At 61.3% G+C, this 57,671-nt stretch carries 48 protein-coding genes and 1 pseudogene (2 of these 49 cut by a window edge); 24 read left to right on the top strand and 25 right to left on the bottom strand.

Going from position 1 to position 57,671, the window contains the following annotated elements; genetic code table 11:
• The 4 genes in view from EFB14_RS21840 to EFB14_RS21825 are tightly spaced (at most 37 nt apart) and all read right to left on the bottom strand, a layout consistent with a single transcriptional unit that may run on beyond the window.
• Nucleotides 1-1,130, bottom strand: partial view of an 8-oxoguanine deaminase gene (locus EFB14_RS21840; protein ID WP_125844458.1) — the 5' portion only. The gene continues 220 nt to the left of window position 1, outside the view; the window shows 1,130 of its 1,350 coding nt (coding positions 1-1,130); its start codon is at nt 1,128-1,130; the stop codon falls past the left edge of the window.
• A 37-nt stretch (nt 1,131-1,167) separates the two neighbouring features.
• Nucleotides 1,168-2,367, bottom strand: a complete 1,200-nt coding sequence (locus EFB14_RS21835) for an amidohydrolase (RefSeq protein WP_126828855.1) — start codon at nt 2,365-2,367, stop codon at nt 1,168-1,170.
• An 18-nt stretch (nt 2,368-2,385) separates the two neighbouring features.
• Complete coding sequence (locus EFB14_RS21830; protein WP_126828854.1) at nt 2,386-3,423, bottom strand: questin oxidase family protein; 1,038 nt, start codon at nt 3,421-3,423, stop codon at nt 2,386-2,388.
• Nucleotides 3,420-4,871, bottom strand: a complete 1,452-nt coding sequence (locus EFB14_RS21825) for an NAD(P)-binding domain-containing protein (RefSeq protein ID WP_126828853.1) — start codon at nt 4,869-4,871, stop codon at nt 3,420-3,422. Before EFB14_RS21825 ends, EFB14_RS21830 begins: the two co-directional genes overlap by 4 nt.
• A 218-nt stretch (nt 4,872-5,089) precedes the next feature.
• Here EFB14_RS21825 and EFB14_RS21820 point away from each other — a divergent pair, with 218 nt between their 5' ends.
• The 3 genes from EFB14_RS21820 (at nt 5,090) to EFB14_RS21810 (ending at nt 8,294) form a co-directional block, all read left to right on the top strand.
• A complete protein-coding gene (locus EFB14_RS21820; protein ID WP_125844450.1) occupies nt 5,090-6,376 on the top strand; it encodes an ABC transporter substrate-binding protein in 1,287 nt (428 codons plus the stop codon).
• A 161-nt stretch (nt 6,377-6,537) separates the two neighbouring features.
• Nucleotides 6,538-7,479, top strand: coding sequence for a carbohydrate ABC transporter permease (locus tag EFB14_RS21815; protein WP_126828852.1), 942 nt, complete (start codon nt 6,538-6,540; stop codon nt 7,477-7,479).
• Nucleotides 7,476-8,294, top strand: coding sequence for a carbohydrate ABC transporter permease (locus tag EFB14_RS21810; RefSeq protein WP_125844446.1), 819 nt, complete (start codon nt 7,476-7,478; stop codon nt 8,292-8,294). Before EFB14_RS21815 ends, EFB14_RS21810 begins: the two co-directional genes overlap by 4 nt.
• A gap of 61 nt (nt 8,295-8,355) precedes the next feature.
• Here the strand turns inward: EFB14_RS21810 and EFB14_RS21805 are convergent, their stop codons facing one another.
• Both EFB14_RS21805 and EFB14_RS21800 read right to left on the bottom strand, forming a co-directional pair.
• Nucleotides 8,356-9,504, bottom strand: coding sequence for an ABC transporter ATP-binding protein (locus tag EFB14_RS21805; RefSeq protein ID WP_126828851.1), 1,149 nt, complete (start codon nt 9,502-9,504; stop codon nt 8,356-8,358).
• Nucleotides 9,505-9,545: 41 nt separating this feature from the next.
• The gene (locus EFB14_RS21800; protein ID WP_125844442.1) at nt 9,546-10,331 is read right to left on the bottom strand and encodes an SDR family NAD(P)-dependent oxidoreductase; all 786 of its coding nucleotides are present in this window, start codon (nt 10,329-10,331) and stop codon (nt 9,546-9,548) included.
• A gap of 156 nt (nt 10,332-10,487) precedes the next feature.
• Between EFB14_RS21800 and EFB14_RS21795 the strand changes: the two genes are divergently transcribed.
• From EFB14_RS21795 to EFB14_RS21780, 4 genes are all read left to right on the top strand, one after another.
• Nucleotides 10,488-11,339, top strand: a complete 852-nt coding sequence (locus tag EFB14_RS21795) for a DeoR/GlpR family DNA-binding transcription regulator (RefSeq protein ID WP_126828850.1) — start codon at nt 10,488-10,490, stop codon at nt 11,337-11,339.
• Nucleotides 11,340-11,406: 67 nt separating this feature from the next.
• Nucleotides 11,407-12,207 carry a BtpA/SgcQ family protein gene (locus EFB14_RS21790; RefSeq protein WP_126828849.1) on the top strand — a complete coding sequence of 267 codons (801 nt, stop codon included), beginning with the start codon at nt 11,407-11,409 and terminating at the stop codon, nt 12,205-12,207.
• A 10-nt stretch (nt 12,208-12,217) separates the two neighbouring features.
• The gene (locus EFB14_RS21785; protein ID WP_126828848.1) at nt 12,218-13,699 is read left to right on the top strand and encodes an FGGY-family carbohydrate kinase; all 1,482 of its coding nucleotides are present in this window, start codon (nt 12,218-12,220) and stop codon (nt 13,697-13,699) included.
• 72 nt (nt 13,700-13,771) lie between these two features.
• A complete protein-coding gene (locus EFB14_RS21780; RefSeq protein WP_126828847.1) occupies nt 13,772-15,340 on the top strand; it encodes a gamma-glutamyltransferase family protein in 1,569 nt (522 codons plus the stop codon).
• Between the two features lie 355 nt (nt 15,341-15,695).
• Here EFB14_RS21780 and EFB14_RS21775 read toward each other — a convergent pair whose 3' ends face one another.
• Genes EFB14_RS21775 through EFB14_RS21760 form a run of 4 tightly spaced genes read right to left on the bottom strand, consistent with a single transcriptional unit; the run spans nt 15,696 to nt 20,678 of the window.
• Nucleotides 15,696-18,065, bottom strand: a complete 2,370-nt coding sequence (locus tag EFB14_RS21775) for a DUF3604 domain-containing protein (RefSeq protein ID WP_126828846.1) — start codon at nt 18,063-18,065, stop codon at nt 15,696-15,698.
• 10 nt (nt 18,066-18,075) lie between these two features.
• Nucleotides 18,076-18,840: an ABC transporter permease gene (locus tag EFB14_RS21770; RefSeq protein WP_126828845.1), complete on the bottom strand. Its 765-nt coding sequence runs from the start codon at nt 18,838-18,840 to the stop codon at nt 18,076-18,078.
• A 1-nt stretch (nt 18,841) separates the two neighbouring features.
• Nucleotides 18,842-19,855, bottom strand: coding sequence for an ABC transporter substrate-binding protein (locus EFB14_RS21765; RefSeq protein ID WP_245438276.1), 1,014 nt, complete (start codon nt 19,853-19,855; stop codon nt 18,842-18,844).
• On the bottom strand, nt 19,842-20,678 hold the full coding sequence (locus EFB14_RS21760) for an ABC transporter ATP-binding protein (protein WP_126828844.1): 837 nt from the start codon (nt 20,676-20,678) through the stop codon (nt 19,842-19,844). The genes EFB14_RS21765 and EFB14_RS21760 overlap by 14 nt, the downstream gene beginning before the upstream one ends.
• Before the next feature lie 131 nt (nt 20,679-20,809).
• Between EFB14_RS21760 and EFB14_RS21755 the strand changes: the two genes are divergently transcribed.
• The 3 genes from EFB14_RS21755 (at nt 20,810) to EFB14_RS21745 (ending at nt 23,779) form a co-directional block, all read left to right on the top strand.
• Complete coding sequence (locus EFB14_RS21755; protein ID WP_126828843.1) at nt 20,810-21,538, top strand: GntR family transcriptional regulator; 729 nt, start codon at nt 20,810-20,812, stop codon at nt 21,536-21,538.
• Between the two features lie 275 nt (nt 21,539-21,813).
• A complete protein-coding gene (locus tag EFB14_RS21750) occupies nt 21,814-22,116 on the top strand; it encodes a zinc ribbon domain-containing protein YjdM (RefSeq protein ID WP_126828842.1) in 303 nt (100 codons plus the stop codon).
• A gap of 475 nt (nt 22,117-22,591) precedes the next feature.
• Nucleotides 22,592-23,779, top strand: a complete 1,188-nt coding sequence (locus tag EFB14_RS21745) for a hypothetical protein (RefSeq protein ID WP_126828841.1) — start codon at nt 22,592-22,594, stop codon at nt 23,777-23,779.
• Nucleotides 23,780-24,037: 258 nt separating this feature from the next.
• On the opposite strand, the gene EFB14_RS21740 is transcribed toward EFB14_RS21745, so the two are convergent.
• A complete protein-coding gene (locus tag EFB14_RS21740; RefSeq protein ID WP_126828840.1) occupies nt 24,038-24,685 on the bottom strand; it encodes a TetR/AcrR family transcriptional regulator in 648 nt (215 codons plus the stop codon).
• A gap of 724 nt (nt 24,686-25,409) precedes the next feature.
• On the opposite strand from EFB14_RS21740, the gene EFB14_RS21730 reads away from it, so the two are divergent.
• Both EFB14_RS21730 and EFB14_RS21725 read left to right on the top strand, forming a co-directional pair.
• Nucleotides 25,410-27,230 carry a methyl-accepting chemotaxis protein gene (locus EFB14_RS21730; protein WP_126828839.1) on the top strand — a complete coding sequence of 607 codons (1,821 nt, stop codon included), beginning with the start codon at nt 25,410-25,412 and terminating at the stop codon, nt 27,228-27,230.
• A 143-nt stretch (nt 27,231-27,373) separates the two neighbouring features.
• A complete protein-coding gene (locus EFB14_RS21725; protein WP_126828838.1) occupies nt 27,374-27,769 on the top strand; it encodes a DUF4112 domain-containing protein in 396 nt (131 codons plus the stop codon).
• A gap of 16 nt (nt 27,770-27,785) precedes the next feature.
• Here the strand turns inward: EFB14_RS21725 and EFB14_RS21720 are convergent, their stop codons facing one another.
• The 6 genes from EFB14_RS21720 to EFB14_RS21695 all read right to left on the bottom strand — a co-directional run bounded on the left by EFB14_RS21720 (nt 27,786) and on the right by EFB14_RS21695 (nt 34,880).
• Entirely contained in the window at nt 27,786-28,973 is a 1,188-nt protein-coding gene (locus EFB14_RS21720) for a DUF1176 domain-containing protein (RefSeq protein ID WP_126828837.1), read from the bottom strand.
• A gap of 23 nt (nt 28,974-28,996) precedes the next feature.
• Entirely contained in the window at nt 28,997-30,289 is a 1,293-nt protein-coding gene (gene repC / locus EFB14_RS21715) for a plasmid replication protein RepC (RefSeq protein ID WP_126828836.1), read from the bottom strand.
• 154 nt (nt 30,290-30,443) lie between these two features.
• Nucleotides 30,444-31,442, bottom strand: a complete 999-nt coding sequence (repB, locus tag EFB14_RS21710; protein ID WP_126828835.1) for a plasmid partitioning protein RepB — start codon at nt 31,440-31,442, stop codon at nt 30,444-30,446.
• Nucleotides 31,443-31,444: 2 nt separating this feature from the next.
• Nucleotides 31,445-32,638 (bottom strand): plasmid partitioning protein RepA, encoded by a 1,194-nt coding sequence (repA, locus tag EFB14_RS21705; protein ID WP_126828834.1) that lies wholly within the window; start codon nt 32,636-32,638, stop codon nt 31,445-31,447.
• Nucleotides 32,639-32,891: 253 nt separating this feature from the next.
• Nucleotides 32,892-34,205, bottom strand: coding sequence for a hypothetical protein (locus EFB14_RS21700; protein WP_126828876.1), 1,314 nt, complete (start codon nt 34,203-34,205; stop codon nt 32,892-32,894).
• Nucleotides 34,206-34,418: 213 nt separating this feature from the next.
• Nucleotides 34,419-34,880 (bottom strand): Lrp/AsnC family transcriptional regulator, encoded by a 462-nt coding sequence (locus EFB14_RS21695; protein WP_024324002.1) that lies wholly within the window; start codon nt 34,878-34,880, stop codon nt 34,419-34,421.
• A 135-nt stretch (nt 34,881-35,015) separates the two neighbouring features.
• Here EFB14_RS21695 and EFB14_RS21690 point away from each other — a divergent pair, with 135 nt between their 5' ends.
• Nucleotides 35,016-36,008 (top strand): ornithine cyclodeaminase family protein, encoded by a 993-nt coding sequence (locus tag EFB14_RS21690; RefSeq protein ID WP_126828833.1) that lies wholly within the window; start codon nt 35,016-35,018, stop codon nt 36,006-36,008.
• A 225-nt stretch (nt 36,009-36,233) separates the two neighbouring features.
• On the opposite strand, the gene EFB14_RS21685 is transcribed toward EFB14_RS21690, so the two are convergent.
• Nucleotides 36,234-36,986, bottom strand: a complete 753-nt coding sequence (locus EFB14_RS21685) for an SDR family oxidoreductase (protein WP_126828832.1) — start codon at nt 36,984-36,986, stop codon at nt 36,234-36,236.
• A gap of 319 nt (nt 36,987-37,305) precedes the next feature.
• On the opposite strand from EFB14_RS21685, the gene EFB14_RS21680 reads away from it, so the two are divergent.
• The 7 genes from EFB14_RS21680 (at nt 37,306) to EFB14_RS21650 (ending at nt 44,786) form a co-directional block, all read left to right on the top strand.
• Nucleotides 37,306-40,941: a PAS domain-containing protein gene (locus EFB14_RS21680; RefSeq protein WP_126828875.1), complete on the top strand. Its 3,636-nt coding sequence runs from the start codon at nt 37,306-37,308 to the stop codon at nt 40,939-40,941.
• Nucleotides 40,938-41,579, top strand: coding sequence for a response regulator transcription factor (locus EFB14_RS21675; RefSeq protein ID WP_126828831.1), 642 nt, complete (start codon nt 40,938-40,940; stop codon nt 41,577-41,579). The genes EFB14_RS21680 and EFB14_RS21675 overlap by 4 nt, the downstream gene beginning before the upstream one ends.
• Nucleotides 41,580-41,581: 2 nt before the next feature.
• A complete protein-coding gene (locus EFB14_RS21670) occupies nt 41,582-41,959 on the top strand; it encodes a response regulator transcription factor (RefSeq protein ID WP_126828830.1) in 378 nt (125 codons plus the stop codon).
• Nucleotide 41,960: 1 nt separating this feature from the next.
• A complete protein-coding gene (locus tag EFB14_RS21665) occupies nt 41,961-42,656 on the top strand; it encodes a response regulator transcription factor (RefSeq protein ID WP_126828829.1) in 696 nt (231 codons plus the stop codon).
• A gap of 283 nt (nt 42,657-42,939) precedes the next feature.
• The gene (locus EFB14_RS21660; protein WP_126828828.1) at nt 42,940-43,290 is read left to right on the top strand and encodes an ArsR/SmtB family transcription factor; all 351 of its coding nucleotides are present in this window, start codon (nt 42,940-42,942) and stop codon (nt 43,288-43,290) included.
• 205 nt (nt 43,291-43,495) lie between these two features.
• A complete protein-coding gene (locus EFB14_RS21655) occupies nt 43,496-44,164 on the top strand; it encodes a nitroreductase (RefSeq protein ID WP_126828827.1) in 669 nt (222 codons plus the stop codon).
• Between the two features lie 49 nt (nt 44,165-44,213).
• Nucleotides 44,214-44,786 carry an NADPH-dependent FMN reductase gene (locus tag EFB14_RS21650; RefSeq protein WP_126828826.1) on the top strand — a complete coding sequence of 191 codons (573 nt, stop codon included), beginning with the start codon at nt 44,214-44,216 and terminating at the stop codon, nt 44,784-44,786.
• Nucleotides 44,787-44,801: 15 nt separating this feature from the next.
• Here EFB14_RS21650 and EFB14_RS21645 read toward each other — a convergent pair whose 3' ends face one another.
• The 3 genes from EFB14_RS21645 to EFB14_RS21635 form a co-directional block, all read right to left on the bottom strand.
• Complete coding sequence (locus tag EFB14_RS21645) at nt 44,802-45,812, bottom strand: threonine ammonia-lyase (RefSeq protein ID WP_126828825.1); 1,011 nt, start codon at nt 45,810-45,812, stop codon at nt 44,802-44,804.
• 124 nt (nt 45,813-45,936) lie between these two features.
• Entirely contained in the window at nt 45,937-47,022 is a 1,086-nt protein-coding gene (locus tag EFB14_RS21640) for a hypothetical protein (protein WP_126828874.1), read from the bottom strand.
• A 201-nt stretch (nt 47,023-47,223) separates the two neighbouring features.
• Nucleotides 47,224-48,003 carry an SDR family oxidoreductase gene (locus EFB14_RS21635; RefSeq protein WP_126828824.1) on the bottom strand — a complete coding sequence of 260 codons (780 nt, stop codon included), beginning with the start codon at nt 48,001-48,003 and terminating at the stop codon, nt 47,224-47,226.
• A 358-nt stretch (nt 48,004-48,361) separates the two neighbouring features.
• Between EFB14_RS21635 and EFB14_RS21630 the strand changes: the two genes are divergently transcribed.
• The gene (locus EFB14_RS21630) at nt 48,362-49,279 is read left to right on the top strand and encodes a DMT family transporter (protein ID WP_126828823.1); all 918 of its coding nucleotides are present in this window, start codon (nt 48,362-48,364) and stop codon (nt 49,277-49,279) included.
• Nucleotides 49,280-49,282: 3 nt separating this feature from the next.
• Here the strand turns inward: EFB14_RS21630 and EFB14_RS21625 are convergent, their stop codons facing one another.
• Nucleotides 49,283-50,530, bottom strand: coding sequence for a DUF763 domain-containing protein (locus tag EFB14_RS21625; RefSeq protein ID WP_126828822.1), 1,248 nt, complete (start codon nt 50,528-50,530; stop codon nt 49,283-49,285).
• A gap of 88 nt (nt 50,531-50,618) precedes the next feature.
• Between EFB14_RS21625 and EFB14_RS21620 the strand changes: the two genes are divergently transcribed.
• A complete protein-coding gene (locus EFB14_RS21620; protein WP_126828821.1) occupies nt 50,619-52,142 on the top strand; it encodes a phospholipase D-like domain-containing protein in 1,524 nt (507 codons plus the stop codon).
• On the opposite strand, the pseudogene EFB14_RS21615 reads toward EFB14_RS21620, so the two are convergent.
• Nucleotides 52,089-53,041: pseudogene (locus tag EFB14_RS21615) on the bottom strand (lysylphosphatidylglycerol synthase domain-containing protein). The gene EFB14_RS21620 and the pseudogene EFB14_RS21615 overlap by 54 nt on opposite strands.
• A 106-nt stretch (nt 53,042-53,147) precedes the next feature.
• On the opposite strand from EFB14_RS21615, the gene EFB14_RS21610 reads away from it, so the two are divergent.
• Together EFB14_RS21610 and EFB14_RS21605 are read left to right on the top strand one after the other, a co-directional pair.
• A complete protein-coding gene (locus tag EFB14_RS21610) occupies nt 53,148-53,876 on the top strand; it encodes an endonuclease/exonuclease/phosphatase family protein (RefSeq protein ID WP_126828820.1) in 729 nt (242 codons plus the stop codon).
• A 161-nt stretch (nt 53,877-54,037) separates the two neighbouring features.
• Nucleotides 54,038-56,545, top strand: coding sequence for a methyl-accepting chemotaxis protein (locus tag EFB14_RS21605; protein ID WP_126828819.1), 2,508 nt, complete (start codon nt 54,038-54,040; stop codon nt 56,543-56,545).
• Between the two features lie 54 nt (nt 56,546-56,599).
• Here EFB14_RS21605 and EFB14_RS21600 read toward each other — a convergent pair whose 3' ends face one another.
• Both EFB14_RS21600 and EFB14_RS21595 read right to left on the bottom strand, forming a co-directional pair.
• Entirely contained in the window at nt 56,600-56,851 is a 252-nt protein-coding gene (locus EFB14_RS21600; protein ID WP_126828818.1) for a hypothetical protein, read from the bottom strand.
• A 104-nt stretch (nt 56,852-56,955) separates the two neighbouring features.
• Nucleotides 56,956-57,671, bottom strand: partial view of a potassium transporter Kup gene (locus tag EFB14_RS21595; RefSeq protein WP_126828817.1) — the end only. It continues 1,183 nt past the right edge of the window; only the last 716 of its 1,899 coding nucleotides appear in the window; the start codon falls outside the window, past its right edge — the gene reads right to left on this strand; it ends in the stop codon at nt 56,956-56,958.

Below are 57,671 nucleotides of genomic sequence, written 5' to 3'. Positions count from 1 at the left end.
CCTGGCGCGATCGTACCGATATCGTCGCGGCCGAGCAGCCTCGCGGAGCCGGCGGTTCCCCAGCGCAGCGCGTCCAGATGAGTGACGGCTTCGGCGCCATAGGTCAGCCGATTCAGCATCAGCGCATGGCGCACGCTTTCCATCAGGTTGGAATTGTCGTTGGAGGCGGAGCCGTCAACGCCGAGACCGACCGGCACGCCTGCGGCTTCCAGCTCACACGTGCGGCACATGCCCGATGCAAGCACCATGTTGGAGGTTGGGCAATGGCAGATGCCGACGCCGTGCCGGCCGAGTTCGGTGATCTCGGCATCGTCGAAATGGATGCCGTGGGCGAGCCAGGTGCGTGGGTTCAGCCAGTTGCAGCGATCTAGGTATTCAACGGGTGTGCAGGCGAATTTGCTGCGGCAGAATTCGGCCTCCGCTCTTGTCTCGACCAGATGGGTGTGGAGCCGGCAATCGTAGCGTTCCGCCAGTGCCGCCGTTTCGCGCATCAGCTCCAGCGTGACGTCGAACGGCGCGCAGGGCGCGAGCGCTACCTGCGTCATCGCCCCTTCGGAGCGGTCGTGATAGTGCAAAAGCACACGCTCGCTGTCGGCCAGGATCACGTCGTCGTCCTGCACGACATTGGCCGGCGAAATGACGCCCTGCTGGTCTTTGATGTTGAGGCTGCCTCGCGTCAGCGTGATACGCATGCCGAGGCGAGCTGCCTCCTCGGCTTCGACATCCATCGCGTCTTCGAGGCCAGCGGCGTAGAGATAGTGATGGTCCGAGGTGGTGGTGCAGCCGGAAATCAGTAGCTCGGTCAGCGCCAGACGGACTGCAAGGCGGAAGGCTTCGGGCGTCATATGCGTCGCCCAGACCGGATAGAGCGCGCGGATCCATGGCCAGAGCGACTTGTTGATCGCGGCCGGATGGGCGCGCGTCAGCGTTTGGAACATATGGTGATGGGTGTTGACGAGACCGGGGATAACGACGTGCCGGCCGGCGTCGAAACATGCATCGACGGGGGCCGCAGGCTGCCGGCCGGCCGTGATCAGCTCAACGATACGGCCATTCTCGACGACGATGCCGCCCTCCGCGCCCTCGGCCATGATGGCGAGCGGCGATTGAATCCAGAGACGACCCTTCATCGACAATGCTCCCATGCGCCATACATTGACGGAAAAATCAGACGACCAGCCGGCCGTTGCGGGCGATGATGGCGCCGCCGCGGAAAACGGTGCGATCAAGAGGACGGGCGGCAACGGCTTCTGCCAGAGACGCGGCAGGCAAGATGACAAAATTAGCAGGCGAGCCCGCCTGGAGCGGCCCGACAGGGCGGCCGAGGATCTCGGCCGGCGCCTCCGTCGCAAGGCGGAAGGCCGCAGCCAGATCCTCATCCGCACGGAAATCCTGGCGATCGCAGAGAATGCCGACGCGCTCGAGCATGTCTCCATTGCCGAAAGGCGACCAGGCGTCGCGGATATTGTCGTTGGCGCAAAAGAGCCGGACGCCGGCGGCGGCAAGCCGCTTGACCGGGGGCATGGGCACGGGCCCCGGGGCGCTGGTCATGATCGCCACGCCCGACCTAGCGAGTGCCGCGGCAGTACTGCCGAAATCGGCATCTTCCAACTCGCCCAGGCAGAAGGCGTGGCTGACGACCACCTTGCCTTCGAGGCCGAGTGCGACCGTGCGGTCGGCGATCTGGCGAAGCTCGAAGGCGCCGAGTGCGCCGCCGTCATGCAGATGAATATCGAGCCCAACCCCGTATTTGCCGGCGATGGCGAAGATCGCATCGAGATGGCCGGTTACGTCGTTGTCAATGCCGGCGGGATCGAGGCCGCCGACGAGATCGGCACCGGCGGCAATCGCCGCATCTAACAGCCCCGCGGTGCCGGGATCGCGCAACACGCCGGATTGCGGGAAGGCAACGGTCTGGATATCGACGAGATGACCATGGCTCTGTTTCAATGAAAGCACCGCCTCGAGGCCCTTCAGGCCAACTTCGGTATCGATGTCGACGTGGCTACGCACGGAGAGCGTGCCGTAGGCGGCGAGCCTTTCCAAAAGGGCACCACCACGGACTTCGATAGGCAGAGCCACCGTGCGCCGCAGAGATTTCTCCGTTTCGATGCGCATGGCGACCGTATCGCCCGGGATATGTGGGATGAAAGGCAAGCCGATCAGTGTCTTGTCGAGGTGAATATGGCCGTCGACGAAGGGAAGGCTGAGCAGGCCGCCTGCAGCATCGAAACGTGGCACTGCAGCAAAGCCGATGCCGGCCGCCACATTCGGACCGATCGCGGCGATCCGGTCATTTTCAAGAATGAGCGAAACGATCTCGCCGGCTTCGGTCCTGGCGTTTTCGACTACGAGGCTCGGCGTCATCTATTCTTCCATCATCCGCTATGCAATCAGCCCGACCCTGCGTGCCGCGACGACGCGATAGAGCGGATCCTTCCACACCTCTTCCTCCTGCAGGGCGGAAAAGACAAGGCTGACGTCGTGTTCGTCGTCCGAAGCAATCGCGGCGCGTTTGATCTCTGCCCAGGCGGGCGCTTGTCGGCTGCGCATTTCTTCTAGTGCCTCGGCGGTGGGGAGTGCTGGAAAACCGATCTTCGGCACCAGCGAGGCGATCACCTGCCAGAAGGCACGATAGAAGGGCTCGGCATTTTCCAGGTGCGGAGACACGAGGCGCAGCCAATGCATGCCGGTGACGGAATGGAGCGCGGAGAAATCCATGGTTCCGGCGAAGAGAGCAAGCGAGGTCGCGGCCATGCGGCGTGGTGTATCGGCGCTGAAAGCCAGGCGGTCGACGACATGGCGGAAGCCCGGAAGTGCGGCGACGGCGCGGATATTATGCCAAAGCAGATCGGTTTCAGGCTCGTAGCTGCGGATGCCTTCGATATGGCCGACATCGACAAGCACCCTCGCCGGATCGTCCGTGTCCGGAGCGGTACCGGTCGCGGGAGGAAGGGGCAGGTAGCAGGCCGCCCAATAGCCGAGCGCGGTGCCGACCTCCTCGTTGTCCTTCTTAAGGACACCATAGGCAAGACGCATCAGCGGATGTGTGGCGCTGCCAGCAAGGCCGTTCACCATGGCAGGCAGATAGGTGCGGATTACGGCACCGATACCGAGGCGGCGGGTTTCGCCGATGAAGAAGGCACGGTAATCCGCCTCGCGCGCGCGATCGCCAAGCGCCTCGTCCCAAGCTGTCCTGATAACAGGAGCAACCGGGGGCGGCATCGGCGGAAGCTTGTTGCCCTCGCGATACTGCTCGTACCACTGTTCCAGCCGTTCCGGCGAGGCGCCGAGGCGATCAAGCGCGATCAGCACCATCGGAACGTGGTTGGCGAGCAGATAGGGAAATTCGACGCTGTCCTCGCGTGCCCGCGAAAGGATGGTCTCCAATCCCGAAAATTGAAAAGCGGCAGCCCTGCTCATGCCAAAACCTCCCTTGATGTCGTGACGTCCTCGTCTATGCCAGGATCGAAATGCGGTTCGTCATAGGCGGCCAATGCTTCAAGATACCGGTTGGAGTCCTCGATGAACAGCGCTTTCACCAAAGCGCCGACGATGCGCGGCACGCCGTATTTGAGACCGGTGACGCCATTGCTGATCGGGCCGAGGCTCGCCAGCGCGCCGGCATTGAACATATGGATGCGCGAGACCCAGCCGGCTTCGGCATGTCTTGGCATAAGTTCGAAACCAGGGCCGAGATAGGGATGGCCGGCAAGCATCGCATTCTCTTCTCCCTGCGGCGGCTGGAACCGGTCCTTCCAAACTGCAGTGGCCTCGATGAGGCCGACAAGCTCGGGTCTGAGCGCGAAATTGATCTCGTAACCGGTGCCCAGCAGAAGGTGATCTGCGTGGAAGATGCCATTTGCAGTCGTCAGCCTGATCTTGCCGCCGTCCATCGAGAGTTCGCGGACGCCGCAGCCGAGCTGCATGATAAAACCAGGGTGGCGGCAGGCCCGGTCATACTGTTCCTGTGTCGGCGGCACCTTGAAATTGAAGTAGAGATGGGCGAAGCGCCAGCGCTCCAGATCCGGCAGGTCGGCGAAATGGCCGAGGAAACCGGGAAAATTGGTCCAGGCGAGAACCTCCGTACGCGGCAAATCGGCGCTACGCGCAAACATGGTCACCTCTCGGGCTCCGGTCTCCAGGGCCGCCACCGCCCAGTCGAAGCTTGATGTGCCGCCGCCAAGAATCGCGACATCTCTGCCCCCGAGAAAATCGATAGAGATCGGCTCATTGCTATGCGTCCAGGCCGATTTCGGCAGCGCCCTGACCATCGCGGGTATCCGTGGGCCGCCGCAGCCGTCGATGCCGGTCGCCATCACAAGGTGGCGGCAGGTCATCGTACGGCTTGTGCCGTCACCCTTTGTCAGCGTGAGAGCAAGTCCGCCCTCCGTCGGATCTATCGACGAAAGCATCGTGCTGTTTTCGACGTCGATGCCGACAGTCCCTCGAAACCACATAAGATACGCCATCCAATCCTGGCGGCTGACCTTGTCGAGCGCGTCCCAGGCGTCGGCGCCATTCAGCGCCTCGTACCAGGAGCGCAGCGTCAGGCTCGGGATGCCGAGGTCCGGGCCTGAGAGATACTTCGGCGAACGCAGGGTCTGCATGCGGGCGCAGGTGATCCAGGGGCCTTCGCGGCCCTCTTCGCTCTGATCGATCACATGAACGGACCTGATACCGCGCCGCTTCAGGGCGAAGGCGATTGACAGGCCGGAGAGGCCGGCGCCACAGATGACGACCGAATGGAGGCCGTGGCGGTCTTCGTCGACTAGCTTCGGCCAGTCGGCGCAAAGCGCTTCCACGCGCGCCATCTCATCATGGGCGCGAAGTTCCAGCGCCCTCAAGCGCTCGTCCGGCGTTGTCTTCATGAATGTGCAGCTCGTGCGCGTTGGACTGGGCAGTATAGACGCGCAGGGAATGATCAATCCCCTGCCATTTTTTAAGCAACGCGCACAAAATATGGACATTTATGCGCGAATATGTTCTAATTTGTGATTTTTAATGTTTACGATTTTTTGTCAAGTGCGCTTGAGTGCGATTTTGTTTGATGTATAGTGCCCAAGTCAATTAAGAAAGGGGAGCAAACATGAAATCGCTCAGAAGTCTCACACGAAAATTGGCGATCGCGGGCTTCGTCTCGGTCGCATTTGTGGGCTCCGCCATCGGCGCTGACAAGAAATACGAAGGCATCACGCTCACGCTTGCCTCCCAGAACGATCAGTTCGCCGCGGTTCTGGCTGCCATCGCCCCCAAATTCACCGAGGAGACGGGCGCCACCGTCAAGGTCGATATTCTCGACTATGGCTCGTTGCTGACCAAGACGACGACGGATTTCGTGGGCGGCACCGGCGGCTACGATCTCGTGACGATGGATATAGTCTGGGCCGGCCAATATGCCGAAAACAAATACACCGTCGACCTCACCAACTGGATGAAACGCGACGCCGCCGAACTGAAGCTCGACGACATCTATCCGACGCTTCTCAATGCGCTTGGCCATTGGGGCGACAAGCAGGTCGCCTTTCCCTTTGCCGGTTATGCCAACGTGCTTGCCTATCGCAAGGATCTCTTCGACGCCGCCGGCCTGAAGGCGCCGACCACGATGGAGGAAATGGTGGCGGCTGCCTACAAGCTGACCGACCCCAGCAAGAATATCTACGGCTTCGTCGCCAACGGCCAGAAAGGCCCGGCGGTCGCACAGGACTGGATGCAGTACAATACCGAGATGGGCGGTGCGATCCTCGGCTCCGACGGCAAACCGGCACTGAATTCGGAAGCCAATATCAAGAGCCTGACCGTCTACAAGGATCTCTTCATGAAAGCGGCACCTCCCGGCGCCGTTAGTTATGACTGGGGCGGACGTGAGGAAAGCTTCCGCCAGGGCATTGCCGCGAGCATGCAGACATGGTCGGTCGGCGCGCCCGGCTACTATGATCCTGCGATTTCCAAGATCGTTGATAAGGTGGCGATCACAACGGCGCCGCGCGGCGCAGGCCTGCCGAAGCTCTACGGCATTGGCGGCTGGGGCATGGCGATCAACGCCGGCATCAAGGACACGCAGAAGGAAGCCGCATGGGCCTTCATCAAGTGGCTGGTCAGCCCGCCGGTACACAAGGAATTCAACATGATGGGCGCCGGCAGCTTCCTGCGCAAGAGCGAGATGACTGATCCCGATCTGCTAAAGAAGTTCCCCTTCCTGCCTGTCATCGCCGAGACATTCGAGCATGGCGACGGCGAATATCGTCCGCGCATCCCGCAATATCCCGAGATTCAGGACCTGCTCGGCACCGCCGTGAACGATGTGCTCGTCGGCAATGCCGATCCGAAGAAGGCGCTCGACGCCGCCCAGGAAGCCGCTGCGAAGCTCTTCTGATAGCGGTTGACAAAACAATCTCCTCCGCTGGGGCCGCGGCCTAAGTCGCGGCCTCGCCGTTTCCAGACATTGATCCGATGCGCCTCAGGCCTCATGATTGGGCGAGCTCCCGGGCTCGATCCCGGTAGCGCGCATCGAACCAGGAACCTGATGGACATGACGTGACCCTATCCCTCACTTCCGCGCTGAAGCCCTCTGCGGCCTTGAGCGTTTCCTATCTTGAACGCAGGCGGCTGTTCTTCACCCTGATGACGCTGCCGGCCATCATCTATGTGCTCGTCATCGGCGTCTGGCCGCTGGCGCAGGGCATCTGGTTCAGCCTTTACGAATACAATCTGCTGAAGCCGGGGCGAACGCATTTCGTCGGGCTCAGCAATTATGTCGATCTTCTCTTCGACGCTGTGACGCGCGGGGCTTTCGTCAATACCGTCATCTTCACCGTCGGCGCCGTGACTGTCGAACTGCTGCTCGGCTTTGCCATTGCGCTGGCGCTCTGGCGCGACGACCGCTTCAACCGGATCTGCCTGGCATTGATCCTGATTCCGGTGACAATCACGCCGCTGGTGGTCGGGCTTATTTTCCGGGCACTGCTGCTCGCCGACTACGGGCTCATCGGCTATTATCTCGCCGAGTTCGGGATTTCCGATCCGCGCGGCCTTTTCGCCAATCCGAGCTCGGCGCTGGCGACCCTTATTTTCGTCGATATCTGGGAATGGACGCCGCTGGTGGCGCTGATCCTGCTTGCGGGCCTGAAGGCACTGCCGGGCGATATTCTCGAGGCATCGGAAGTGGATGGAGCAACGGCGCTACAACGTCTGAGAATCATCATCATTCCGCTCATGCTGCCTTCGATCCTTCTGGCGCTGACGCTGCGCACCATCGACGCCTTCCGGGTTTTCGACAGCGTCTACGTGACGACGGGCGGTGGACCGGGCAATGCAACCAACACGCTGATGCTGCATGCAGTGAAGCAGGGACTGGAATTCTTCAATATCGGCCGCGCCTCGGCGATATCAAACCTGACGCTGATCTGCATCGCCGTGATCGCGGCAGGCTTCATCCTGTTGATCCGCAAGGCGGACAGAAAGGCGAACGGGCGATGAGCACGCGCACCCTCAGCCGCATCGGCGAGCGCGGCTTCATCCTTGTCATGCTCGCCTTTTTCCTGCTTCCCTTCCTGTGGCTGGCATCGACCGCCTACAAGCCGTCACGCGACATCTTCTCGATCCCGCCGAAACTGACTTTCGTGCCGACCTTCGAGCAGTTCGCGACGGTGTTCCGTCTGTTCGACGTCTGGAGCCTCGTGTCTTCGAGCCTGCTGATCGCCGGCGGTTCCGTCGTCCTGTCGCTGCTGCTCGGTGTGCCCGCGGGCTATGCGCTGGCGCGTTCGACCAGTCGCTACGCTATTGCCGTTGCCTATTTCTTCATGGCGATCCGCATGGTGCCCGCGGTGGCAGCACTGATCCCCTTCTATCTGATGATGCGTGACATCGGGCTGCTCGGCAGCTGGATTGCCGTCGTCCTCATCAACGCGATGCTGAACTCGGCCTTCGTCACCTGGATGATGTTTTCCTATTTCCGCAGCCTGCCGAAGGAGCTGGAAGAAGCGGCGCTGACGGATGGATGCACGCTGTTCGGCTCGTTCTGGCGCGTGGCACTGCCGGCGGTTCGCTCGGGCGTCGTGGCCTCCACCCTTTTCTGCCTGATGTTTTCCTGGAACGACTTCCTCTATCCCATGTTCCTCACCCGGCTCGATTCCAAACCGATCTCAGTGGCGCTGCTTTCAGCCTATGGAACGAAGGACATCACCTGGGGCACGCTCGGCGCACTGGCGCATTTCTCGACGATCCCGATCGTACTGATCGTTCTCTTTCTCAACCGCTATTTCGTGCAAGGTCTGACGAAGGGCATTCATTAGATCCAAATGACAGCATGGCGTCGTGTGAAAACCGCTCGCACGTGTCAGCATCATGCTCCGCTCAGGCGCGCAGCGCCGCTTCGGTCGCGGCATCGAATACGTGGATGCGGGCGGGGTCGGCGGCAAGCGACAAGCGCTCGCCGATCTTCACGCGGCTGGTGCCGTCAATGATGACGCGCAGGCGCGGCGCCGACAGCGTCACGTCATCCTCCTCGGCCGAAAGCGACTTCAACCGGTCGGCAGCCTCGACATCGACATGGACGAGCAGGTTGGCGCCGAGATCCTCGACGAAGGCAACAGTCCCAGCCAAACCACCCGTATCGACCGGTCGGAAAGCTTCCGGACGGATGCCGAGCACGACGGCGCGGCCGGCGGCGGAGGCGATACGCGGCCGCTCGGCGAGCACCTCGCCCGAAAACAGAATGGAGGTCTGGCCGAAGCGTGCCTCGGGGCCGCTCTCCGTCGCGAAGAGCTCGACCGCCAGCAGGTTCATCGCCGGCGAGCCCATGAAACTTGCGACGAAGAGATTGGCCGGCCGATCATATAGGCTACGCGGCGTGCCGAGCTGCTGCAGAACACCGCTCTTCATCACGGCGACGCGATCACCCATGGTCATGGCTTCGACCTGGTCGTGGGTGACATAGACCGTGGTGATGCCCGACATCTTCTGCATGCGGGCGATTTCGGCGCGCATCTGGCCGCGAAGGCGAGCATCGAGATTGGAAAGCGGTTCATCCATCAGGAATGCCTGAGGGCTGCGGGCAAGCGCCCGCCCCATGGCGACACGCTGGCGCTGGCCGCCGGAGAGTTGAGCAGGCTTGCGGGCGAGATAGTCCTCGAGCTCCAGGAGCTTCGCTGTCTCCTGCACCTTGCGGCCGATTTCGGCCTTGTCGAGGCCGCGCACACGAAGGCCGAAACCGATATTCTCGGCGACCGTCAGATGCGGGTAAAGTGCGTAGGACTGGAAGACCATGGCGATATCGCGATCGCGCGGGGCAAGATCGTTGACGACAGCGCCGTTGATCGTCAAGCGGCCATCGGTGATTTCTTCGAGGCCGGCGATCATGCGCAGCGCCGTCGATTTGCCGCAGCCGGAGGGACCGACAAGGACCAGGAATTCGCCGTCGCGGATGGTCATGCTCAGATTGCGGATTGCCGCATAACTATCGCCGTAGCTCTTGCTGATCTGGTCGAAGACGATTTCAGCCATGCTCTTTCCTTGCTGAACAGAAGGCCTGTGGATCCTGCGGATCAGGTCGTGTAGACGCCGCCGGTGACGTTGACCCCCTGCCCGGTCATGAAGCGGGCAGAATTCGAGCAGAGGAAAACGACCACATCGGCCACATCCTCAGGCGTTTCCAGCCGTCCGAGCGGCGTCTGCGCGATATAATCCGTAACGACGCGCTCGGGCGTGACGCCGCGCAGGCTTGCCTCCCAGGCGATCTCGCGCTCCTGCATGCCGGTCTTGACGAAACCTGGGCAGACGGCGTTGACGCGGATACCCGAAGGCGCAAGCTCGCGGGCGAGCGCCTGCGTCCACCCGAGCACGGCAAACTTGCTGGCGGAATAATGAGCGAGCAGCGGCGCGCCGATCTTTGCCGCAAGTGAGGCGGTGTTGACAATGACGCCGGTGCCTGCGCTCGTAAAACGGCGGGCGGCAATCTGATTGGTCAGGAAGATGCCGCGAATGTTGACGTCGAAATTATAGTCCCACTCCTCGTCGGTCAGCTCCAACGCATGCTGCATGGTGGAGACGCCAGCATTGGCGCAGAGAATATCGTACCCCCCCATCTTCTCCGCCACCTCGGAAAATGTCGCTTCGACGGAGGCGCGCTTGCGAACGTCGATCGCATGCGCGGTGGTGCCGTTGCCGATCTCGGCAGCCGTCCGTTCGGCGGTAGCCAGGTCAATGTCGCAGATCGCCACCTGGATCGACTGGCGGGAGAGCGCGGTCGCGATCGCACGTCCTATCCCCGCCGCACCGCCGGTTACGATCGCACGCTTGCCGGATAGTTCTGGAAAGCTCGGAGATTGCATGCCGCCCTCATAGAATAGAAACATCGCCGATCATATATCAACAAAACCATACACAACAAGAGAAATTTATGTTTGAATTTGTTCGAGTCATTCGGTACATAGTAAGCAACAATCAGACAGCCACGAGCTGCGGCTGCGGGAGGATGAGAACGTATTATGGACGCGGAACAGCAGATGGTCGCCGCAGCGGAAAAACCGAAGGTTCTGGCCCAGGTGCGGCATGCGCGCATCCTGGAGGCACTGGCGCGCAAAGGCGCGGTCTCCGTCAGCGATGTCGCCTCCCAGCTTGCCGTTTCCGAAATGACCGTCCGCCGCGACCTGATTGAACTCGAAAAGGACGGCAGGCTGGTGCGCACGCATGGCGGAGCGGTGCGTAGCGGCAACGCCCTCGAGCCGATCGTCAGCGAAACGGTCGATCGCGAGGAACCGACATTCGAATCCCGGCTGACGCGCAATGCCGCCTCGAAGCGGACAATCGCGATGGCGGCGGCAGGCGTTGCTGCCGGTGCGCGCACCCTGGCGCTCGACGTTGGCACCACCACCTATTTGCTGTCCGGCCTGCTGCTCAACCAGCCGCATACGAAGATCTTCACCAACAGCGTGCGCAACGCCATACAGCTAGGCACCGGTTTCGGCGAGGTCTACCTGCCCGGCGGGCGCATGCGCGGCGAGGAAATGGCAATCAGCAGCCAATCGGCCGTCTCGCAATTCGAGGAGCTCTGGTTCGACATCGCCTTCGTCGGCGTGTCCGGGATCACGGCGCAGGGAATCTATGACTATTCCTTCGAGGACACCGACATGAAGCGGGTCTATCTGCGCCGCGCGACGCAGAAGGTGGTGCTTTGCGATTCCACCAAGTTCAAGCGCATGTCGCTGGTGCATATCGCGCCGCTACAGCAATTCGACATGCTGATAACCGATGCCATGCCGCCGACCGACCTTGCCGATGCGCTCGCCGCCGCCGGTGTCGAGGTGCGAATAGCGCCCGAGGAGCAGCCGCTGCTTTGATTTAGCCTTTCCGGTATCCGTCCCCGGCGGATGCCCTCCACTCGATTCCTCTTCAGGGAGTTCTCACATGGTCTTCGACTTTTTCGGCACAAAGAAGAAGGCGGTCATCGCGATGGCGCATATCGGCGCCCTGCCCGGCTCGCCCGCCTATGACGCCGCCGGCGGGCTCACCAAGCTCGTCGAGGACGTGCTTTGCGATATCGAGAAGCTGCAAGCCGGCGGTGTCGACGCGATCATGTTCGGTAACGAGAACGACCGGCCTTACGTTTTTCAGGCGCCGCAGGAAGGGCTGGCGGCGATGACCTCGATCGTCGAGCGGGTGAAGCCGCATCTGACCGTGCCGTTCGGCGTCAACTATCTCTGGGATCCCTCGGCAAGCGTTGCGATCGGCGCGGTGACGGGTGCGAGCTTCGTTCGCGAGATATTCACCGGCGTCTTCGCCTCCGACATGGGCATCTGGCAGCCGGATTGCGCCAGGGCGTCGCGGCTGCGGCACAGTCTCGGCCGCGACGAGATGAAGATGCTCTTCAACATCAACGCGGAATTTGCACATTCGCTGGACCAGCGCCCGATTGAACTCAGGGCGAAGAGCGCCATATTCTCGTCGCTCGCCGACGCCATCCTGGTTTCGGGGCCGCTGACTGGACAGGCAGTCGATCAATCGGACCTGAGGCGCGTCTGCGAAACCGTCAAGAACGTTCCTGTCTTTGCCAATACCGGAGTCAACAAGGATAATGTGCGCGACATATTGAGCGTTGCCAGCGGCGTCATTATCGGCACGCATTTCAAGGTGAACGGCAATACGTGGAACCCCGTCGACAGCGACCGGGTAAAGCGCTTCATGGAGATCGTCGAGACGCTGCGCTGAAGGAACCGCCATGTCCATCACGCTCGGCCTCGATATCGGCACTACCTCCACCATCGGCATCCTGATCGAGCTGCCGAACCGCGTGCTCGGGCTCACCTCTCGGCCTTCGACACTTCATTCGCCGCGGCATGGCTGGGCCGAGGAAGACCCGGCGCAATGGTGGGCGAATGTCTGCGAGATCGTCATGGAACTGATTGCAACGAGCGGGATCGAGCCCAGACAAATTTCGGCCGTTGGCGTGACCGGAATGCTGCCGGCCGTCGTCCTGCTTGATGACGCCGGCGGGGTGCTGAGGCCCAGCATCCAGCAGAGCGACGGGCGTTGCGGCGAGGAAGTCGAGGAACTTAAGGCCGAGTGGGATGAGGCGGATTTTCTCGCCACAGCGGGAAACGGTATCAACCAGCAGCTGGTGACAGCAAAACTGCGCTGGATCGCCCGACACGAGCCAGAGACCTTCGGTCGCATTGCCACGGTTATGGGGTCTTATGATTTCATCAACTGGAAACTGACCGGCAAAAAGGCGATCGAACAGAACTGGGCGCTGGAAGCGGGCTTCGTCGATATTAATACCGGCAATCTCGACGACGAACTGATCGGCCTTGCGAGAATTCGGCGGGATGCCATTCCTGGGAAGGTGGTGTCGCATGAGGTGCTTGGCGATGTGACGGACGAAGCCGCCAAGGCGACAGGGCTTGCAGTTGGAACGCCTGTTATCGGCGGGGCAGCCGACATGATCGCGTCGGCTTTCGGCGCGGGCATCAACAAGGCGGGCGACGTGCTGCTGAAATTCGGGGGTGCCGTCGATATTCTGACGGCGACGGATGTCGTGCGGCCCGACCCTCGCATGTTCCTCGACTATCACCTGGTGCCGGGGCTCTATATGCCGAACGGCTGCATGTCGACCGGCGGCTCGGGGCTCAACTGGTTCATCAGCACCTTTGCCGGACGCGAGGAGATCGCCGCAAAGGCAGAAGGAATACCCGTGCACCGCTATCTTGACCGGCTGGCCGCGGCATGCGCGCCCGGCGCGGACGGGCTAACGATCCTGCCTTACTTCCTCGGCGAGAAGACACCGATTCACGATGCCGGCGCGCGCGGACTGATCGAAGGACTGACGCTTTCGCATCATATCGGCCATCTCTGGCGGGCGATGCTGGAAGCCTATGCCTATGCGCTGCGCCATCATATCGACGTGCTGAACGATATCGGTCACCCGACGACACGTTTCATGGTCTCTGACGGAGGATCGCAGAGCCGGATCTGGATGCAGATCGTTTCCGACGTGCTGCAGCAGCCACTACAAGGTTTGACCGGCCATCCCGGCTCCTGCCTCGGTGTTGCCTGGGCAGCGGCGATCGGCGCCGGACTGACCGAAGACTGGTCCGGTGTGACCGCCTTTGTCGGGCGGGGTGAAAGGATCGTGCCCAATCCCGACAATGCGGCAGTTTATAACGTGGGCTATCGGACCTATCGTTCGCTCTACAGACCATAGACGCAGCGGAATTTAAGCGCGATGATACAGGCAGACCAGGCTCCGACGAGGCAGGCGGCCGGACGCGGCGGCATGGTAACAAGTCCGCATGCGCTGGCGAGTGAGGCGGGTGCGGCGATCCTGCGGGCCGGCGGCAATGCGCTTGAGGCTGCGATCGCCATCGGCAGCACGATTGCAGTCGTCTATCCGCATTTCTGCGGACTTGGAGGCGATTCTGTCTGGCTCGTTGCCGATCGTAGCGGGCGAAAGACATGTTTTCTCGGCATTGGGCAGGCGGCGCGGGAATTGCCGGATTTCGACGAGAGCATCCCGCTGCGCGGTCCGCTTTCGGCGCTGACCTCGGCCTGCGCCGTCGATGCCTGGCGGCATGCGCATGACTATTCCGCGCGGCACTGGAGTGGAAGGATCGATTTTGCTGCCCTGCTTGCTGATGCGATCCGCCATGCGAAAGAGGGCTTTCCGATCACACGCTCGCAGAGTTTCTGGCTTGCCTTCCGGGAGGCGGAGGCCGCCAACTGGCCGGGCTTTGCCGCGCTCTTCATGCCAGGTGGCGCGGCGCCGGAAACCGGCAGTCTGTTCCGGCAGGAGAATTTGGCGTGGTCGCTGTCGCTGATTGGCCGGGATGGACCACGTTCCTTCTACCGGGGCGAACTCGGCGCGAGGGTCGCGGCGGGGCTGAAGGCTGCGGGTTCTCCGCTGACCAGCGACGACCTTGACGCGACCCAAACGCGCGAGGTCGCACCCATCAGTCTCTCCTATCGCGGATTCGAGCTGCTTGCGCCGCCGCCGCCAACACAGGGTCTGTCGACGCTGGCGATCATGGGGATTCTCGCCCATTTCGATCTTGCCGCCCATCAGGCCGGCAGCGCCGACCACCTGCATCTCTGCGTAGAAGCCGTCAAGCGCGCCTTCCTCGACCGCGGCGGCATTGCCGATCCCGATGTCGTGCCGCAGCCGGTGACGGAATGGCTGAGCGCACAGCATCTTGCGCAGGCGGCGGCCTCCATCGATCCCGTGCGCGCACTCGCGTGGCCGGCACCCTTTCGCAGCGGCGATACCGTGTTCTTCGCCGCAACCGATGCTGAGGGCGGCAGCGTCAGCGTCTTGCAGAGCACCTATTTCGACTGGGGGAGCGGAGTGGTCGTCGGCGATACGGGTATTCTGTGGCAGAACCGCGGGGCAGCCTTTTCGCCCGATCCCAAGCATGTCAATGGCATCGCACCCGGCAAACGTCCTTTCTATACCTTGAATCCCGGTCTTGGCCTGCGCAGCGGCAGGCCGGCTTTGCTCTACGGCACACAGGGCGCCGACGGGCAGCCGCAAACGCTTGCGATGGTGTTGACCCGACTGATCGATTTCGGTGAGGAACCTGCAGTAGCGTTGGCTGGCCCACGCTTTCTGCTTGGGAAGACCTTTTCCGACAGCAGCGACAGTCTGAAGCTAGAAAGCGATACCGGCGAGGGCGTTTTTGCCGAACTAGCCGCAAGAGGCCATGCGGTGTCGCCTATCGAGGCGAAGAGTCCGCTTGCGGGGCAGGCAGGGGCCATCGCCATCGACGAGGACGGCCTGGCGACCGGTGCGCATGACCCACGTGGCGACGGATTGGCGATCGGAATCTCTTCCGGCGACATTGATCGATGAAGAACAAGATTTCTTTAAGAGGATAGATCTCTGGGTGAGCCGAAGGGTGTTCCTCACCCCGCCCCCGCTCCTTCCTTGCAACCCGGACAGCCGGGCGGATCGGGGGTCGGCGACGCCAGAGGTGCCGAGTGCGTTTCTAACTGGCTGGCGACGTCGCGCCTCTAATCAGCTTTGACACGGTATGTAGCACGGTGGGTACATTCCATTTCCGCATGCGCGGTGCCAAGCCTTCACTTTGGAGTTTGGGAAGTCTCGCTGCTATTTGCAGCTGACGATCCGTCGCCTCCTTGTCGAAGCGCAAGGTACCGGGCAACGAGATGGCGGGCAATGCAGCGCTCCACGCCTCGGCACTCCGTCACAGACTGAGAAATAACGGAGACGTCCAGATGCGTGATTGGTCGGTCTGCCGTGCGGTGATGAACAACGGATGCTCCCGTCCCTTCGCAAGTTGCAGGGCGGCGATGCCGATTTCTCCTTCCAGATCGCGTGGCAACGACTTCTCGGTAATGCATTCCAGGGAAATCCGGAGTTCGACGCCGAGAATATCCAGGTTGATCGCGCCGGAGGCGAGCAGTTCGGCGCCTGAGACCGAAAGGTTGATTGACGGCGCATCGATGTGCGGCGGCGGCTGTAGTGGATCGCCAATCTTGACATAGCCATAAAGATCGGCGCGGACTTCGATCCGGCTGCCGACAACGTCCGAAAGCGACAGTTCGACGCCGTCCACGTCGCCATGGGTCGCTGACCGAAAACCTATGGTCGTCGCATCCCTTCGCCAGGCGCATTGTTCGGGATGGTCAAATCCTACGCCGCGGTGGCCAAGGAGCGCTGCGCCGGTTACGGCTATCTCGCCTTCCCAATAGGCTGCACGGTAGCGATCCTTGATCCGCGCGCCGCCGAACCGCAGACGCACGCGGCGATTTGAAAACCCGGCCTCCTCATGCAGGTTCCGTGTCCATATCAGGCGATCCGCGTCATAGAGGCTCATCTCTTCCCACCCCTTGTCGCCCAGCAGGCGATAGACAAGTGGCTGAGCAGGATCGGCGGCAACGACTTCGCCCATCCAGCTTTGGCCGAGACGCAAACTCGCAAAGCAGCGTTCGCCCGTCGTGGCGAATGTACGCCGCGCGCGCAGGGCCTTCCCGATCGAAGCGCGGTCCAGAGTTTCGGCAAAGACCCCGGTCAGGCCACCACGTGAGCCGAATGCTGCCGTCGCCGGTGCGCCGCCGCCACAGCGGCCCTGATGTTCGTCGCTGGCGGCAGACGCCCCAAGCCGATGCCCGCGGCTTAGTGCATCCACATAGTTCCAATGGAATTGTCCCCAGGCCGACGAGATTTCGGTCAGGCGTTCGAGCTCCGGGTGATGCCAATCGAAAATGCAGCGTCGGCCGCCGACATGCGGGATCATCAAATGGCCCTCGGGATCGTCGGCATAGGCCGCCCAGAGCTCATCAACCGGCCAAACCCCCGGCCGAATCGTGCCAGCGGTGAATTCGTTCCACTCGAAGGAGCGCACGGAGCGGCCCTCGTCGTCGAAAGGGAACCGGGGCTTGCCGTCCCTCAGGAAGACGACGTTCCGGTCTCCGCCGGCGGCAGAATTGCCGCACCATTCGGTGCCGGGATAGCAGACGAAACGTCCAGGCTCGTTCAACTCGCCGATCAGTCCGACCGCTTCATTCCACTTCGCTTCGGTGATGTTGAAATCATTGACTGTATAGCCGACGATATCGAGACCGGCGATGTCGCGACCATAGCTGAGATTATAGTAGGTATCATTGGTGCCGACCGTGTCCTCGGAATGGACGTGGAGATCGGCATAGTAGAGATGATATCCGCCTTTCAGCGGCTCGACCTGGACATAGGCAATCGCCGGCTCAACCTGAACGCCGTCAGCTTCGGCTCGCAGCCGCCATTCGCCGTTTTGCCCGAACGATAGCGCTATCTCCGTAGCTGCCCAGCCTTCCGACGCGAAAGCCAGCCTCTCTTCCCGCGTGCTGCCATCCGGGCAGCTCAAAATCACGCGACCGTCGATCACCCGGTCGCGGCAGGTATTTCCCCATATGTCATCGACGCGTGCGAGAACGCGGACAGGCTGCCGTGGTTCGGCGAGGCGGGGCGCGATGAGGTTGATCGCGTGCGGCGTGCCGGGAACGATATCGATGGCGCAATCGCCTGGAACTTCGGCGAATTTCGAGCTGCCGAGCGGATCGATGAACATCCGGAAGCGGAAGTTCTTCTCGACGAAAGTTTGCGCCCGCGTGCCGGCACCACCCTGCCGCCGGTCGCCGAGACGAATGATGATACGATCACCCGGATTGAGATAGCCGTCGACCACATCGATGATGATTGCCTTCTGGAAAGGACGCTCATGTCCCTTCTGATCGAAGCGGACCTTCAACCCCCTCACCGTCGCCGGACTCTGGCCGGAAAACGGGGCGGCCGCATGATATTCCGCCGAGACATAATTGGCGCCAGTTGGATCGGAGGTCTGGAAAAGCGCCCAGTCGGAATAGAATTTGAAGGCTAGCTTCAACCACGCGCCATCGGCAAGCCCGACCGCACCGATTTCGTATACCAGGCTCAACTCTGTCCATTCGCCCGCGGTCAACGTCTTGCGATCACAGCTCAGCCGGCCAAGAAACGGTAAGGATTTGATATGATCGGAAAGACCGCTTGGGGCACCGGCGTCCCGTGCCGCCGGCTGGCGGTTCGAATTCGTTAACATAGCTTTAGCCTCATTGTTGTCCGCGCCAGTTTTCGTAGCGGCGCTCGATCCGTCGAAACACCAGGCTCTCCATGAGCCAGGCGATAAGTCCGATCAGCGAGACGCCGAGCAGCACCTCGCTGGAATTTCCGGTTTGTCCGCCCATGGCCACCATCCATCCGATGCCTTGAGACGCACCGATCATCTCGGCGGCAACAAGCGCTCGCCAAGCTTGCGAAAAGCCGATGCGCAGCGCCGTGGTCACGAAGGGAAGCGACGCCGGCAGGTAGACGTGCCGCAAGAGCTGCAGCTTGCTGGCGCCCAATGTTCTGGCGGCGCGCACTTCGCCGCCCTGGATCGTCAGCACACCTTCCTGGATCGCCGTTGCCATCGGGAAAACGGCAGCGATGAAAATCACGACCGCAATGGACAGATAGCCGATGCCGAAGAAGATCATCGACAGCGGCGCCCAGGCAATGGGCGGTATCGCCATGAACAGCCCATTGAGCGGACTTATAAACGCACGAAACCCTATCGAAAGCGCAGCTGTTGTACCGAGCACCAGCGCTGCAAGCGTAGCGGCGAGGAAACCGCCGGTTTCCCGCAACAGGCTAGCCGCCACCTGGCGCCAGAGATCTCCCGAACCGATCCAGCGTCCGGCCTCGGATGCCACATCCCATGGCTGAGGCAGCACATAGGACGGAACCTGGCTTGCAGCCAGGCACCACACGACCCCCAGAGCCGGAAGCGATGCCCAGCTCCAGGAGGGTTTTGGCCACGCGATCAATCCGGACATTTCAGTTCTGCTCACCGGTTGCCCGCGCCCAAAGGGCGGTATCAATGACGTCGTCAGCCTTCAATGGTTGGGAAAGAATGCCAAGCGTCTGCGAATAATCCATCAGCCGCTGGATGAAGGCACGATCGGCGCTTTCGATGGCATCGGACCAGCCAAGCCGCTTGCGCGCCTCCGATACGATCGCTTGCGCCGGTACGACTTTGCCATCGGCAGACTGCACGGGTTCCAGCTTGAAGGCCTCGGCAATGATCTTGTCGGCTTCATCAGGATGCTCGCTGAGGAAAGCGATTGCCTTATGATGAGCGCGCAAGAGCTTGACGATATCGTCCGGCCTCTCGTTGGCAACCTTGCGCGTCGATGCAACCACGTACCAGGGATAATGCGGCAGGGCCTCATTGACATCGAAGACAACCCGACCTGCGCCACGCAAGACCGACTGGCTGATGAAAGGTTCCCACTCGAAAACCGCATCGACCACACCGGTGTCGAGTGCCGCATTCATATTGCCGGCTGGCATCTGCGAAAGTTGAAGATCGGTTTCCGGATCGAGCTTGGCGACATCTTTGAGGATATAGCCCCGCAGCAGCACATCCATACCGCTACCGCGATTGACGCCGGCCAATCGCTGTCCCTTAAGATCGGCGAGTGTACGGATCGGGCCGGATGCCTTGGCAACGAGAGCTGCCTGACCGTAGTTGACCTTGGCGAGGATGACGCTGTCGAGTCCGCGCGCAAACCACTGATAGACTGGCGGAGCACCGACATAGGCGACATCGACATCGCCGGAAGCAACCGCCTGCTGGATCACCGGCCCATCGCCGAATGACCTGAGCTCGACCGCAAGTCCTTCTTCCTTGAAGAAACCCTTCTTCTCGGCGATCAGGACGGGCGCGTTGGCCATGGCGGAAACCCAGCCGATGCGCAGGGGCTGCGCATCCCCTGCCCAAGCCGGCGCGGCGAGCAGCGCCATGGCGGCGCCGAGAATAGTTCTTTTCATCGTCTTAAGGGCCTGCATTTTGACGAGCTCCTGAGTGATTGAGGGAGGCTGATTGTCCGAGTTGGGTGATTGCGCCGATCCGGTGCATGAGCTGGTCCCCATAATCCGCAAAACGGGCAGTGCTGCGGACTTTGTGACGGTCCCGCGGGCGTGGCAGATCGATGAGTATCTCGCTGTCGATACCATTGGGAGGAAGGCCTAAAACGACCACGCGGTCGGCAAGGAAGACAGCTTCATCGATATCGTGAGTGATGAAGATGATCGTCTGGCTGAGCTCCGACCAGAGCCGCAGCAATTCCTCATTCATCTGGATGCGGGTAATCGCGTCGAGAGCCGCGAAAGGTTCGTCCATCAGCAGAATGTCGGGTTCAAGGGCGAGCGTGCGGGCGAGCGCGACGCGCTGGCGCATGCCGCCCGACAATTGGTGCGGAAGATCGCGCGCCACCGCCTCCAGGCCGACAAGGGAAAGATACTGGCGTGCTTTTTCTCGCTGTTCAACGGCATTCTTGCCAGCCATTTTAAGCCCGAAGCACACATTGTCTTCGACCGAAAGCCATGGGAAGAGGTTCGGAGTCTGGAAAACATAGCCGAGCGCCTGCATCTCCGGAAAGACCGGCTGACCGTTGATACATACCCTCCCCGCGGTCGGCTTGAGGAAGCCCGAAAGCAGATTAAGCATGGTGGACTTGCCGCAACCGGAGGGGCCGAGCAGCGCCACGAATTCTCGTTTTTTCACTGTCAGCGAAAAATTTCGGAAGACCTCGCGGCCGTTCTTATAGGTGAAGCCAATGCCATCGACCGAGAGCACGGCCGGCGGGTGAAAAGGGGTGACAATTTCCATAGACGACTATTTCCATAGACAAAGGCGTAATGCGATAATACATTTTAATACATGTGTGGCAAGCCCCTGAATCGACAGAACAGAGCATGCCCTGTATGACCGCTGGAACCGTTGAGATCGATTGTTACGAAATGCCAATTATTAGGGATAATGCCACCGCGCTCTACCGGCAGATCGCAGCCCGGCTGGAGGATGAAATCCGAAGCGGTCGGTTCGAGCCGGCCGGCCGGCTGCCGTCTGAAGCAGAGATCGGCACTCGTTTTGCCGTCAGTCGTGTCACCGTCAGGCTGGCGCTGGACGAGCTTGCCCGGAAGGGGTTGATAGAGCGGCGCAAAGGCAAGGGCACCTATGTCGCCGGCAAGGAAGTCCGACATGAGCTCGATACGCTGCAAAGCTTTCACGAATCCCTCATTTTGCAGGGATTGAATGCCAGCATGCGTGTCCTTTCCGTCGGCACCACGCGGACGCCGGAAACGATCGCCGCCGCGCTTGGCCGGGGTTGGGAGACATGTCTTTCCCTTGAGCGCCTTCATCTAGTCGACAATGAACCGATCGCGCTCGGGCGCAGCTTTCTGCCGCCGGCATTGGCGAAATTGTCGCGTGATGAGATGGAAAGCCGCCCGACCTATGCGATCGTCTCTGCGTTTGCCGGGCTCGACGTCGAGCGGGCTCATGTCGCTATCGGCGCTGAAACCGCAGATCCGCAGCTTGGGGCAATCCTCAAGGTCCCCGCAGGAGCCGCGCTGCTTGTCATGGAGCGGACGTCTTGGTTCGCGGACAATACGCCGGCCGAGCGATCGACCTTTTATGTCCGTCCCGAACGCTACCGTTTCGTCATGAACAACGTATTCCGGCATTGATGCTCCGCCAGCCGAAATGAGTGCCGAGAAAGCTCGCCCCAAGTCGCATCTCGGCATGGCTCCGCAGCGGTTTCTTTAGTTTTCTGGAAAGCCATCTCAGCTCCTCCACCCCGAGCTGATGTCCGCCACTTAGGGGCCGGATCTTCTGCCAAAAGACGATGTGGTGAGACGAGGAGCGCCGCCTGAGTTGCCTTGGGCGAACGTCTGGGATAAGCGCTTTGCACGCCGCTCCCGCACGAGAGGCGTCGAAGGACTTCTGAGGAGCCGAGACGAGCATGGCCGCTGACAACGACGACTACATCTATGACGAAGTGACGGGCGAATGGCGTCCGGCTTCGGAGGTGGCAGCATCCGCCGGCAATGAGGCGGTCGTTCGGGACGCAAGCGGCAATGTTCTTGCCGATGGTGACTCCGTCACCGTCATCAAGGATTTGAAGGTCAAGGGAGCCGGCCAGACGCTGAAGCAGGGCACCGTCATCAGGTCGATCCGCCTCACCGATAATCCCGAGGAGATCGATTGCCGTCATGATGGAATCAAGGGTCTCGTTCTGCGCACCGAGTTCGTGCGCAAACGCTAATCAAGTTCTCAAGGCCTGCTCAGTGGAATCGGTTGACCTCAGTGGCCGACGTGCGGCGACTGATGATACGCGCCTGTGACGTACAGCATAGACCAGGCCTGCGACGCTTTCGCGGGTCAACGTCGCCGTCGCCAAAGCCTCGTTAACTCCGCTTAAACCAGATCGATGGGCAAGTGCCGGCTGCGGCTGCGAGCACGATGCAAACAGACGCGAGGCGATTGATTCCGGTTTGGAAATCTATATGCAAAAGGTTGCAAGATTCGCGGAGATATACGAATGAGACGCCGCTCTCCCCCGCGGCCGCATGATGAATACGTCTTCAGCCCGGGCGTTCGGCTCTCAATCTCGTCGCCCAGAATTACGCCAAACAGGATGATGCCGCAGCAAGGCTTGCGTTCGCGTCGTCTCGCAGCCTCTTCCATCCGAGAGCAAGAGACCTGCCTCTCACATCCATTTTTCTCCAAAGGACCTTTCCATGAAACATAGACGCAATCTCCATATGCTGGCGGCAAGTGCTGCGTTCCTCACCCTTGCCGGTCCGTCCTTCGCCTTGGACGGCGGTGACATGATGAAGAAGCTCAGTGCGGCCATCGGCGCCGGCGGCACTGTTATTACCTTCGAGAAGGCTGACGTCGAAGGCGACACCGTCACGGCGTCGGGCGTCGAGGTGGGGATTGCGAGCCTGCCCGACGATAAGCTGAAGATCGGCGACATCACCTTCGAGGGCGTGAAGGAGACCGAAGGCGGTGGCTACTATGCCAATTCCGTCGCCTTCCCCGACGTCGACAAGAAGCAGGAAGACGGTCATCTCTCCGCTAGGGATATCCAGGTCCAGGGTCTGACCATCCCCGCCAATGCCGCCGGCAAGACGCTCGACGACCTCCTGCTCTATGAGACCGTCAGCACCGGCCCGATCGTTGTCAGTATCAAGGGCAAGGACGTCTTCACGATCGAAAGCACCGAGTCCAATCTCGGGCGCGAGGATAGCGGCTTCACCTATGACGCCAATGTCGCCGGCCTCAAGATCGACCTGTCGCAGGTCGAGGACCCGTCTTCCAAAGACGCGATCGAGAAGCTGGGGTTGACGACGCTCGACGGCGCCTTGACGATGAAGGGCAGCTGGGAAGTCGAAAGCGGCAAGGTCGCGGTCGACGAATATGCCCTGGACTTCAAGAATGTCGGCCGGTTGAACTTCGCGGTCGACTTTTCCGGTTACACCTTGAACTTCATCAAATCGCTGCAGGAAGCGGTGAAGACCGCCGAAGCCAATCCGAACAAGGAAGAGGCAAACCAGGCGATGAGCCTCGCCATGCTGGGCATGATGCAGCAGCTGACGTTCAATAGTGCCGAACTGCGCTTCGACGATGCTTCGATCACCAAAAAGGCGCTCGACTACGCCGGCTCGCAACAGGGTGTCAGCGGCGACCAGCTCGCTCAATCGCTGAAGGGCCTCGTGCCGATGATGCTGGCGCAGCTCAACCTGCCGGAACTGCAGAACCAGATCTCGGCGGCCGTCAACACCTATCTCGACGGTCCGAAGAGCCTCACGATCAGCGCCGCGCCGGAAAAGCCGGTACCCTTCCCGATGATCATGGGGGCGGCCATGGGTGCGCCGAACACCATCCCCTCCGTGCTCGGCGTCAAGGTGACGGCGAACGACTAACGTATCGCCCCGAAAATCGGAATCGGTTTTCGCACAGCGCGATGCAGAGTTTCACAGTGTTGGAGCGCCGTGGGTCTGAAAGGAAGCACGGCGCTTCAAACCCGATCTGCCGCTCGTCGGATATGACAGGGGCGCAGCGCCAAACGAGATGACGAAGCTGGGCTTCAGGTCAGTCGGCAAACTAAGGATTTGGCTATCTGACGACGGTTCCTAACCTTCACTATTTGGGCCGAAACCAAGGGATGGCAGCTTTTCCGCTTATGCGGCGCCGACGCCGGCGGCGAAGATGGCGATACAGCGGCGAAGGTGGGCAAGCAGTTCAGCCCGATCGGCCCAGGCCTGAGCGCGTCCTTCCGGCGGGCCCAGGCCGCCGAGAACCATATCCATCAACATTCGGGCGCCGCTCGCCGGATCATCCAGCGACAGCCTGCCTTCCGCCCGGCGTTCGTTCAGCCAGTCGGCAAGCTCCTGCCGGCTGGCAAGCATGCCCTCGCGCTGCAGGATATCGATAAGCTCGGGAAACTGGGCTGCTTCGCGAAAGACGAGCTGCAGGAAACCGGCGCGATCCTCATCCATGTCCTCGTCCATGTCGATCATGAAGATCCGTTCGAGGCTCTCAGCGATCGGGATGCCTTCGGCAGGCCTCGGCAGGGCAAGCATCAGGCGCCGATGGGCGCCGACCACGGCAGCAAACAGCTCTTCCTTACTCTGAAACAGCTTGTAGAGCGTCTGTTTGGAAACGCCCGCCTCGGAGGCGACGAGCGCGGTCGTGCTCCCGGCATAACCATATCTGACGAAAACGCGGCCGGCGACTTCGACGATATGCGCCCGCTTTTCTTCATCGCTGGAGACTTTTGGCCGGCCTCTTTTGCGCGGCGCATCTGCGGGCTCGTCGATAACATCCATGATGGTCTAGACCGCCCTGCCGAAGCGCATGCCGCCCGCCTGAGAACGCAGCCGACAATTTCTGAGGGACGAACCCTTCGCTTGTGGCATCGGCAATTTCAATTTATAGAACCAATACGTTCTGCAATGAGTTGCATCCCAATCCATCTGGCGATGGAGCACTTGTGACGACCGTTCCTGCCGCCACATCAGTCTCTGCTACTCCCAGCAAGAGCTCGACATCCGCATCCCAGAACATACTACCCTGTAGTACGGTTTCGGCGAAAAAATCAACCACAACCATGCAGCGCAGCGAAGACACGTCCAGGAGCGCCCCCCGCCGGCAACCGAGCCGGCTCTTCGATCGCAGCAAATCGCCACCCGCGGCCTCTCCTATTCCGGGCAGCTTGCAGGCAAAGTTCGGGATCAGTGCGGGCGGATTTCAGGTGAATTTCTGAACCGTCCAAACAGCCTGTTAGCGGATTATGCATGACATATACTAGCGACCGCGAGGTGATATGAGGTTCGCGCGGCCCAAGACGCATGCAGAATTCACGTTATATTATATAGTGGTTCTTGAATATAGTATTCACCCCGAGGATTGGGCATCAAAGGGCGCTCAAAGCTTACTCGTCAAAGGAGTTGCACAAAAATTTAACCATATTTAAGTGTTCTTGCGAAACAATGCTGTGCGTAGATCAGACATCTCGAAGCAGAGGTGCCAATAAGTTATTTGGAGACAGCCTTGGCATTTACCATTGCCCGTAGTCTGGTGGCGTTTGGCGTCGCCGTTTCAGCAGGTCTTTTCATCTCGATCGGATTGCAGCAATCCGCGCTCGAAAGGCTCAAGGTCAACGGGCCGGTTTACGAGCAGGTCGTCTACGGCAAGGATCTCGTCGCCGATATTCTGCCGCCGCCGCTCTTTGTGGTCGAATCCTACATGCTCTCCTTCGAGGCGAGCAAGTTTCCCGAACTGACCGAGACCAACCTCGCGAAGATCGCAAATCTGAAAGCCGCCTACGACGACCGCCGTGCCTATTGGAAAACCACCCGGTTGCCGCAGGCTTTGAAGGACGAGCTTGAAAACGATGTGCTGGTCAAGGGCGATGTGTTCTGGGACGTGATGAACCGCGAGATCATCCCGGCCCTGAATGCAAAGAATGAAGACAAGGCGCGCGGGGCGATCGAGCAATTGCGCGTCGCCTTCCATACGCACCAGGATGCGGTCGAGAAACTCGTCGAGAATTCCGACGCTTTCATGAAGGACGAGGAGAGCAATGCAGCCTCGGAAATCGTCAGCTGGACGATCTATGCGGGTGCTGCCGGCTTCGGATCCTTCGCCCTGCTGCTGGTCGGGCTCTACCTCCTGCGTCGCCGGGCAATCGTGCCGCTGGACGGCATGAAGGCCTATATGGGCAATCTTGCCGAGGGTGATTTTTCCACCGAAGTTCCCTATGCCGACCGTTCCGACGAGATCGGCGCCATGTCCAAGGCCGTGGCGGTGTTCCGCCGCAATGCGCTGGAACGCCAGGACGCGCAGAAGCGAGAAACGGCGCTTCGCGACGCGGAATTCGAGCGCGAACGCAGCCAGATGGCCGAAAAGGCAGCCGAGGAAAAGACACGCGAAACGGTGATCGACCAGCTGACATATGGGCTGGACCAATTGTCGCACAGCAATCTCGATTGCCGCATCACGACACCTTTCGCCGCCGCCTATGAGGCCTTGCGCGCGAAGTTCAACGACAGCATGACCGCGCTTTCCGCCTCGATGGCGGAGATCGCCCAGACATCCAGGCAGGTCGGCAGTTCCTCGACCGACATCACCAACGCAGCCGCCAGTCTCGCCTCGCGCACGGAGCAGCAGGCCGTGATGCTCGAAGAGGCCGCGACCGCGCTCAAGGAAATGAACGCCAAAACCAAGGATGCGTCCCATCATGCCGGCAAAGCGACCGGGATGATGGCCGAGACCCGCACCAGCGCCGAACATTCGGCAGCAGTCGTTCGCGATGCGATCGCCGCCATGGAACGGATCGAAGGCTCGTCCGCCCAAATCGGGGATATCGTCAACGTCATCGACGAAATCGCCTTCCAGACCAATCTCCTCGCGCTCAATGCCGGGGTCGAAGCCGCGCGTGCGGGCGAAGCCGGCAAGGGTTTCGCCGTCGTGGCCCAGGAAGTGCGCGAACTCGCCTTGCGCTCGGCCAACGCCGCCAAGGAAATCAGGGCCCTGATTTCCACCTCCTCGACCCAGGTGTCGACAGGGGTGGAGCTCGTCAACCGCACCGGCAAGGCGCTGATGGAGATCGAGGGACAGGTCGAGCAGGTTTCTGGCCTCATCGCCCGCATCGCTTCCGTCTCTTCCGAGCAGGCGACAGCGATCAGCGAGATCAACGCCTCGGTCAGTGCGCTCGACGAAGTCACGCAACGCAATGCCGCCATGGCCGTGGAAACCGTCTCCGCCTGCCGCGCGCTCGGCAACCAGACACAGACGCTGGAAGGCGTGGTAGGCCGCTTTCAGATCGAAGCGCCGGCCGCCGGCGGCGCAAGACCGCAGAGAGCCGCCTGACTTCACCACCCGCGAAGGATTGACCGGCGCAGACGAACCTTATCGGGCTTGCGGCGTTTCACGGCAATGGACACCCATTATCGTCACGCCGCATCTTCGTTGCATCAAGATCTCGCGCAGCGATCTGCGCCGCAAGGGTTTTGATGCCGAACTCCGCTTACACGAAACATCTCACCTCGATCGAGCGCGAACGAATCCGGCGGGCCGTCCGCATCGCTCGGCTCATGGACACAGCCGTGAGACTACCCGTCATCGGCGTGCGGATCGGAGCGGATTCGGTTCTCGGCCTCATCCCGGCGGTTGGCGATATCGCCGGCTCCCTCATCGGGATCTTCATCATCAATGAAGCAAGGCGTCTCGGCATTCCCAATCACAAGCTTGCGCGCATGGCCGTCAACCTCGGCATCGATGCGGCCGGCGGCACGGTTCCGCTGATCGGTGATCTCTTCGACGTCTACTTCAAGTCTCATCGCCGAAACGTAGGCATCATACTCGAGCATTTCGGGCTCAGCGAAGGCGAGCTGGACCGGCGCATGTGAAAGGTCCCGCAGCAATTCATCTAGAACGGAACAAAGTCGGCCAATCCACGGGTTGGCTGCCGCCGCACGATCCCTGGAAGTAAGCTTCCGCAAGCTTAAACTCGGCATCGTCCCACACCCATTGCGCAGACAGGCCGCAGTCGGCAACGCCACGCCCCCTTCCGGACATCTGCAAGCTTCCGGTATCCGTATCGAAACCCGGTTCCACAAAGAGCGTCGTTGCACCTTCACCCTCCCCGAGAGGAAGTCTCGGCTGAAAGGGAATGGGAACACCGTTTCCCTTCAGCGGTTGGAGGAATACGAGCGACGAGCCCTGGTAGGCGCCCATGATGCAGGGGATGAGCACAAGCGCATGATCCATATCGAGAGGATAAGCGTCGGCATTAAGTCCCCCATTCGCTGCGTCGGCTTCGCATCCTTCGCTGTCGAAAAGAGCCTTACCGGCGCTCATTGCCTGCGTGATCAGCCGTTGCTTTTCCGCATCCGACAGGATGATATCGATCTTTCGGCGATTGATGACAGGCAGGGCAGGCGGAGCCGGCACCTTCGAAGCGGGAGCAGCCCCCGCCTTGATCAACGCGGTGACGCCGCCGATACGACCTTGACGATCATCCATGTGCAGAAGCGCGGCGACCATGCCGTCAAGTGGGATGATAGCCTTGTCGTCGCCGACATCGATCTTTGCGTCATTGCGTAGTTCTGAAAGAAACTCCTTCACCGCAGCCGGATCCTTGGTCGAGATCGTCGTGAGGTCCTCGTCCTGAGAACGCGTCCAGGACGGTCCAAGACGCAGCGGTTTTCCGTCGGCGAGAAAGCCGCCGAGGCCGACCGGAAACGGCACGCTCAGCGTAACCTCCGTCGCGGCATCAGGACCGGCGGCGCGGACGAAGCGCAGGTCGGGGTTGTTGATGGTGCCGTTTTCGAAGCCCTTGGCTTCACATTTCAACCCGTTGTCGCAGACGACCAACCAGGATTTGTATTTGTCATAGGACGGCTCCGCAGCAACCGCCGGGCCGCAGAGGATGACGCCGACCACGAAAAATGCGCCGACCTTCTTGTGGAGCTGCCGCATCATTGCTTTCCCGTCGATTGAAAATCGTTGAAATCCAGTGGTATATTGCCCGAATGCCGGTGCGATATTACCGCCGTCGAGATCTGCGGCAAGGGCGGATTTCACGTCCGCCATCCGCCAGTTCGACGTCATTTTTCCCACAATCCCAAGCTTACTCAGCCGGCATCGCGTCTTGCTCCGCCGTTCGCCCGCACCAGCGCCATCAGCATCGGGCCGATCGCAAATTCGCCTTTCTCGGTCCTTCGGGTGAGATCGCGGAGATAGCCGCCAGGCGAATTGATGTGCCCGCCTCTTTCCAGGATGCAGGCGATCACCGTCGCGGCGTTTTCCGGCCCCATGCCGGCGCAGGCTTCCTCATAGGCCGAGGCGCTGACGCCGAGCATCGAGCGGACGACGACGGCGGCCGACATCAGGTCTCGCCAGTTGCCGACCGTTCCGCCCGGCCCGTATCCGAGAATACCAGGGCAGGCCTGGAGAACGAGGCCGAGCGGGAAGGATTTCAGGCCATGGCCCGCCGCCGGATCGGCCGCACCGGATCTTCTGCCGGGCGGCTCCCGATGTTTCAGCCTTCGCCCGTCCTGCGCCTCGGCGATCGGGTCGTTATTGGCCACCGCCTTTGCGCCCTGCTTCGTGTCGAAGCTTGGTTCAGATTCAGAAATGGAGTCGGGATTTGAATTCTGTTTGTGCCGCTCAGTTTGAGACTCATTGGCGTCTATTTTTTTAATTTTAATGTGTTTTTCCAGCAGGTTGACAGCCTCTTCGCGCAACAGCGCCATCTCGTCGAGATGCGCCGCCAGTTGCTCGGCGCTCGCCACGCGCGGAATCCGGAGGACAAGATCGCGAAACAGCATCGACATACGCTCCCAGTCGCCGGGAACCGCCTCGTCGAGGGCTGCCGCGATGAGCTTGGAGATATCGCGCCGGCACACTGTCAGCCGTTCCCTGGTCACCCTGATCAGGTCCCGGTCGGCGACCGCCTCGGCGGCCAGGCTTTCAATCTCGACCGCGCGTGCGAGCAGCGGCGCAACGCTGAAGCCAAAGGCCTCACCGATCGCCCCTGCCCTGTCGCGGCGCGCATAGCGCTTTCCGTTCGGGCTGTCCTTGCGCAGGATCAGGCCGGCCTCGACCAGGACGGCAAGATGCCGCCGGAGTGTGGCCGGCGTCATTCCGCGGGCGCGAAGCGAAAGCTGCGCATTCGACGGAAAGACGATCAGGCCTTTTTCCTCGGAGATCTCGTCATCGGGATAGAAGGTCAAAAGCGCGTCGAGCACCGTCAGCGCCCGATCGGTGACGCCAAGCGCTGGCCGTGCCTCGCAGATCGCTCTGAACAGCTTCCACTTGCTGCGTCTCATCCCCGGCTCGATGGTCTCGCCCAGTTGCTGGCTTGCAAGCATGCCAAGCGACATCGGCCGCCGCCCAAAGGGCGTCGTCACATATCCACTCTCCATTTGCCTTCACCTTCGTTCAGGCAAAAGAAAACCCTCCACCCTTTTCGGTGCCAGGACGCTTGACTGTGATTCGTGGAAATGCGATTCTCGATGTGCTTAAGATCTGAGAAGGGCTTCCACGACGGCGTCGTTGGGGGCCTTTTTCTTTTGCGCGTTACGCTCCTCTGTGCTTTTTGAACTCCTGGAACAGGCTCTGCAGCCTTTCCTGGACGAATTGATCGAAACCGGGCGCAGTCTTGCCGTCGAAGATGAAGGCTGCGCCGGACGCTGTCTTTTTGATCGTCACCGGCACGCCACTGACCTCGGATTTGGCCACGGCCGCCTTTGTTGCCGCCTTCTTCGTTGCCAGCACCAATGCCCGGTGAAACCGCTCGTCGCTCGAGATCTTGCGCGCGTCGTCCGCGGACAACTCGGCGATGATCTTGGCGATATCGGCGTTCCCGATCCGCTCACCCAGTTCCAGCCATCGCCGGCGGCCGATCTCGGGCGCCGCACCTATCGCGTTTATGAGCTCCAGGGGGACCTGTCGTATCACGATCAGCATTCTCGACAGCGCCGCCTTGTCGACGCTGAGCGCGGCCATGATGACGTCGCGGCCGAAGCCGCGTTCTTCCAGCCGCGAGGCGAAGAGCGCGCGTTCGACATAGGAGAGATTGGTCCGGGCGCTGTTTTCCTGTCCCTGGCTGACGACCAGCTGGCCGTCGGTCAGGTCGCGGACAACAGCGCGCACCCTGATGCCGATTTCCCTGGTGGCGGCCAGGCGACGATGGCCGTAGGCAACCTGATAGCGCCCCTTGGTCTCGGGATGCGGGCGCACAAGGATCGGCACCTGCTGCCCATGTTCGCGAATCTGGTCGACGAGCTCGGCAAGTTCGGCCGCGTCGATCGCCAATCGGTCGCTGACGAAGGAGGCGTCGATCAGGCCGGGATCGAGCTCGACGATAGTCTGGCCGGCGGCGAGCTGCCGTTCCAGCTCGCTCGCGCGCTCCATTTTTTCAGTGATATTGCCAAGCGTCTTCGTGATGCCGCCGACGGGTGCTGCGCTGCGCTCCTGCGGCACAAAGCCCGCGATCGGGCGGTTGTCGCGCGGGGCGACCGTTTCCGTCCTTGCCGGGTCGTGCGCGGAAATTTCGATGAGGTTCTTGCGCGCCATCTCTATTTCCTTCCCCAGATGGAACGGACATGCGCCTCGATCTCGCCATTCACGAGGTTCAGGGACTCCAGCGCCCGATCATAGGTTCCGCGTGTGAACTGCGACCGCTCGACCTCGTAAAGGGTCTGTTTGGTGACGCCGGCATCGGCGACCGCCGTCGACTTCACCATGGCGTTGTGCAGCATGCGATTGCCGAAGATCGCCCGCATGAAGCCGGTCATCTGGCTTTGCGGTCCGTCGTTCGGCTCGAACCGCGTCACGAGATAACGCATCCAGTCGTAGCTGGTGCGCCCGCCGGCCTTCTCGACGACCGACATCAATTCGCTCGTCATCGTCAGGAACTGCGACATCGACATGACGTCGAGCATCTGCGGATGGACCGTGATCAGCACCGAGGTTGCGGCGCAGAGCGCCGACATCGTCAGGAAACCGAGCTGCGGCGGGCAGTCGATGACCACGACATCGTAAAGGCTTTCGATGTCGGTCAGGACCTCGCCGATGCGGGCGAAGAACATCGTCTCCGCCGTCCCCGACGCCATGGCCTTCGGCGTCTCGTGCTCGAATTCCATCAGCTCGAGATTGCCCGGGATGAGATGCAGATTGGGCGTGTAGGTTGCGCGCACGATATCGGCGATGGGGCGCGGCTCCTCATATCGGATCGCGCCGTAGATCGTTTCGCCCTCGCCGACGTCGAATTCCGGCTGGTGACCGAACAGTGCGGACAGGGAAGCCTGCGGATCGAGATCGACGGCAAGCACGCGGTATCCCCTGAGCGCCATGAACTGCGCGAGATGTGCCGCGGTGGTGGTCTTGCCCGAACCGCCCTTGAAATTCATCACGGAGATGATCTGCAGCTTTTCGCCCGCCCTGCGGGCCGGCACATATTTCGGCGTTCCGTTGCGCTCGTCGAGGACCCGGCGAATCCGGTCCATGTCGATGGCGCTATAGAGCCTGCGCCCGTTTGCAAGCGGATCAGGCCCATGGCCGTCGGCCGCCACCTGCCGGAGATAGCCTTCGCCGATGCCGATGAAGGCCGCGGCTTCCGCCGGCGAAAACGTCCGGATCGTCTTCCGCGACAGCGGAGGAAAGATTTTTGCCTGATGCTGCTGAAGTTGATAGGATAACTCCTTCGCATCTGTTGCCAGAAGCGAAGGGAGGTGCTCCTGATCATCTTGAAGAGCAAGACTCGGCTGCATGATCTCTTTCCCGGATAACTGCGCAATTTTAAACGAAAGCGCTTCAGTTACGCAGTTGCTATATGCCTCGATTCGTGACCGAATTACAAATGCTTAACCAAACACTATTTTGGCGCGTGAAAGCCCGCCCGGGCACGCGGCCGATTTCCGGCGAATATGCCGGCAAGGTCCGGTGATTCGACGCGGCGGACCTTGGCCTCGACCGTTTCGCAGCGCCAAGTTAATACGGCAATATTTCTAACGTCTTAGACCGCTAGTCCCCATCATCCTTCAGATAATTCTTGCCGTTGATCACCAGGAGCCCGTCGGAGTTCTTGTCCGGCTCGAATATGCTCATGGTCTCCGTCTTGCCGCTCGCATCGGTGAGATCCAGGCGATAGCCGGAAAGCTCATAGCGTCCGCTGGAACCGGGCCGGTTGCCCGAGGTGGTGATGCCGGTTTGCGATCCCGCGATCTCGTTGGTCATCGAGGCGCCGGACCAGCCGGTGCGCTCGAACGTGCCGTCCTTATGCAGCGTCAGCTCACGGCTGGCGGCAACCGATCCCGAGGAAGTCGCGGTCATGCCGCTCGATGCGAAGGTGTAGACCCATTTGCCGTCAAGCGTGGCCCCGTCCGCGAATGGCGGCACGGCGCGATAGTCTTCGTCGTCGATCACAAGGTCCTGCCCCTTCTTCGAGAAGGTCTTCGTCTCGATCTCGATCGTCCCGTAGGCAGAGGTGACGCTGCGCATTTCGATCGACCCCGCAGAGGAGAAGAAACCGCCGCCCGTCAGCCTGTAGAGACCGCAATCGGTTGGATTGTCCTTGCAGGACTGGGCGATATCACGGCCGCCCTCGGGCAGTTCGGTGCTGAACAGGCCCTTTGGATCGAACATGTTGATCTCGCTGTCGGAATATAAATCCACGCCGCCGAATACATTCGGCCGCACGCCGGTATCGAGATAGGTGAAGACGCCGTCGAGCCCGCCGTCGCCGCTTGCCGGCACGAGGTCGAAATCCTTGTCGGAAGGATCGAGCTTCACGGAGCGCACAAGGGCCTCGAAATCGGCCTCGGCGCTTTTGCCTCTGTCGCCGCTGAGGTTCAACAGCACGAGTTGCAGATAGGCCTGCCGCTTGTCGCCCGCGATGCCGACGACGATCTGTTTGATGCTCACCTCCTGCTGCTGTACGCAGCAGCGTTCCTCCACGCGGATGTCGTGGCCGTTCACCGTCACCCCGTAATGCTTGATCAGGATATCTTCCTTGGCCATTTCGGGAAGCGACGCGACGAAGGTCTTGACGCCCGCCGGCAGCGAACTGCGTGCGGCCGAAATGGGCTTGGAGATCTGGATCAAGGCGCTGCCGCGCTTGTCGTCCGCCGTCTCGAGAAAATCCTTTTGCAGCATGAAGAGATCGCCCTTGCCGGCTTTCTTCCACCCGGAGGCGGGATCGGGCAAGCTCACCGTCAGGCCGCCGATATCGGCGGTTGCGGCAAATGCCGGGAGACACAAAAGAAGGGAGAAAAGCGCGAGTGCGAAGCCCATGGCAGATATGAACCGGCAGATCCGATCATTATGCGCGTCGCCCATTTCGCCCATGCCCCGCCCCTCCGTTTGCCAGCCGCCGACGGAATTTGGAGCCTGTTGCGGCCATTTCAACCCTCAGCTTTCAGGGGACCCCCCTCCTAGGTCTGCCGCAGAACGAAAGCGATCTGCGCCTCCGTGAACTTCGACTTTTTTCATGCCGAAAACTCCGTCTAGACTGGAATTTCCAGTCTCAACCGGTCCGGAAAATCGGAGGTGTCAAAGTGGCAACAATGCGTCAGGCTTCACATCACCGATTGATGCGTAACTGTGGGTTTCTCTGACGCCAGGAAGCGGCAGAATGACCCGCTGCAGGAATTCCTGGAACGTCGCCATGTCCGCTATTCGTGCTTTGACCAGGTAGTCGAAGCCACCAATCACCATATGACATTCGATGATTTCGGGTGCCTTCGCAACAGCCTCTGCAAAGCGGTCGAAGACGTGCGGCGCGGTGTGATCGAGCCTTACCTCGATAAAGACGAGCGTGCCGCGTCCGATCTTTGAAGGCTCGAGCACAGCCCGCACAGCGCGGATAAAGCCTTCACTGAAAAGCCGCTTGATGCGCTGCGATGCGCCAGTCGGTGACAATCCAACGCGTTCGGCGAGGTCAAGAACAGTCCGGCGACCATCTTCTTGCAATAGCCCGAGCAGCATCCGATCGACACGGTCCAAGTCACTCATTTCTGATTCACACTTTCTTTGGTTAGAATACGCGATAATCACGCAAATAAGTCGAAATTACTATATTTCGTCGCGCCGTTTGCCGCAATACGGTTGGAAAGTAACTAAACCCAACAGACGAAGGCAAGCAACATTATGGACAGAACCCAACCTGCCTTAAGCACTCACAACAAAGGTGAGATCAAGATTCTCTCGCTGAGCGAAGCGGAGGTCAAAACATGCATCGACCTGCGTAAGCTGCTCGACGCGCTAGCGGACGGGTTCAAAGCGCTCTCCGACGGTCGTGTCGTCAATCCAGCGCGCCCACAACTCGATATTCCGAATGCGGGCTATTCGTTGGCGATGCCGGCCTGGATGAAGGGAATGCATTTGACCGTAAAACTGGTCAACGTGTTCGAAGGCAATATCGCCCGGGGCATCCCCAGTCACCTCGCAACAATACACCTCTTCGATCCAGAAACAGGAATGCCTGTTTGCATTATGGATGGTACCTACATCACGGCCGTACGCACGTCTGGCTCAGCGGTCCTCTCGGTGCGAGAGCTCGCCAGGCGTAATGCCAAGGTCGCAACCGTCGTGGGCGCGGGCGTTCAAGCTAGCCAGCACCTTCACCTGTTGCCGCTCGTTCGCGATTTTCAGGAAATTCGGGTGTTCTCCAAAGATTTTGCTGATGCGCAGGCGCTGGCTTCACGTCATTCAGGCATCACTGCCGTCGAGGACCTCGAGGCGGCGATACGCTCTTCAGATGTTGTGTGCCTCGCGACACACTCCTATGTCCCCGCGATATCCGCAGAATGGGTTCAACCAGGAACGCACGTGTCCTCGGTTGGTGTCGCGCCGCCCGGCGGCGAACTTCCGATCGATTTGATCGCTCGCGGCACCCTCTTTGTTGAGACGCGGGATTCGTTCGCGCCAACACCCGTGGGCTGCTGCGAACTTGCAAATATTGATCCCGAGGCAGGCACCGACCTTGGTGCGATGTTGCTCGGGCAGCGATCAGGTCGGACGTCTGATCAGCACATCACGATCTACAAGGCCATGGGCGTCGCCATGGAGGATATGGTGGCAGCCGACCTCGCTTACCGCGAGGCCAAACGCCTGGGTGTCGGCCAGGCTATTTCTCTCTAGGTGACCTGGAATGTTATCTGATCCATAGGACGGTTGCTGCAATGATGAAGACGGCGAGGTGGTTTCTCGCCGTCTTCCTGAATGAAGCGTGTAGATTGCGACTTCCTGGAAGAACCCTGCGTACCCAATGACGGTCATGATCCGTTCGAGCTTAGCGTACGATTTCGAGCAGTTCTTGTTCCGACCTCTTTCATGAAGGTTTTCCGAACGCCTCGGCTGCCGCCTCTAACCGCCCATCGATTGGTAGAGCCAGTCATCGAGCTTCTCGGTCGCCACGCGCGCGGCCGGCCCTGGAAGCAATGCGTCCTGCGTCAGTTCGACGCCGAAATAGGAGACGGACGGGTCCGTTATCACCTGCCGTTCGTCTTCATTCGCGGCCAGATAGATCCGGGCGACCTCATCGATACCGAACTGCTCCGGGCCGCCGATCTCGACGATATCGCCCAAGGGATTACCGGCTGTCAGCTCCGCCAGGAAAGCCGCGACGTCCTCTGCCGCAATCGGCCTTATGGAGGCCGAAGGCAGCCGGAAGACGTCGCCTTCAGCGCCGATGTCGATCAGACCGTTTATGAATTCGTAGAACTGCGTGGAGCGGAGGATCGTATAGGGGCGGCCTGAAGCCTGAATGAGATTTTCCTGCACCATTTTCGCGTGGAGGTAATCGCTTTCGACGAGGCGGGGCGTGCCGACGACAGAGAGCGCGAGATAGTGCCTGACCCCGGCTTCGGCCGCGGCCGCAAGCAGGTTCTTCGTCGAGGCCTTGAAAAAATCCAGCGCCGCACTGTCGCCGAAGGATGCGGCATTGGTCACGTCGACGACGGCGTCGCTTCCCGCGACAGCCGCATCGAGGCCTTTGCCGGTCACCGTGTCGACACCGAGCGACAAGGACGCGGCCGCGACGTCATGGCCGGAGCGGCGCAAGTTCTCGCAGAGCCGCGTTCCGATGAGGCCGCTTGCTCCCGCTACCATGATTTTCATGTCGGCCTCCTCTGTCGCCTTGTCATCGATCCCATCGACAATGACGGGAAAGCCGCACGCCTTCCATCGTCCCTGAGGTCTGGCGCCCTACCCTTTAGGCATAGGGAAGCCAGACCGAAGTCCAGTATGGTCTTCCGATCCTCGATCGCGTCGAAAATTTCGGCTACATCCCCGCGCAATGCATAGGTTTCCATGAGTTGCGGTTGTGGGGTGGCGGGATTACGGTTCGAGCATGAACTCGCCGGCGCCGAAATCGAGAATGACTGCTGTAGACGATGCTGACGATCCCCGGGCTTTGTCCGACCGGCCGGAGCGGTTGATCACGAGCGTCTGGTCGCACCGTCCCCAATCCCTCTACCTCGGGCTTTTCATTGCTGCCTATGTGCTTGCCTGCGGCTTCGCCCAATTGCTCGCAATCGTGCCGGGAACGGGTATTTCCATCTGGCCTCCGGGCGGGCTTTTCATCGCAACCCTCACCCTCGCCCCCAGGCGCAGCTGGCCATGGTGGATCGTGGGAGGCTGCCTGGCGGAACTCTCAAGCAATATCTTGTGGTTCCACAGTCCGCCGGCGGCGGCTTTGCTGATCTATGTCGGCAACGCTCTGGAAGCGGCGGTCGCGGCGTGGCTGGTAAACCGGACCTTGAAGCCGCCGGTTCGGCTGGAAACCCTTCATGAAGTTCTCACATTCGTCATCATAAGCGCCGGAATTGCGCCGATCGTCAGCGCAACCGTGGGAAGCGCCACGCTGGCGTGGTTCAGCATCCAATCGCAATCTTTCCTGACGGCATGGCCGCTCTGGTGGATCGGCGATGCAACCGGCATCCTGATCGTTGCGCCGCTGGCGCTGGTCGTGTTTCACAGCTGGCGGGACAAGACCCGCCTCTCGGCCGCGCAATGGACAGAAGCCTGTGTCCTCGGGCTGATCTTTCTCGGTGTCGCCGCTCTTTCGCTCAGCGGCTACCTTCCCTTCGCCTATATCATCATGCCGCCTCTTCTCTGGGCCGCCGTCCGCTTCGAGTTCAAGGGCGCTGCCGTGTCGCTCGCATTGCTTGCCCTGATCACGGCGGTCTTCACGGTAACGGGCGCCAGCCAGTTTGCCGGCGATCCGGAGTCCCAGAAACACAAGCAGATCATGCTGCAGCTTTTTCTGGCCATCTCGGCATTTTCAGCGCTCATCGTGGCCGCCATATCAAGGCAGCATCAGCTCGCGGTGCTCACCTTGCGCCAGAGCGTCGAGACATTGCGCGACCGGGAACGGGAGCTGTCGCAGCTCGTGGATATGGTTCCGAGCCATGTCTGGCGCCTGACGCCCGAGGGCGAGCCGTCCTTCTTCAACAGGCGAATGGTCGATTTCCTCGGCATGGATGTGGCGGACGCCGACAGGCCTGATATGAGCCGGCTGGAGGCGGTCCTTCAGGCCACGGTTCATCCCGACGATGCAGCCGGGTTCAGGGACGCCCTTCGCCACAGCCTCGCCAGCGGCGAGAATTTCGTCATGCGTTACCGGCTCCGCCGCGCCGACGGTGTCTATCACTGGATGTCGAGCCGCGCCGAGCCGATGCGCGATCAGGCCGGAAACATCGTCCAGTGGTACGGGCTTTGTCACGATATCGACGATCAGGTTCATGCCGAAGAGGCCGTGCGCCGGAGCGAGCGACAGCTTCAGCAGATGATCGACGCTGTTCCCATCCGCATCTGGAGCGTGGAGCCGGCGGGCGGGGCGATCTACTTCAACAAGCGCTATCAGGACCATTTCCACGCCGTCATCACCAATTTCGACGCGCGAGCCGAACCGCGCATTGATGAGCTGCTGCAGGAGCTGATCCATCCTGAAGATTTGCCCGACGTGCAGCGCACGCTGCGCAATTGTTTCGAAACCGGCAGCGGCGGCGCCATGCGGTTCCGCTGGCTTGAAAAGGATGGCGCCTATCGCTGGGCGGAATGCAGGGTAGAGCCCCGGCGTGATGACGACGGAACGGTCGTGCAATGGTACGGCGTTTCTCTCGATGTCGATGAAGAGGTGCGCGCCCTGGAGACGCTGCGCGAACGTGAGCGGGAGCTGTCGCTGCTCGTCGACATGGTTCCGGCTCAGATCCGCCGCCTGAGACCTGACGGCGAGCCGGTCTTCTTCAACAAGCGGTTGATCGACTTTTTCGGCCTCAACGTCGGGGATATGGACAGGCCCGGCATGAGCCGCCTCTCGTCGGTCATTCACACCCTCGTCCATCCCGACGATGCAGCGAGGCTGCTCGAGACGGTTCACCGCTCTCTCGCCAGCGGCGACCCCTTCTCGATAAAGTACCGCATGCGCCGTTTCGACGGAGCCTATCGCTGGGTCGACGGCCGGGCCGAGCCGCTACGCGATCAAAGCGGCGCGATCGTGCAATGGTATGTCGTCTCAGTCGATATCGACGACGAGATGCGAGCGCAGGAAGCGCTGCGCAATCGGGAGCGCGAGCTTTCGCAACTCGTCGACATGGTTCCGAGCCTGCTCTGGCGGCTCGATCCGGAAGGCGCTCCAACCTTCTTTAACCAGCGCCTGATCGATTTTCTCGGTCTCGACGCCGTCGAGACGGAAAAACCCGGCAAGAGCCGTCTGTCCTCCATCATAGAAACCGCCGTCCATCCCGACGATGCGGAGAGCCTCGTCGAGGCGCTCAACCATTCCCTCGCCACCGGCGAACGTTTTTCCAAGCAGTATCGCCTGCGGCGCGCAGACGGCGTCTACCGCTGGGTGAACGGCAGCGCCGAGCCGCTGCGCGACGAGAGCGGGCGGATCGTCCAGTGGTACGGTCTCAGCCACGACATCGACGATCAGCTGCGCGTCGAGGAAGCGCTGCGGGAGAGGGAACGCTCGCTCTGGAAGATCGTCGAAACGCTGCCGGCAATGATCGATTGCGCGGCGCCTGATGGAGAGCCGATCTATCGCAATCCTCAGCTGCGCGACTTTCTCGGATACAAACTCGAAGAGCTCGACGGAACCGGCAAGTCACGCCTGGCCGGCACGCTTGACGCCGGCGTTCATCCCGACGACGTGGCCGAGGTCAAGGCGAGATATGCCCATTCACTCGCGACCGGAGAACCCTACGCACGCAAGCATCGCCTGCGCCGGTTCGACGGCGAATATCGCTGGGTCGAAACGCGTGCAGCGCCGATGCGCAATGCCGAAGGCGAGATCGTGCAGTGGAACGTCATATGCCTCGATATCGACGGCGAGGTCCGGGCGCAGGAAGAGCTGCGCCTAGCGCAGGAAGGCTTGGCGCGGGCGAGCCAGGCCGCGAGCCTTGCGGAGCTTTCCGCCTCCATCGCTCATGAGGTGAACCAGCCCCTGGCGGCGGTCGTCGCGAATTCGCATGCCTGCCAGCGCTGGCTCATGGCGGAGCCGCCGAATATGGAGCGGGCACAGAGGACGGTCGAGCGGATCATCCGCGACGCCAACTCGGCGGCGGACGTCGTCAGCCGCATTCGCGCCCTCTTCAAGCAATCCGCGGACAGGAGGACCCAGACGACGCTCTCCAGCATCATCGCCGAAGTGCGTGGCCTGATGACCGACGAGACCTGGCGGCGGCGCGTTCGCATCGACGTCCAAGTTGACGGCAGTCTGCCGTTCATCGCGATCGATCGCATCCAGATCCAGCAGGTTCTGATCAATCTCATCCGCAACGGCATCGACGCGCTGGACGCGGAGACAAGCGACAGGGTGATCGAGATCCATGCGCGACAGGTCGGCAATGTCGTCCAGACCGAGATCCGCGATCGCGGCCAGGGGATCGAATTTCCCCAGAAGATGTTCGAGCCGTTCTTCACGACGAAAGAGAACGGCATGGGCATGGGGCTGGCGATCTGCCGCTCGATCGTCGAGCTGCACGGCGGAAGATTGTGGGCGGAGAAGAACGAACCGCGCGGAGCGACGTTGATCTTCACATTGCCCATTGAAACGAAGGCGGCATCATGACAGCCGACGACCATATCGTCTTCATCGTCGATGACGATGCACGCATCCGGGAAGCGCTCGGCGAGCTGCTGGAATCACACGGCATGCATGCTGCCGCCTTCGAATCCGCCGGCGATTACGTCACTGCGGACAAGCCTGATATTCCTGCTTGCCTCATCCTCGATATCGAGCTGCCCGACATCAACGGCCTCGACCTGCAGAGGCAGATCGCCGACAGGGATCATCCGCCAATCGTCTTCATCACGGGCCACGGCGACATCCCCTCCTCCGTGCGCGCGATCAAACGCGGCGCCGTGGATTTTCTAACCAAGCCGTTCAACGATGCGGACCTCATGGCCGCCGTCCATGCCGCGATCGCTGAGGATCGGGAAAAGCGGGCCGACCGCGCCGAACGCGACAAGCTCAGACAGCACTATCTCGACCTCACGCCGCGCGAGCGCGAGGTGCTGCCGCTCGTCGTAAGCGGCCTTCTCAACAAGCAGGCGGCGGCCGAGCTCGGCATCAGCGAGGTCACGCTGCAGATCCACAGACGAAATGTGATGCAGAAAATGGCGGCGGCATCGCTCGCCGATCTCGTGCGGATCGCAGAGAGATTGGAAATACCGATCACCCACTCGCGCCGAGTGGGAGGGAATTGAACATGAACAAGACAAGACATGTCGTGGCAATTGTCGATGACGATCCGAGGCTTCTGGAATCGATGGGTGACCTTCTGGAATCGGCGGGCTATGTGGCCCGCAGCTTCTCGTCGGCGGGCTCGCTGCTCGTCAACGGCCTCTCCGACCTGGACCTGCTCATCACCGATATCGGAATGCCCGGCATCGACGGCTTCGAGCTGCGCGACCTGGTGCTGAAATCACGCCCGGAGCTGCCGGTATTTCTCATCACCGGTCGCCACGAGATAGCCGATCAGAGCCGCGCGCAAGGCGCAGGCGGTTTTTTCCGCAAGCCCTTCGATGCCCAGGCGCTGCTGACTGCCATCGCCAACGCTTTACACAAATCCAGAGACGGAGGGTGACATGCGAGTTGACCAGCCTTTGGCCCGGAGATCGGCGCCGTCATTGCTGCAGTGCAGAAGCGAAGAGGATCAGCCGCTCGTCATCATCGTCGATGACGACGCATCCATCCGTGAGGCGCTGTCGGAGTTGATCCTTTCGGCGGGCTTCCGGCCGGCCAGTTTCTCCTCGACCCGCGATTTGCTCGACTCCGATATGGTGGAGAGCCCCGGCTGCCTGATCCTCGATGTGCGCATGCCCGGAACAAGCGGCCTGCACCTTCAGCGCCATCTGGCCGAAAACGGCATTTCCAAGCCGATCATCTTCCTGACGGGGCACGGCGATATCCCGATGACCGTCCAGGCGATGAAGGCAGGCGCCGTGGATTTCCTCACCAAGCCGGTGCGGGACCAGACGCTGCTCGATGCCGTGACCGCGGCCATCGCCATGGATGCCGAACGGCGGGCGGAAGCCGCGATCGCCAACCGCAATATCGAACGCCTGGAGACGCTGACGCAGCGTGAGCGCGAGGTGCTGCACGAAGTTGCCCGCGGACGCCTCAACAAACAAATCGCCTTCGATCTCGGCATTAGCGAAGTGACAGTTAAGCTGCATCGCAGCAACGTCATGCACAAGATGGAGGCCGCCTCCATCGGCGAACTGATCCGGGCATGGGAAACGCTGCCCGCGCAAATGCGCCAGGCCGCCGCTTCGCGCTAGACGCGTCCGGTCTTTCAGATTCGCGTATCGCGCTTCAGGTTCCTGGTTTTGCGCGACATGCGCTGGCCTCCAGCCCAGCGCCGTCTGGTTTACGCAGGGTTCCCGTAGGCTTCGGTACGGTGGCCACCAATGTCCATTTGATGCTCGATGTATCCAGATCGCGCCAGAAAAGACACGACGGCGCGGAGAATGGGTTTCGATTTGGCTCGCATGCGTTATCTCTAAATTAAAGCCGGGGATATGATCCGGTCCCCGGCTTTTGTTCCCCGAAGGAGATCTCGCTTTGAACAATCTATCGTCCGCGCCTTCTGCTGAAATCACCGCCTTCGATGACGAAGCAAACTTCCTGTCGGCCATGGGAAATGCCAAACGGCTCCACATCCTGCGTCTGTTGGCCGAAAGAGAATTGTCCGTGACGGTTCTGGCCGAGGAAGTAGGATTGAGCCAATCTTCCACGTCCCAGCATTTGTCTATTCTTCGGGAACAGGAACTTGTGCAGACGCGAAGGGCCGCCCAGACGATCTACTATTCCCTCCAATCCGACGCGGCCAGGGCGATACTCGAGACACTCTCCGACATCTTCGGGACGCATCGCAGCGCCAAAGCAGACTGCGCCCGAGCCGCACGTGCCTGACGAAACGGCGAAGCGTTGCTCTTCTGGCTCATGATCCAGTGCGCGGAGTCCCGCGATGCTTCGCCCATAGCCCTCGAACGCATCGATCCCTGATGTACGTTTGATGTACACCTCCTAGACCACGGTGTGATTACGCCTGCATTGCAAATGGAGATAATGAACCGCATCAGGAACGGCGAGAACGGCCGGCGGTATGGAGGCGATCATGGACGTGTATGAGGCAGTCAAAAGTCGACGGTCAGTGCGCGGATTCAAAGATAGACCGGTGGAGCGGGAGGTGCTGGAGCGTGTGCTGTCGGCCGCAGCCTGGTCGCCGTCAGGATCGAACATCCAGCCGTGGAACACCTACGTGATGACCGGCGCACCTTTGGCCGAGCTCAAGACATCAGCCGTCGAGCGTGTGGCCCACGGCGACGCCTGGGACAAGCGGCAGTACGAGATGTACCCGTCCGCGCTGAAGCCCCCCTATGGGGACCGCCGATCCGCCTTCGGCAAGGAGCGCTACAGCGCGCTTGGCATTGCACGCGAGGACTGGGAGGCGCGCCAGCGGGCGGCAATCGCCAACTGGAACTGTTTCGGCGCGCCCGCCGCCCTGTTCTGCTACATCGACCGTGACCTAGGCCTGCCCCAATGGGCCGACGTCGGCATGTATCTGCAGACGGTCATGCTGCTGCTGCGCGCCGAAGGCCTGCATAGTTGCCCGCAGATGGCGTGGTCGCAGGTTCGCGAGACCGTCGCAGAGGTACTGTCACCCCCGGATGGCCTCATCCTCTTCTGCGGCATGTCGATCGGCTACGAGGACCCCACGGTAAGTTACGCCCGTACAGGCCGCGCCCCGCTCGACGAGACAGTCACGTTCGTCGGCGATCAGTGACGTGCGATCAAAGGCAAGGGACCCGTCATGCGAGATATCGGAGTACGCCGTGACCACGCATAAAGTAGGTTATCTCATCGGCAGCCTCGCCAAGGGCTCGATCAATCGCAAGCTCGCCAAGGCGTTGGTGCGGTTCGCCCCGCCGGAACTTGAAATGTCGGAGATATCCTTCAAGGATCTGCCGCTCTACAGCTACGACTATGACGCCGACTACCCTCCGGCCGGCAAGGCATTCAAGGCGGAAATCGCGGCCGTCGACGCTGTGCTGTTCGTCACGCCCGAATACAATCGATCCATACCCGGCGGGCTGAAAAACGCAATCGACTGGGCAAGCCGCCCCTACGGCACCAACTCGTTCACACGCAAGCCGTCCGCGGTGATCGGCACGTCGCCGGGCGCGATAGGCACAGCCGTCGCCCAGCAGAATTTGCGCAGTGTGCTGAGTTTCTGCAACTCTCCCCAGATGAATGCCCCGGAAGCCTATATCCAGTTCACACCGGGGCTGATCACCGATGACGGCGAGGTCACGAACGACGCCACCGCCAAGTTCCTTCGCACTTTCATGCAGGACTTCCATGTCTTCATCACAAGGGTTCGCTCAGTGCTGCCGAAGGATGTCTAGAGGGCGCTTGGCACCCTAGTCCTTTATCCACTCCGAAAACGCTTCCGGCAGCACGTTCGACCCGCAGATCACCGCTGCCACACGCTTGCCGCGGTAACGCGAGGGGTCTTCCAGGATCGCCGCGATGCCGAGAGCGGCCGAGGGCTCGACGATGAGGCCGGCGTGCCGGTGCAGCAAGCGCATGCCCGCCTTGATGCTTGCTTCCTCGACGAGCGGCACGTGATCGGCGACGGCGAGCAGGTCCTGAAGGACCGCCGCGATCGGGAAGCGGCCGGCGACGCCATCGGCGATCGTGTCGGTGCGGTCTGTGGTGACAACCGTTCGCGCCCGCCAGGACAGAGCCAGGGCGGGTGCTCCGCTGGGTTGGATGCACACCACCTCTGTTGTAGGCGACAAGCTCTTGAAGACGTGGCCGACGCCAGTGGCCAGCGCGCCGCCGCCGAGTGCGAGCAGGATCGTGTCGATGCGGTCGCACCCTTCGATGAGTTCCAGCCCGATGGTCGCCGCACCTTCGCAGGTGTCGAGGTTTTCGCTGTCCTCTACGAGTAAGGCATTGTCGCTGGCCGCGATCTCACGGGCGCGCTGGCGCGCCTCCTCGATGTCGCCCTCGACCAGTTCCACGGCGGCTCCGAGCCGACGAATGCGATCAATCTTCGCGGGATTGGCGCTGGTCGCCGCGACCACGGTTACACCAATTCCGCGTGTCCGGCCACTATATGCGAGCGCCTGCCCGAGATTGCCGGCGCTGGCGCAGACCGCGGCCTTGGGATCCGGGGTGCTTGCCAGACGGGACATAACGACCTCGGTCCCTCGTCCCTTGAAGCATCTGATCGGGTTTGCGGTCTCAAGTTTGATGACGACTTCGCAGTCCAGCATGTCGCCAAGGGCGGGACAAGCGAATTGCGGTGTGTCGCGAAACACGGATGAAATTTGTTCCCTGGTCGCAAGAATGCGGTCGAGGTCGAGCCTGGTGTCTGGTTGCCTGACTTCACGGTATGCTGCGGATCTTTCACCTGCTGATCGCATGGGATAGTCCTTTTGACATTGTGTTGCCGTTGCGCGGGTGTGCGTTGTAGCACGTGCGCGGGTGTTGCCGACGAATTGGCAGACGTGCGTCCTACCTGTCCGGCCCCACGAACGCTCCAGTCCTCTATTTCCAGCTCGTGAAATCGTCGGCGACGCAACCGAACGGCGCACGATCCTGGCCGAACCGCCTCTTGAGCTGCTCGCATCCCCACTCGTTCAGGGGCGCTGGCATAAGATTGTTGATATCCATGCCGGGTGATTGGAACGGCGTCGTGGAGCTCGTGACATACCAAAGCCAGAAGCCGACCGTACCGACGACGATCAGAAGCAACATGCCGAGGAAAACCTGCAGCCGCTTCCAGATCGATGCCGTCCTTCTGGCTTCTGCGATCAACGCCGGCGCGCGTTCCTGCTGGCGCACCATGGGCGCAAGAGCCGTGCTACGCTCATCCTCTGTCAGCTCGACGCGCTGCAAACGAGCGTCCAGAAGCACTGGCAGGGCGGTATTGCCGTGCCTGACAGCCAATCCGATCGCTTTGCCATTGGCTTGACCGACGATCAGGGGCTCCTCTCCCTTCTTCATGCGCGTGTAAGCCGATCGCCCCGTTTTGTCGGCGGCGATTTTGTCATTGTAGGTGATGGACAGGATGCCGCGCTTGGGGTCGAAGGCCGAGACCTCGACCGGGACCGGGGTCAGCACGGCGGGCCGACGCAATTGGCCCTTGACGCGCCAGATGCGGAGACCGAGAAAAATCGTCCCCAGGCTCATGCCGCCAAGCAAGACGACGAACACGGCGAGCGTGATGATCCGGTTCCAGAGCATATCCAGACCCAGACTGATGGTCGCGAGCTCCGGATGATCGGCGGAGATCACCAAACCGGTTTCGTAGTCGCCTATATGGAAATCGACGAACATGACCTCGACCTCGGTGTCGTAGTTCCGTCCGCCGTAACTATAGACTAGGCGCGCTTCGCAATCGATAAAGATGGCCTTGCGCGTCGTGCACCGCCCGTTCTGAACGTCGCCATTTTCGAGCACCAGGGGGTTCCGGCTGATCCGGAAATCGCGGATTACGCCTGGTGCTTGCGAGACGAATAGAAAAACGGCCAGTGCCAGGATAACCGGCGTTGACCAGAAGTAAGCCCTCGGCGTGGAGATGACGTTGCGCGCCAACGAAAGCGGGCGGCTGGGAAGAACAAGCGAAGACAATGGCATCGACCCCCTCTTATATGACAGCGCGCGCTGGTTGAGCTTCAGACAGCGGCCGATGTTTTACGCAATCCAATATCGTAAGACGGATCTACAACCTGAGGGGAGTAATCGGCAATCCCTTTCAGCGTGAGCGCGCGCTGATCTTGCTCCATTTCCACAATCGCAACACGTGCCGATCCATCAACCGATCGACTGAGATCACGCCATATAGCCGCCGTCCAGAACGAGCGGACTCCCGAGCATGAAGGAGGCGGCATCCGAGCAGAGCCAGAGGACGCCGTTGGCAACCTCTGCCGCGGTGCCCAGCCGGCCGATCGGCTCCTGCGCCACAATACTTTCGCCGAGCTTGGCGTCCTTCTTGACGAAGGACGTGATCGGAGGCGTGTCGATCCAGCCAGGACAGACGGCAGTGATGCGCAGGCCGCTCTTCGCATATTCGAGCGCCGCGCTGCGCGTCAGGCCGAGAACACCGTGCTTGGCGGCCGCATAGGCAGCGCCACCCGGAAAGGGATAGCCACGCAAGCCATCGACCGATGAATTGTTGACGATCACGCCGGCGCCATTCTTGAGCATCGTCGGGATCTGGTGGCGCATGCACAGGAAAGCCGATGTCAGAAAGCCGTCGATGGTTTTCCGCCATGCCTCCTCGGACATCTTGCCGACAGGCCGGCCCGCACCGCCGCTACCCCCGTTGTTGAAGGCGTAATCAAGCTTCCCATGCCGATCCAGCGTTGCGGCGATGAGTTTTTCGACGCGCTTGCCGTCGCTGACATCGCAGGCGATCCAGCTTGCTTGTCCCTGAATGCTTTTCAACGCCGCGCTTGCGCGCTTCTCTTCGCGGCTGGCGATAACGACGATCGCCCCCTCATGCGCAAAGGCCTGCGCGGTCGCCAGACCGATGCCGCTCGTTCCTCCCGTGACGAGAGCGACCTTGCCTTCCATTTCGGGATAACGTCGCGGCAAGGTCGCTGGTGACATAGCTCATGCTTTCCCGGGTGAGATGAACAGAGTTCGATCAAACACGCAGGCATGGGTCATTTGCAATGGCCTTGGCGGCAGTTTCCACGCTCATGAGAAGGCCTGGCTTATATCAGCATCATCGAACACTTGACATCGGCCCTTTTAAAGCCGAAGCCGCGCACGTGCGGCCGCAGACTGTGAACGATGCCCGCCACCTACCTTTCGTCATGCTCGGGCTTGTGTCCCGAGCATCTGCCTCCGGTCGACAGGGCAGCAGATCCTCTGCGCAAGGCCGAGGGTGACGCCGAGTAAAAACGAGACTTGTCAGCAACCGTCGGGCCGCGCATGCGCGGCCGTTTTTGCGGGGATCAGAGAGATGAACACCAAGACGGCCGTCGCCAAGACAGGAAACTTGATCCTGATAGGCGTCTTGCTCATGCTGCTCGGCGATCTCCTCTTTGCGCTGAACGACGCGATGGGCAAGTGGCTGGTGGCGAGTTTTGCCGTCGGCCAGGTACTGGTGATCCGCTCGGTCGGCGCTTTCATCGTGCTCGGACCGATGATCGTGCGGCAGGGGCCGATGGCCTTGTTCCGCGTCGAGCAGAAGGGTCTCCAGTTCATGCGGGTCGCCATGGCGACCGGCGATGTCGCCCTGTTTTACGCCGCCGTCGCCTATCTGCCGCTCGCAGATGTCATGACGTTCTATATGGCCGGGCCGATCTATATTGCGGCGCTCTCGCATTTCTTTCTCGGCGAAAAGATTGGCTGGCGCCGGTGGCTTGCCGTTCTGCTCGGCTTCGCAGGCGTTGTCATCGCGCTGCGCCCATCCACGGCGATGCTTTCGCTTCCATCGCTCTTCGGTCTTGCCGGCAGCTTCGCCTTCGCGCTGTCGCTTGTCATGAGCCGCTATCTGCGCTCGACCAGCGACACGACGCTGGTGACATGGCAGACCATCGCGGCCCTCGTGACCGGCATCGTGCTCAGCATCGGCCACTGGCAGCCGGCAGCGACGATCGATTGGTCCGGCATGCTGCTGCTCGGCGTCGTCGCCACTTGCGCACACCTGCTCATTACGCGCTCGCTGAAGCTCGCGCCGGCATCGCTGCTAGCACCGCTGCAATACACGCTGCTGCTCTGGGCGATCGTGCTCGGCTACATCTTCTTCAACGATATTCCCGACACACAGCTCATCATCGGCGCCGCCATCATCGTCTTCGCCGGCCTCTTCATCTTCCACCGGAAGAATTTGAAAGAGACGGTTCCGTCCGAGGCCGTCCCGCCGGACGGGCATTGAGAACTAGCTTTCATCCGGCGGCGGCTCCCAGCCGAAGACGCTGCGGCCGCCGAGATCGGCGGATTGGCGGAATTCGCCGGCGATGATTTCCTTGAGGTCGGGACCGGTCACGTAGCGCTCCATCCGGCGGGACTGCTGGTCGAGGCGCTTCAGCGCCTGCAACTCCTCGTCCCGTCCGAGCCTCCCCTTCAACACCGCCGATTTCATCACGCCGATCGTCTCGTCATAGACCTTGAGCGGCACCGGAAAGGGATGGCGGTCCTTGCCGCCATGAGCGATCGAGAAGCGCGCCGGGTCGGAAAAGCGGCAAGGCGCGCCATGCACGACTTCCGCCACCATCGCCAGTGCCTTCACCGTGCGGGCGCCGACACCGGGAACGAGCAGCAGCTCCTGGAAATCCGCCGGACCGCGATCGGCGGCGGCGGCCAGATTTCCATGCAGGCGCCGCATGTTGACATCGCTTTCGCGCACGTCGTGATGGGCGGGCATGATGAGATGTGGCAGCATCGGCTGTTCGGCGGGCTCGGGCGCCGGCTCTTCGGCGCGCAGCAATGCTGCGGCCTCGCGGATGATCCGGTCGGGGCCAAGCGTTGCCAAGAGATCGAGCTGGCCGCGCCGCGAGCGCTCGGCGCGCCGGTCGGCGAGATTGACGATTTCGCCCTGGTTGCGTCCTTCGATCGCCGCATGCGGCGAGTCGACGAAGCTCTCCAGCCCCTCCGACAGCCAGTGATAGCGCCGCGCCTGCCGCCTGTCGCCGTTCATGCCTTGCTGCACGACCACCCAATGGCCGTCATCGGCGACGATGAAACCGTGAAGATACAGATCGAAGCCGTCCTGAAGGGCGGCGCTATCGACCTTGGCGATGAGACGGCTCGTCGTCGCCAGCCCCTCCCCGTTCAGACCGACGCGCTCGCCGATGGAGACAAGCTCCTGCGGGGTCTTGCGCGAATGCGCGCCGCGGCCGCCGCAGACATGCAGGCCTAGTTCGCCCGCGCGCGGCTTCAGACCGCGTTTCAGCGCACCGAGAACGCTTGTTGTAATGCCGGAGGAATGCCAGTCCATGCCCATGACAGCGCCGAAGGACTGGAACCAGAAAGGGTGCGCGAGCCGGCGCAGGAATTCGTCACGGCCGTAATGATGGACGATCGCCTCGGTGATCAGCGTCCCGAGCCGGGTCATCCGGTCGCCGAGCCAATGCGGCACGCGTCCCCCGTGAAGGGGAAGATCGGCGCTGCCTGTTCGTTGCGACATTGCTCTTCCCATGTCCTCTCTGATCAGGCCGCCCGGGAACCCCGTTAAATTTCAGGCGTTTGCTTTCAGTCAAACGGCCGAGGCAAACATGACCACATTCGAAACCATATCCAATCAACCCTACCTGACGCGAACAAAAGCGCAACGTCCGGGCGGCGAAAAACAAGAAAATGCGGCGTTACGCCTTCAGGGACGCGCGGAAAGAGCCGCCTTCCTGATCAACGGCAACCGGTATTTCGCCGAGATGGCGCGGACGCTGCGGCAGGCGCGGCGTACGGTCTGGATCGTCGGGTGGGATTTCAATCCCGACATCCTGATGGAGCCTGACAAATCCGACGAAACATTGGCCGACCTGCTGCATGGCCTGGCGGCGGAAAATCCCGCGCTCGACATACGCATCCTCATCTGGGCGCTCGGGCCGATCTATTCGGAAAAGTCCCTGCAGGTGCTTCGCAAGAAGAATTTCCCCAAAAACGCCAGGATCGATCTGCGTTTCGATCTCCAGGGCGCCTTGCGCGGCTGCCATCACCAGAAACTCGTCTGCATCGACGATGCCGTCGCCTTCATCGGCGGCATGGACCTGACCTCGCGGCGATGGGACACGCGGCGCCATCGCGCCGAGGAAAAGCTGCGGCGAGACCCAGAGGGCCTATCCTACGATCCGCTGCACGACGTTCAGGCGATGGTCACCGGCGAGGCGGCCCGGCTGATCGGCGATATCGCCAGGCGACGCTGGGAAGACGCCACCGGCGAAAGCCATGGGCCACTGCCTGAAAGCCTGCCCTTCGCCTGGCCGGACGATCTCTCCTTTTCGCTGCGCGAAGTGCCCGTCAGCTTCGTCCTGACAGAGCCATCGACCACCTTGCGCATCGGCGTCAGCGACGGCATCGCCTCGACTTTGAACATCATCTCCCGGGCCCGTCGCAAGCTCTACATCGAGGCGCAATATCTCGCCTCCTTCCGCGTCGCCGACGCCATTGCCGCGCGGCTGCAGGAAAAGGACGGGCCCGAGGTTGTCATCATCTGCACGCGCAGCGCTCACGGGCTGATCGAAAAGCTTCTCATGGGCGGCAATCGCGACCGTATCATCCGCCGCCTCAAACGCGCCGATCGCGCCAACCGCCTGCGGGTCTACTATCCCGTCGTGCCCGGGCGGGTGGTGCCCGAGCCGCCGGCACATGGAAAGAGCAGCGAGGTCGAAGTGCTCATCCATTCCAAGCTGATGATCGCCGACGACGAGCTCGTCCGCGTCGGCTCTTCCAATCTCAACAATCGCTCGGAAGGGCTTGATTCGGAATGCGATATCCTGTTCGAGGCCGAAAATGGCGAGCATCACCGCGCAATCGCGGAGCTGCGCAGCCGCCTGCTTTCCGAATATCTCGGAACGTCAGTGGAGAGCTTTGCCGCGGCCTGCGTGCAAAGCGGCTCGATGATCGGGACGATCGACACGCTGAACGAAGGAGCGCGCGGCCTCAGGGAATTTTCCGTCGCGCTTTCCGGCAGCGTCTCGCCGGTCGCGGGCACCGCAATCTTCGACCCGGCTCGGCCTTTCCTGCCTCTACGCCGACTGGGCCTCGGCGCGCTCGTCCGCCTCTTCGCCCGCCCCGCGTGAGCGTTGATCTCGCTGATGAAGAGAAGGACTGAGCCGAGTGCCAGCGGAATGAAAAAATAGGCGCAGCGGAAGGCGATCAGCGCACCGATCGACGCCTCCTTCGGCACGGCATAGGAAACGGTCGCCTCCAGCACGCCGAGGCCACCCGGAACATGCGTTGCGAGGATCGCGGAATTGGCAAACACATAGGCCGTCACCGACCTGAAGAAGGCCACATCGCCGAAGACCGCAAGCATCTGGTGCAGGCACGCAGAAACGAACATGAAATTGATCGTCCCGACGCCCACCTGGGCGAGCGCAATCGAAATTTTCGGCAGCTGAAACGACCAGCGCCACAGACGCAGCCTGCCGCGGACGAAAAACGCGAGCCCTGCGTAGGCGGCCGGCACGGCAAGCGCCAGCAGGCCGAACAGGCGGGCGCCCGCCGGATCGATGCGCAGCAAACGCGCGGCATCATCGGGATTGACGATCAGGGCAAGGGCGCCCAGTGTGGTCAGCCCCAGCCCCACCGTAACGCCGCAGAAGAGGATGATCTTTGCCACATCCTCGGCCGTCAGTCCCCAGCGGGAATAGTAACGATAGCGGAAGGCGCCGCTGCTCAATCCGGCAAAGCCGATATTGTGGCCAAGCGAAAGGCTGACGAAGGAGGCCAGCAGGATTTTCCGGTAGGGCAAGGATTTGCCGAGCGAACAGATCGCCAGCAGATCGAAACAACTCAGGCAAAGATAGGATGCCGCCGCGAAGAGAAGCCCTGCGCAGAAGGTCGAAAACGGGATGCTGTGAACCGATCGGGCGATGTCGTCCAGGCTATACTGTTGAAAGATCCGGTAGAGCAGAAAGCCGGCAAGACAAAGGGCGGCAACGAACAGTCCATTCCAGATTATGCTTTTCCAACGCATCGATCATCCTCGAAAGCGCCGCCGCTGCGGCGCGCTCTTCGGGAACGATCGAACGAGTTCGGTGTTCCCGGGAAAGCGCTTCTCCCACCCCTCCCATGTGATGGCCATGCCGGACAGACCGATCAAACTCCTGACCTACAACGTCCATAGCTGCATCGGCAGCGACCGGAAGCTCGATCCTGGCCGTATTGCCGCCGTCATCGCCGAGACGGAGGCCGATATCATCGCACTTCAGGAGGTCGACGTCGGCAGGCGCAGGACCGATGGTATCGACCAGGCGCATGTCATCGCCTCGCTTCTGAAGATGCAGGCGCATTTCCATCCGGCGCTGTCGGTGGCCGAGGAGAAATACGGCGATGCGATTATCACGGCGCTGCCGACCGGTGCGGTCAAATCGGGCCCCCTGCCCTCCATCGGCGAGACCCGGGGCGCGCTTTCCGTCGAAATAACCGTCGGCGACCGGAAGCTGCTCGTCGTCAACACCCACCTCGGCCTTCGCGGGCGCGAGCGCATCCGGCAGATGACGACGCTGCTCAATCCCGGGTGGCTGCACGGCACGGGCCAAACCTCCCTGCCAACCGTTCTCTGTGGCGATCTCAACGCCATTCCCGCTTCCGCGACCTATCGGCTCGCCGCGCGGTCACTGAAAGATGCCCAGCTCGCCGGCCCGGGTGCGCCGGGAGCGACCTTTCCCTCGCGCTACCCGCTGATGCGCCTCGACCACATCTTCGTCACCGGCGATCTCGTCGTCTACAGAGCGGCGGTGCTCGAAACCCGGCTGACGAGGGTCGCCTCGGACCATCTCCCTCTCCTTGCGGAAATCGGCTTCGCTTGATCGTCCGCTGCGGACAGCCTGCCCCTGACAGCCGCAGTGAAAAACGACGTCCAACGCCCTGACGACGACATTTGAAACGAATATTTCACGAATCATGTATTATGAAACATACATTCCATTGACGCTTTGTGTGTTTGAGGGGCGCAGGAGAGGAGGGGCTCATGTTGGGAAAGCTGTTGTCACGGGTTCGCATCCAGACGCAGGTGATGGTGTTCATCGTTCCGTTCGTCTTGAGCATCATGGCGGTCGGGGCGACCGGTTTTTATGCATCGAGCCTGCTTCAGGGGCGGATGGATATTTCCAATTCCGTCCTGCAATCGCTCAGCGGCTTTCGCGATCTGTCGGCTGCGATGGCCGAGTTCCTCGCCAATGCCACGCAGGAAAACCGGGATATCGTCACTCAAAAGCTTGCCGATCAGCGCAGCCTTCTGAAATCCGACCTCGACAGGCTCGTTTCCGATCTCAGCGGCCAGCAGGAACTGGAGCAGACGCTGTCTTCCATCGACGGAATTTCCACCCGCATGGACTCGCTTTGGCAGCTTCAGGAGAGCCGGACCGCGCTGCTTGCCGATCTCCAGAAAGCACAGAGCGCCGTCGTCTCCTCGCAGACGGATATTGTCGAAGGCGCCAAGGTTCTCCAGCGCGCGGCCGACATGCAGGAGGATGAAGCCCGCAATACGCTCGGCGATGCGCAACGCATTTCGGACTTTTCATCCTTCGCGCAATCGTTAAACGACAAGGCTCAGGCCGCCGGCCCTATCGCCGGCCCCGACATCGAGGAACTCACCCGGCAGCAACGCATCCTCGCCATGGCGCTTGCCGGTGAAGCGCCGGAGGCCAAGAAGGTGATCGACGATGCCGTTGTGGCCTTGAAGCCGTTTGTCGAAGCTGCCGATCAGAACGAGGAACGCGCAGCCGGCCTGCGCGACGTCACCGGCCGGATCGTCGGCAGATTGCCCGAATTGCAGGCGGTCGCCACGCGGCGGGTGAAGGCGGTTACGGATAAGGCGGCCGAGACAGCCAAATCGGTCGAGCGCGCCAAAACCGGTCAGAGGGACGGGCAGAAACTCACGACCTCGGCTTATGTGATCCAGATCGTCATGGCGAAACTGACGCTCGCGCCGACAGACGCCAATCTGCAGCGGCTTTCACAGGAAATCACCGCTATGCGGAAAGGCCTGGACGTGCTGATCTCAAATGCGGGCGGCGTTGCGCAGTTCGACAACCTCAAGGCGAAGCTTCTGCCGGCGCTGGACAAGATGCAGAAATCCGCCACCGACCTCGTGCGCATTAGCGCGCAGCGCCAGGACGAATTCCGCGCCGCCGCCGCCGATGTCGACCGCATGTGGTCTCAGCTGACGGCTTTTGCCGAAATGCAGCGGCAGAACGCCGCCGAGGAGCGCGACAACGCCAATTCCATGTCCATGGGAACGACGATCCTCGGCGTGGTGATCGCCATCCTCGCAGGCGTCGGGCTGACCGTGACGCTCAAGGGTCCGATCAACCAGATCACCTCGGCCATGCGGCGGCTTGCCGACGGCAAACTCGAAACGTCGATCGTCGGCGAATACAGGGCCGATGAAATCGGTGACATGGCCCGCGCTCTGGGGATCTTCAAGAATAATGCCATCGCCAAGGTCGAGATCGAGGAACGCAGCGAGATCGAGCGAACGAGAGCCGAAGAGGAAAGACACCGCAACGACGAGGAAAAGCGCGCGGTCGAACAGCAGATCGATTTCGCGGTCACCGCGCTGGCGCAGGGTCTCGGCCGCCTGGCACGGGGCGATATTTCACAGACGATCGCAACGCCCTTCTTCGGCCGGCTGGAGCAACTGCGCAACGATTTCAACTCGTCGCTGCTTCGCCTCCAGGAAACGATCGACCAGATCCGCACCAACACCCGGATGATCGAAGGCAATGCCGGCCAGATGGATCTTTCTGCCAGCAACCTTGCAAAGCGCACCGAGCAGCAGGCCGTCGCGCTCGAGGAGATCGCCGCAGCCATCGAGGAAATCACCACCACGGTCCGCTCGTCCGCGGCATGCGCCGACGATGCCCGAGAGATCATCACCGACACCAAGCAGACCGCCGATGCCTCGTCGGCGGTCGTCGCCAGCGCCATCCACGCGATGGGCAAAATCGAAGCGGCCTCGGACGAGATCGTGCACATCATCGACGTCATCGACGAGATCGCGTTCCAGACGAACTTGCTTGCGCTCAACGCCGGCATCGAAGCGGCCCGCGCCGGCGAGGCCGGAAAAGGTTTTGCGGTCGTCGCCCAGGAAGTTCGCGATCTCGCCCAGCGCTCGGCGGAGGCCGGCCAGAAGATCAAGCAGCTTATCGGGCGCTCGCGGGCGGAGATTACCAACGGCGCGCGCGTCGTCCGCGAGACGAGCGAAGTCCTCGAAAATATTTCCGCGAAAGTGGTCACCGCATCCGAGCAAATGGACGTCATCGCCCGCTCGAGCCGGGAGCAGTACAACGCGCTCAACGAAGTAAACACGTCGGTCAACCGGATGGACCAGATGACGCAGCAAAATGCGGCCATGGTCGAGGAAACGAGTGCGGCGACCAAGGAACTCGCCGACGAGACGAAAACGCTCCTCCAACTGATCGATCAGTTCCAATTGGATGAAAAGGACGTGTCTCGGCGCGTCAGCGCGGCGTAAGCAGCTTCTGGGGCGCGCGCCCTTTCGGCTTCATCGTCGCGACGCGCTTTTGCGTCAGTGACAGCTGTAGAGCAGCGGCGTCACGTCTTCGTCCGCGAATTCCGGGTAAAGCTGCCGGCGCGTGCGGGCAAGCGCCTCCGCCTCGCGGCGGTTCCGTTCCAGAAGAACCGATGTCACGTCCTTGTAAGGCGCTCCGTCCGACAAGGCGACGCGGACGGTTGCGCCCTGCGTGAGGAAATCGCAGAACGACTGTACCGAGCGAAGACGCGTCGTGATCTCGACGTAGCGGTCATCATATCCAGCCATGCATTCCTCCTTTCAAGACAGGAAGATTTCACGCACACTTCGGCAACAAGATGGCGTCCGTTCAATTCGTCGGCAGATGACCGCCTCCGGCTGAGCCAGATCGATCAGATCACCATCTGCTCGCCAAGCTCGACGACGCGATTGCTCGGCAGCTGAAAATAGTCGGACGGATCGATGGCGAAACTCGCCATGGCGATGAACAGCTGGTCCTGCCAATGGGGAAGGCCGGTATTGGGATCGCCAACGAGCTTGCGCCGCCCGACATAGAACGAGGTCGACATGATCTCGAAGTGGAATCCCGCCTTCCGGCAGAGCGGCATGGCCGCCGACACGTTCTGATCCTCCATGAAGCCGAAATTGAGCTGGATCTTGCTGAAGCGAGGCGACAGCGTCTCGATCGTCACCCGCTGCGCTTCCGGGACATAGGGCCGCGACGCTGTCCGGATGTTCAGGATGACGTTCCGCTCGTGAAGGACCCTGTTGTGCTTGATGTTGTGCAGGAGCACGTTCGGCGTCATGTCGGGAACGCTCGTGAGGAAGATCGCCGTTCCCGGGACGTCGACCGGGCTGTGATCGGATTTCCGCTCGATCGATCTGATGAACTGGGCAAGCGGAATATCGTTGCGCGCCGACTTCTCGCGCACGAGCAGCGTTCCCTTCTTCCACGTCCACATCATGGCGATCAGCGCTGCGGCGATCAGCACCGGAACATAGCCGCCGTCATGGATCTTCAAGAGGTTCGCGCCGAGGAAGACGCTCTCCAGCACGAAGAGCGGAAGCAGGACGGCAAGGGCTGCGAGCACCGTCCAGCCCCAGATGG

It is taken from the genome of Rhizobium fabae, from assembly GCF_003985135.1.
GTDB classification, from domain to species: domain Bacteria; phylum Pseudomonadota; class Alphaproteobacteria; order Rhizobiales; family Rhizobiaceae; genus Rhizobium; species Rhizobium pisi.
The sequence above is the reverse complement of the archived record's forward strand: the minus strand, read 5'-3'. Positions and strand labels throughout refer to the sequence as shown.

Bases quoted from the DNA above. Each gene is read 5' to 3' on its own strand.
- EFB14_RS21700 (WP_126828876.1), bottom strand. From the start codon at position 34,205: ATGGGCGACGCGCATAATGATCGGATCTGCCGGTTCATATCTGCCATG.
- repA (WP_126828834.1), bottom strand. From the start codon at position 32,638: ATGCAGCCGAGTCTTGCTCTTCAAGATGATCAGGAGCACCTCCCTTCG.
- EFB14_RS21725 (WP_126828838.1), top strand. From the start codon at position 27,374: ATGCCGAACTCCGCTTACACGAAACATCTCACCTCGATCGAGCGCGAA.
- EFB14_RS21800 (WP_125844442.1), bottom strand. From the start codon at position 10,331: ATGCAATCTCCGAGCTTTCCAGAACTATCCGGCAAGCGTGCGATCGTA.
- EFB14_RS21805 (WP_126828851.1), bottom strand. From the start codon at position 9,504: ATGGCTGAAATCGTCTTCGACCAGATCAGCAAGAGCTACGGCGATAGT.
- EFB14_RS21785 (WP_126828848.1), top strand. From the start codon at position 12,218: ATGTCCATCACGCTCGGCCTCGATATCGGCACTACCTCCACCATCGGC.
- EFB14_RS21620 (WP_126828821.1), top strand. From the start codon at position 50,619: ATGACCACATTCGAAACCATATCCAATCAACCCTACCTGACGCGAACA.
- EFB14_RS21770 (WP_126828845.1), bottom strand. From the start codon at position 18,840: ATGTCCGGATTGATCGCGTGGCCAAAACCCTCCTGGAGCTGGGCATCG.
- EFB14_RS21790 (WP_126828849.1), top strand. From the start codon at position 11,407: ATGGTCTTCGACTTTTTCGGCACAAAGAAGAAGGCGGTCATCGCGATG.
- EFB14_RS21690 (WP_126828833.1), top strand. From the start codon at position 35,016: ATGGACAGAACCCAACCTGCCTTAAGCACTCACAACAAAGGTGAGATC.
- repC (WP_126828836.1), bottom strand. From the start codon at position 30,289: ATGGAGAGTGGATATGTGACGACGCCCTTTGGGCGGCGGCCGATGTCG.
- EFB14_RS21720 (WP_126828837.1), bottom strand. From the start codon at position 28,973: ATGACGTCGAACTGGCGGATGGCGGACGTGAAATCCGCCCTTGCCGCA.
- repB (WP_126828835.1), bottom strand. From the start codon at position 31,442: ATGGCGCGCAAGAACCTCATCGAAATTTCCGCGCACGACCCGGCAAGG.
- EFB14_RS21830 (WP_126828854.1), bottom strand. From the start codon at position 3,423: ATGAGCAGGGCTGCCGCTTTTCAATTTTCGGGATTGGAGACCATCCTT.
- EFB14_RS21630 (WP_126828823.1), top strand. From the start codon at position 48,362: ATGAACACCAAGACGGCCGTCGCCAAGACAGGAAACTTGATCCTGATA.
- EFB14_RS21765 (WP_245438276.1), bottom strand. From the start codon at position 19,855: ATGCAGGCCCTTAAGACGATGAAAAGAACTATTCTCGGCGCCGCCATG.
- EFB14_RS21755 (WP_126828843.1), top strand. From the start codon at position 20,810: ATGCCAATTATTAGGGATAATGCCACCGCGCTCTACCGGCAGATCGCA.
- EFB14_RS21820 (WP_125844450.1), top strand. From the start codon at position 5,090: ATGAAATCGCTCAGAAGTCTCACACGAAAATTGGCGATCGCGGGCTTC.
- EFB14_RS21775 (WP_126828846.1), bottom strand. From the start codon at position 18,065: ATGTTAACGAATTCGAACCGCCAGCCGGCGGCACGGGACGCCGGTGCC.
- EFB14_RS21625 (WP_126828822.1), bottom strand. From the start codon at position 50,530: ATGTCGCAACGAACAGGCAGCGCCGATCTTCCCCTTCACGGGGGACGC.
- EFB14_RS21600 (WP_126828818.1), bottom strand. From the start codon at position 56,851: ATGGCTGGATATGATGACCGCTACGTCGAGATCACGACGCGTCTTCGC.
- EFB14_RS21610 (WP_126828820.1), top strand. From the start codon at position 53,148: ATGCCGGACAGACCGATCAAACTCCTGACCTACAACGTCCATAGCTGC.
- EFB14_RS21675 (WP_126828831.1), top strand. From the start codon at position 40,938: ATGACAGCCGACGACCATATCGTCTTCATCGTCGATGACGATGCACGC.
- EFB14_RS21695 (WP_024324002.1), bottom strand. From the start codon at position 34,880: ATGAGTGACTTGGACCGTGTCGATCGGATGCTGCTCGGGCTATTGCAA.
- EFB14_RS21825 (WP_126828853.1), bottom strand. From the start codon at position 4,871: ATGAAGACAACGCCGGACGAGCGCTTGAGGGCGCTGGAACTTCGCGCC.
- EFB14_RS21760 (WP_126828844.1), bottom strand. From the start codon at position 20,678: ATGGAAATTGTCACCCCTTTTCACCCGCCGGCCGTGCTCTCGGTCGAT.
- EFB14_RS21810 (WP_125844446.1), top strand. From the start codon at position 7,476: ATGAGCACGCGCACCCTCAGCCGCATCGGCGAGCGCGGCTTCATCCTT.
- EFB14_RS21670 (WP_126828830.1), top strand. From the start codon at position 41,582: ATGAACAAGACAAGACATGTCGTGGCAATTGTCGATGACGATCCGAGG.
- EFB14_RS21685 (WP_126828832.1), bottom strand. From the start codon at position 36,986: ATGAAAATCATGGTAGCGGGAGCAAGCGGCCTCATCGGAACGCGGCTC.
- EFB14_RS21780 (WP_126828847.1), top strand. From the start codon at position 13,772: ATGGTAACAAGTCCGCATGCGCTGGCGAGTGAGGCGGGTGCGGCGATC.
- EFB14_RS21750 (WP_126828842.1), top strand. From the start codon at position 21,814: ATGGCCGCTGACAACGACGACTACATCTATGACGAAGTGACGGGCGAA.
- EFB14_RS21655 (WP_126828827.1), top strand. From the start codon at position 43,496: ATGGACGTGTATGAGGCAGTCAAAAGTCGACGGTCAGTGCGCGGATTC.
- EFB14_RS21605 (WP_126828819.1), top strand. From the start codon at position 54,038: ATGTTGGGAAAGCTGTTGTCACGGGTTCGCATCCAGACGCAGGTGATG.
- EFB14_RS21665 (WP_126828829.1), top strand. From the start codon at position 41,961: ATGCGAGTTGACCAGCCTTTGGCCCGGAGATCGGCGCCGTCATTGCTG.
- EFB14_RS21745 (WP_126828841.1), top strand. From the start codon at position 22,592: ATGAAACATAGACGCAATCTCCATATGCTGGCGGCAAGTGCTGCGTTC.
- EFB14_RS21835 (WP_126828855.1), bottom strand. From the start codon at position 2,367: ATGACGCCGAGCCTCGTAGTCGAAAACGCCAGGACCGAAGCCGGCGAG.
- EFB14_RS21645 (WP_126828825.1), bottom strand. From the start codon at position 45,812: ATGCGATCAGCAGGTGAAAGATCCGCAGCATACCGTGAAGTCAGGCAA.
- EFB14_RS21795 (WP_126828850.1), top strand. From the start codon at position 10,488: ATGGACGCGGAACAGCAGATGGTCGCCGCAGCGGAAAAACCGAAGGTT.
- EFB14_RS21635 (WP_126828824.1), bottom strand. From the start codon at position 48,003: ATGTCACCAGCGACCTTGCCGCGACGTTATCCCGAAATGGAAGGCAAG.
- EFB14_RS21740 (WP_126828840.1), bottom strand. From the start codon at position 24,685: ATGGATGTTATCGACGAGCCCGCAGATGCGCCGCGCAAAAGAGGCCGG.